The 57671-nt window shown below is 49.7% G+C and carries 45 protein-coding genes, 1 tRNA gene and 4 pseudogenes (1 of these 50 running past the window's edge); 19 read left to right on the forward strand and 31 right to left on the reverse strand.

Annotation, left to right across the window (positions count from 1 at the left end):
• Positions 1-193: 193 nt before the first annotated feature.
• Positions 194-1237, reverse strand: a complete 1044-nt coding sequence (locus QZ323_RS00800; RefSeq protein ID WP_294632011.1) for a helix-hairpin-helix domain-containing protein — start codon at positions 1235-1237, stop codon at positions 194-196.
• A gap of 70 nt (positions 1238-1307) precedes the next feature.
• Complete coding sequence (locus tag QZ323_RS00805; RefSeq protein ID WP_294632013.1) at positions 1308-2678, reverse strand: sodium-dependent transporter; 1371 nt, start codon at positions 2676-2678, stop codon at positions 1308-1310.
• Positions 2679-2837: 159 nt separating this feature from the next.
• On the opposite strand from QZ323_RS00805, the gene QZ323_RS00810 reads away from it, so the two are divergent.
• The gene (locus QZ323_RS00810; protein ID WP_294632015.1) at positions 2838-3245 is read left to right on the forward strand and encodes a hypothetical protein; all 408 of its coding nucleotides are present in this window, start codon (positions 2838-2840) and stop codon (positions 3243-3245) included.
• Here the strand turns inward: QZ323_RS00810 and murF are convergent.
• The gene (murF, locus tag QZ323_RS00815; protein WP_294632017.1) at positions 3240-4538 is read right to left on the reverse strand and encodes a UDP-N-acetylmuramoyl-tripeptide--D-alanyl-D-alanine ligase; all 1299 of its coding nucleotides are present in this window, start codon (positions 4536-4538) and stop codon (positions 3240-3242) included. The two genes, QZ323_RS00810 and murF, sit on opposite strands and share 6 nt — an antisense overlap.
• Positions 4539-4893: 355 nt before the next feature.
• Here murF and folP point away from each other — a divergent pair, with 355 nt between their 5' ends.
• The 4 genes from folP to QZ323_RS00835 all read left to right on the forward strand — a co-directional run bounded on the left by folP (position 4894) and on the right by QZ323_RS00835 (position 9659).
• Positions 4894-5763 (forward strand): dihydropteroate synthase, encoded by an 870-nt coding sequence (folP, locus tag QZ323_RS00820; RefSeq protein WP_294632018.1) that lies wholly within the window; start codon positions 4894-4896, stop codon positions 5761-5763.
• Between the two features lie 61 nt (positions 5764-5824).
• Positions 5825-6589: a diadenylate cyclase CdaA gene (cdaA, locus tag QZ323_RS00825; protein ID WP_294632019.1), complete on the forward strand. Its 765-nt coding sequence runs from the start codon at positions 5825-5827 to the stop codon at positions 6587-6589.
• Positions 6590-6816: 227 nt separating this feature from the next.
• Complete coding sequence (locus QZ323_RS00830) at positions 6817-8340, forward strand: TldD/PmbA family protein (RefSeq protein WP_294632021.1); 1524 nt, start codon at positions 6817-6819, stop codon at positions 8338-8340.
• Positions 8340-9659, forward strand: coding sequence for a TldD/PmbA family protein (locus QZ323_RS00835; protein WP_294632023.1), 1320 nt, complete (start codon positions 8340-8342; stop codon positions 9657-9659). Before QZ323_RS00830 ends, QZ323_RS00835 begins: the two co-directional genes overlap by 1 nt.
• A 61-nt stretch (positions 9660-9720) precedes the next feature.
• On the opposite strand, the gene QZ323_RS00840 is transcribed toward QZ323_RS00835, so the two are convergent.
• Genes QZ323_RS00840 through QZ323_RS00850 form a run of 3 tightly spaced genes read right to left on the reverse strand, consistent with a single transcriptional unit; the run spans position 9721 to position 10759 of the window.
• A complete protein-coding gene (locus tag QZ323_RS00840) occupies positions 9721-10185 on the reverse strand; it encodes a WG repeat-containing protein (protein ID WP_294632025.1) in 465 nt (154 codons plus the stop codon).
• The gene (locus QZ323_RS00845) at positions 10185-10463 is read right to left on the reverse strand and encodes a WG repeat-containing protein (RefSeq protein WP_294632027.1); all 279 of its coding nucleotides are present in this window, start codon (positions 10461-10463) and stop codon (positions 10185-10187) included. The genes QZ323_RS00840 and QZ323_RS00845 overlap by 1 nt, the downstream gene beginning before the upstream one ends.
• Positions 10460-10759: a caspase family protein gene (locus QZ323_RS00850; RefSeq protein ID WP_294632181.1), complete on the reverse strand. Its 300-nt coding sequence runs from the start codon at positions 10757-10759 to the stop codon at positions 10460-10462. Before QZ323_RS00850 ends, QZ323_RS00845 begins: the two co-directional genes overlap by 4 nt.
• A 719-nt stretch (positions 10760-11478) precedes the next feature.
• Here QZ323_RS00850 and QZ323_RS00855 point away from each other — a divergent pair.
• From QZ323_RS00855 to QZ323_RS00865, 3 genes and pseudogenes are all read left to right on the forward strand, one after another.
• Positions 11479-11712, forward strand: a pseudogene (locus QZ323_RS00855) (type II toxin-antitoxin system HicA family toxin).
• Between the two features lie 13 nt (positions 11713-11725).
• A pseudogene (locus QZ323_RS00860) lies at positions 11726-12118 on the forward strand (antitoxin HicB).
• Between the two features lie 403 nt (positions 12119-12521).
• Positions 12522-12749 carry an Abi family protein gene (locus tag QZ323_RS00865; RefSeq protein ID WP_294632029.1) on the forward strand — a complete coding sequence of 76 codons (228 nt, stop codon included), beginning with the start codon at positions 12522-12524 and terminating at the stop codon, positions 12747-12749.
• Between the two features lie 167 nt (positions 12750-12916).
• Here the strand turns inward: QZ323_RS00865 and QZ323_RS00870 are convergent.
• Positions 12917-12998, reverse strand: a tRNA-Leu gene (locus QZ323_RS00870).
• A 232-nt stretch (positions 12999-13230) separates the two neighbouring features.
• Here QZ323_RS00870 and QZ323_RS00875 point away from each other — a divergent pair.
• Genes QZ323_RS00875 through QZ323_RS00885 form a run of 3 tightly spaced genes read left to right on the forward strand, consistent with a single transcriptional unit; the run spans position 13231 to position 15043 of the window.
• Positions 13231-13434, forward strand: a complete 204-nt coding sequence (locus QZ323_RS00875) for a glycosyl hydrolase (protein WP_294632031.1) — start codon at positions 13231-13233, stop codon at positions 13432-13434.
• Positions 13435-13484: 50 nt separating this feature from the next.
• On the forward strand, positions 13485-14378 hold the full coding sequence (locus QZ323_RS00880; RefSeq protein WP_294632183.1) for a glycosyl hydrolase: 894 nt from the start codon (positions 13485-13487) through the stop codon (positions 14376-14378).
• Positions 14300-15043 (forward strand): glycosylhydrolase-like jelly roll fold domain-containing protein, encoded by a 744-nt coding sequence (locus QZ323_RS00885; RefSeq protein WP_294632033.1) that lies wholly within the window; start codon positions 14300-14302, stop codon positions 15041-15043. Before QZ323_RS00880 ends, QZ323_RS00885 begins: the two co-directional genes overlap by 79 nt.
• Before the next feature lie 38 nt (positions 15044-15081).
• On the opposite strand, the gene QZ323_RS00890 is transcribed toward QZ323_RS00885, so the two are convergent.
• Genes QZ323_RS00890 through QZ323_RS00900 form a run of 3 tightly spaced genes read right to left on the reverse strand, consistent with a single transcriptional unit; the run spans position 15082 to position 19684 of the window.
• Positions 15082-16092, reverse strand: coding sequence for a S41 family peptidase (locus QZ323_RS00890; RefSeq protein WP_294632035.1), 1011 nt, complete (start codon positions 16090-16092; stop codon positions 15082-15084).
• Positions 16093-16103: 11 nt separating this feature from the next.
• On the reverse strand, positions 16104-16961 hold the full coding sequence (locus QZ323_RS00895) for a DUF3316 domain-containing protein (protein ID WP_294632037.1): 858 nt from the start codon (positions 16959-16961) through the stop codon (positions 16104-16106).
• Positions 16962-17005: 44 nt separating this feature from the next.
• Complete coding sequence (locus QZ323_RS00900) at positions 17006-19684, reverse strand: DNA gyrase/topoisomerase IV subunit A (RefSeq protein WP_294632039.1); 2679 nt, start codon at positions 19682-19684, stop codon at positions 17006-17008.
• A gap of 841 nt (positions 19685-20525) precedes the next feature.
• Here QZ323_RS00900 and QZ323_RS00905 point away from each other — a divergent pair.
• Positions 20526-22067, forward strand: coding sequence for a glycine--tRNA ligase (locus tag QZ323_RS00905; protein ID WP_294632040.1), 1542 nt, complete (start codon positions 20526-20528; stop codon positions 22065-22067).
• Between the two features lie 67 nt (positions 22068-22134).
• Entirely contained in the window at positions 22135-22767 is a 633-nt protein-coding gene (locus tag QZ323_RS00910) for an FKBP-type peptidyl-prolyl cis-trans isomerase (protein ID WP_294632042.1), read from the forward strand.
• 68 nt (positions 22768-22835) lie between these two features.
• Here the strand turns inward: QZ323_RS00910 and QZ323_RS00915 are convergent, their stop codons facing one another.
• The 7 genes from QZ323_RS00915 to QZ323_RS00945 all read right to left on the reverse strand — a co-directional run bounded on the left by QZ323_RS00915 (position 22836) and on the right by QZ323_RS00945 (position 31913).
• Positions 22836-23681 (reverse strand): ATPase, encoded by an 846-nt coding sequence (locus QZ323_RS00915; protein WP_294632044.1) that lies wholly within the window; start codon positions 23679-23681, stop codon positions 22836-22838.
• 25 nt (positions 23682-23706) lie between these two features.
• Positions 23707-25008 carry an MFS transporter gene (locus tag QZ323_RS00920; protein ID WP_294632045.1) on the reverse strand — a complete coding sequence of 434 codons (1302 nt, stop codon included), beginning with the start codon at positions 25006-25008 and terminating at the stop codon, positions 23707-23709.
• 157 nt (positions 25009-25165) lie between these two features.
• Positions 25166-26584, reverse strand: coding sequence for a SpoIID/LytB domain-containing protein (locus QZ323_RS00925; protein ID WP_294632047.1), 1419 nt, complete (start codon positions 26582-26584; stop codon positions 25166-25168).
• Positions 26585-26601: 17 nt separating this feature from the next.
• A complete protein-coding gene (locus QZ323_RS00930) occupies positions 26602-27540 on the reverse strand; it encodes a DUF4922 domain-containing protein (protein WP_294632049.1) in 939 nt (312 codons plus the stop codon).
• 62 nt (positions 27541-27602) lie between these two features.
• Positions 27603-29114: a glycosyltransferase family A protein gene (locus QZ323_RS00935; protein WP_294632051.1), complete on the reverse strand. Its 1512-nt coding sequence runs from the start codon at positions 29112-29114 to the stop codon at positions 27603-27605.
• A gap of 23 nt (positions 29115-29137) precedes the next feature.
• Complete coding sequence (locus tag QZ323_RS00940; protein WP_294632053.1) at positions 29138-30592, reverse strand: sodium:solute symporter; 1455 nt, start codon at positions 30590-30592, stop codon at positions 29138-29140.
• 148 nt (positions 30593-30740) lie between these two features.
• Positions 30741-31913 (reverse strand): DUF1343 domain-containing protein, encoded by a 1173-nt coding sequence (locus tag QZ323_RS00945; RefSeq protein ID WP_294632054.1) that lies wholly within the window; start codon positions 31911-31913, stop codon positions 30741-30743.
• Between the two features lie 131 nt (positions 31914-32044).
• On the opposite strand from QZ323_RS00945, the gene QZ323_RS00950 reads away from it, so the two are divergent.
• On the forward strand, positions 32045-32377 hold the full coding sequence (locus QZ323_RS00950) for a helix-turn-helix domain-containing protein (protein ID WP_294632056.1): 333 nt from the start codon (positions 32045-32047) through the stop codon (positions 32375-32377).
• 577 nt (positions 32378-32954) lie between these two features.
• On the opposite strand, the gene QZ323_RS00955 is transcribed toward QZ323_RS00950, so the two are convergent.
• Complete coding sequence (locus tag QZ323_RS00955) at positions 32955-33962, reverse strand: aspartate-semialdehyde dehydrogenase (RefSeq protein WP_294632058.1); 1008 nt, start codon at positions 33960-33962, stop codon at positions 32955-32957.
• A 277-nt stretch (positions 33963-34239) separates the two neighbouring features.
• Between QZ323_RS00955 and QZ323_RS00960 the strand changes: the two genes are divergently transcribed.
• The 3 genes from QZ323_RS00960 (at position 34240) to QZ323_RS00970 (ending at position 38011) form a co-directional block, all read left to right on the forward strand.
• A complete protein-coding gene (locus QZ323_RS00960; protein ID WP_294632060.1) occupies positions 34240-36369 on the forward strand; it encodes a cation:proton antiporter in 2130 nt (709 codons plus the stop codon).
• A 125-nt stretch (positions 36370-36494) separates the two neighbouring features.
• A complete protein-coding gene (locus QZ323_RS00965; protein WP_294632061.1) occupies positions 36495-37205 on the forward strand; it encodes a tRNA threonylcarbamoyladenosine dehydratase in 711 nt (236 codons plus the stop codon).
• 98 nt (positions 37206-37303) lie between these two features.
• Positions 37304-38011 (forward strand): ABC transporter ATP-binding protein, encoded by a 708-nt coding sequence (locus tag QZ323_RS00970; protein WP_294632063.1) that lies wholly within the window; start codon positions 37304-37306, stop codon positions 38009-38011.
• Positions 38012-38032: 21 nt separating this feature from the next.
• On the opposite strand, the pseudogene QZ323_RS14425 reads toward QZ323_RS00970, so the two are convergent.
• A pseudogene (locus QZ323_RS14425) lies at positions 38033-38386 on the reverse strand (TonB-dependent receptor); the annotation flags it as partial.
• A gap of 51 nt (positions 38387-38437) precedes the next feature.
• Positions 38438-39553, reverse strand: a complete 1116-nt coding sequence (prfB, locus tag QZ323_RS00980; RefSeq protein ID WP_294632066.1) for a peptide chain release factor 2 — start codon at positions 39551-39553, stop codon at positions 38438-38440.
• A 101-nt stretch (positions 39554-39654) separates the two neighbouring features.
• Between prfB and QZ323_RS00985 the strand changes: the two genes are divergently transcribed.
• Entirely contained in the window at positions 39655-42573 is a 2919-nt protein-coding gene (locus tag QZ323_RS00985) for a M16 family metallopeptidase (RefSeq protein ID WP_294632067.1), read from the forward strand.
• Between the two features lie 164 nt (positions 42574-42737).
• Here QZ323_RS00985 and QZ323_RS00990 read toward each other — a convergent pair.
• From QZ323_RS00990 to QZ323_RS01005, 3 genes and pseudogenes are all read right to left on the reverse strand, one after another.
• Positions 42738-43304 (reverse strand): annotated as a pseudogene (locus tag QZ323_RS00990) (fibronectin type III-like domain-contianing protein); the annotation flags it as partial.
• A 92-nt stretch (positions 43305-43396) separates the two neighbouring features.
• Complete coding sequence (locus QZ323_RS01000) at positions 43397-43597, reverse strand: hypothetical protein (RefSeq protein WP_294632068.1); 201 nt, start codon at positions 43595-43597, stop codon at positions 43397-43399.
• An 89-nt stretch (positions 43598-43686) separates the two neighbouring features.
• On the reverse strand, positions 43687-45492 hold the full coding sequence (locus tag QZ323_RS01005) for an AMP-dependent synthetase/ligase (protein ID WP_294632185.1): 1806 nt from the start codon (positions 45490-45492) through the stop codon (positions 43687-43689).
• A 227-nt stretch (positions 45493-45719) separates the two neighbouring features.
• Between QZ323_RS01005 and QZ323_RS01010 the strand changes: the two genes are divergently transcribed.
• On the forward strand, positions 45720-46346 hold the full coding sequence (locus tag QZ323_RS01010; protein ID WP_294632187.1) for a porin family protein: 627 nt from the start codon (positions 45720-45722) through the stop codon (positions 46344-46346).
• Positions 46347-46418: 72 nt separating this feature from the next.
• Here the strand turns inward: QZ323_RS01010 and QZ323_RS01015 are convergent, their stop codons facing one another.
• From QZ323_RS01015 to QZ323_RS01050, 8 genes are all read right to left on the reverse strand, one after another.
• Entirely contained in the window at positions 46419-47375 is a 957-nt protein-coding gene (locus tag QZ323_RS01015) for a DUF5106 domain-containing protein (RefSeq protein WP_294632070.1), read from the reverse strand.
• 104 nt (positions 47376-47479) lie between these two features.
• A complete protein-coding gene (locus tag QZ323_RS01020; protein ID WP_294632072.1) occupies positions 47480-50773 on the reverse strand; it encodes a hypothetical protein in 3294 nt (1097 codons plus the stop codon).
• A 79-nt stretch (positions 50774-50852) separates the two neighbouring features.
• Positions 50853-52316, reverse strand: coding sequence for a hypothetical protein (locus QZ323_RS01025; RefSeq protein WP_294632074.1), 1464 nt, complete (start codon positions 52314-52316; stop codon positions 50853-50855).
• 75 nt (positions 52317-52391) lie between these two features.
• A complete protein-coding gene (locus tag QZ323_RS01030) occupies positions 52392-53417 on the reverse strand; it encodes a FimB/Mfa2 family fimbrial subunit (protein WP_294632076.1) in 1026 nt (341 codons plus the stop codon).
• Positions 53418-53431: 14 nt separating this feature from the next.
• Positions 53432-55396 (reverse strand): Mfa1 family fimbria major subunit, encoded by a 1965-nt coding sequence (locus QZ323_RS01035; protein ID WP_294632078.1) that lies wholly within the window; start codon positions 55394-55396, stop codon positions 53432-53434.
• A 68-nt stretch (positions 55397-55464) separates the two neighbouring features.
• The gene (locus QZ323_RS01040) at positions 55465-56907 is read right to left on the reverse strand and encodes a DUF3868 domain-containing protein (RefSeq protein WP_294632080.1); all 1443 of its coding nucleotides are present in this window, start codon (positions 56905-56907) and stop codon (positions 55465-55467) included.
• An 11-nt stretch (positions 56908-56918) separates the two neighbouring features.
• On the reverse strand, positions 56919-57500 hold the full coding sequence (locus QZ323_RS01045) for a DUF3575 domain-containing protein (RefSeq protein WP_294632189.1): 582 nt from the start codon (positions 57498-57500) through the stop codon (positions 56919-56921).
• Positions 57501-57621: 121 nt separating this feature from the next.
• Positions 57622-57671: the end of a hypothetical protein gene (locus QZ323_RS01050; RefSeq protein ID WP_294632082.1), read on the reverse strand. 76 nt of this gene lie beyond the right edge of the window; 50 of the gene's 126 nt are visible here — the last part of the coding sequence; its start codon lies off the right edge, out of view; its stop codon occupies positions 57622-57624.

Consider the following 57671-nt stretch of genomic DNA (forward strand, 5'->3'; position numbering starts at 1 on the left):
ATCCATAGATAAAGGCGTTTTGCATATTGGGTTGCCCCAAAAGTGACGAAGAACCGAAAAAATAATCTGAGGCACGCGGCTTTGTCATTTTTGGTAAAATACAGCCTGTTTGGGTCGACTGGTCAAGGGATTACTGCTATAGGTCATGCTGAATCTGCGGACCCAGCGTAACTTCATTAATAAACGTTTTACTTCACTCGAAGCAAACATAGTGACTGATTCTTTCCAAATCCTCCGCTGTAAACTCTTCGTGGAGGGAGAAAGGCTTGAGGCTTGTCAGCCGTCCCTTCTTCTTGCGGTATTCAGCGAATGCTTTGGCTTGGTAGAAACTGATGTAAGGGTGGGAACGCAGCTTTTCCATGCTGGCGTTATTCAGGTTGATGTGGCGGATATAGGTCGTGTCGATGCTGAACCAGTCGTTCAACTGCCGATAGTCAAGGTGGATTTCTTCCAGCTGTTCTATGCGGTAGAAGCCGCCTAAGCGCGACCTGTAGTTCACGATCAGGCGGGCTATACTGCTCCCGATGCCGGGGATGTGCTTCAGTTCGGTGGTATCGGCAAGGTTCAGGGAGACGATGGTACCGGACGGATACTTCCTGCTTTCGGCAGGTGAGGCGGATGTAGCGGATAAAGCGGAAGATGTAGTCGGGACATCTGTGATAGTCCGGATTGCTGAGGTGGCGGAGGATGTATACAATTGTCGCATGCCGCGTACCGTATCTTTCGGTGCGATGCGGACGAAGGGGGCGAGGGTGGCGTATTGCTCCTCCGTCATGCCGTATATCTTCCTGATGTCTTCCACTTTCCGGAACCGTCCGCCTTTGGAACGGTAGCTCAGGAGGTTTGCCGTCGTCCGTGCAGACAGACCCAATTGGCGAAGGGTGATGGAATCTGCTGTGTTCGGATTGAAGGGGGACAAGGTTAAAGGGATGGTTTCTTCATCCCGTCTGTCAGAAAAGTATGGATTATCGGGGAATTCCCTTGCGGTGTACTGCCTTCTTATATACTGCCTCTTCTGTGTATGCTCTTGGACCTTGATGGAAGCCATGAACGTCTGATAATTGCAAGAGGTGGTGTCGGGCTCCAGCGCTTCCGTTGAACCGGCGTATCCCTGTAGTCTCCACGTAGATAGAAGACTTCCGGCGAGAAAGACGATACCAATCGCAACCATGAGGAGCAGGATACTCTTTTTTTCTCGCTGGGAGAAGTAGAAGAATTCTTTGAATGGATTATGCATCTTTTATAACTTTTCTATAATTCTTCTATAATTTTCCTATTAACTTTTCTATCACTCTTCTACAGCTCCCCTATAGCTTCAGGAAACCAAGCTCTTTGATGAAAATGAGGGCTATGGCTATAGGAGCTATAAATTTCAATATGAATATCAGCAGTTTGTAGAACGGCATCTTCAGCGTACCCTTGTTGCTGACTTCTTCCCTGACTATCTTTTTGTCCAGATACCATCCGGTGAAGAGGGCAATGAACAAGCCGCCCAACGGTAACATAATCTTTGCCGTGACAAAATCGAACAAATCAAACAACGTCAGCCCGAATAGTGTGTACTCCTTGCCTACGCCCAACGACAGCGAACAGAGTATGCCCAAAAATATGCATCCGCCCGTCACCAAACTTGCCGCGCGTTTGCGGCTCAGCTGAAATTCTTCGTGCAGATATGCCGTCACGACCTCGTGCAAGGAGATGGTGGAAGTGAGTGCGGCAACCGCCAGAAGCACATAGAACAGGACGGAAGAGACGTAGGCCAGCAACGGTACGCCACTGAAGGCTTGCTGGAAGACGTTAGGTAGCGTGATGAAGATGAGGCTCGGTCCCGCATCGGGCTGGATACCCACCGAGAATGCTGCCGGGAAGATGATAAGCCCTGCCAGTATCGCCACGAACGTATCGATGAGGCTGACACTGAAAGCCGTCTTCGTCAGGTTGGTGTCTGGCTTGAAGTAGGAGGCATACGTGCAGAGACATCCCATGCCTAGGCTCAGTGAGAAAAATGCTTGTCCCATAGCGCCCAGGAATACGCTGGCATTCACTTTTTCCCATTCCGGTTTCAACAGGAACTCTACTCCGGTACCTGCTCCCGGCAACGACAAGGAGCACACCGCCAGTATGAGCAGTAAGATGAACAGCATCGGCATCATGATCTTTGCCGATTTCTCGATACCTTTTTCCACGCCTCTTGCAATGATGAAGTGGGTAGAGAGCAGGAACAAGACCAACCATACGAGCGGTCGCCAGGGGTTGGTGGAGAAAGTGGTGAACGAACTGATGTAATCGGCAGCGGTTTTGCCGACGAAACTGCCGGAGGCAGCCTCTATGAGGAACTCCAATGTCCAGCCTGCCACTACCGAATAGTAGCCCAGAATGAGGAATCCCGCCAATACACCCATGCGTCCTACCCAACTCCAGTGCGTGCGTGGTGCCAGTTTCTGATAGGCGCCTGCCGTATTGGCCTGCGAGCGGCGACCGATGAGAAATTCAGACACCATGATCGGGATGCCCAGCACAAGCACGCAGGCTAAGTAGATAAGGATGAACGCTGCGCCTCCGTGATTGCCGGTTTCGTAGGGGAACCGCCAAATGTTTCCCAAACCGACTGCGGAACCTGCCGAAGCAAGTATGACGCCTATTTTGCTTCCAAAGTTGGCTCTGTTGTTATTTGTCATAAAAAAGGTTCTGTTGTTATATGTTGCTATTTGTCATATGTTGTCATTTGTCATAAAAAGATAGATAAATCTTTCATTCCGTTATTATTCCTTATTAAAATGCGCAAATATAGAAAATGTTCTGTACTTTTGTGCACATATTGTTCTTTATTTTGGAGTATGCTATATTATATTAAGAAATATCCGACATCGTTGCTGATCATATTGACGGTGATTTATCTGTCGTTTTTCAAGCCGCCTTCGACGGGCTTGGAACGTATTCCCCATATAGATAAGGTGGTGCATATCTGCATGTACATGGGCATGTCGGGCATGTTGTGGCTGGAATTTCTGTGGGCGCACCGCAGAGAAGCCTCCCCCTTGTGGCATGCATGGGTAGGGGCGTTTGTGTGTCCCGTGTTGTTCAGTGGGGTGGTGGAACTGCTTCAGGAGTATTGCACTTCCTACCGTGGAGGCGATTGGCTGGACTTTGCCGCCAATACTACGGGAGCGCTCTTGGCGTCCGCGGTCGGTTACTTCCTGCTGCGACCGCGGATCATAAAGCGAAGTAAAGAGGACGGCTTATAAATAGCCGATAATGCTTTCCAGTTTCGTGTAGTGTGACCCTTTGATGAGGATCGTCTTTCCGCAGGGTTTGTGCTGCTTCAGTTCTTCAATCAGCTCCTTCACGGTCGGGAAGGTCGGATAGTCGTGACGCGCTGCGGCAAACTTCTCTCCCACGAGTACTACATCGCTGAACCTGCTCTCCTTCAGATAGTCGGCAATCTTCTGGTGTTCTTCGGCACTCTCCTTGCCCAGTTCACCCATTTCGCCGAGAATCAGCATCTTGTTCGCGGCCTGCATGTTGCGGAAGTTGCTGAGCGAAGCCCGCATGCTTGTGGGGTTGGCATTGTAGGCATCGATAATCAGCGTGTTGTCGGCAGTCTCTTTCAGTTGCGAACGGCTGTTCTGGGGGACATAGGCAGACAAGGCGGCATCCACCTTGTCAGGCTCCACGCCGAAGAAGCTGCCCACGGCGGCTGCGGCAAGCGCATTCGGCAGGTTGTACTCGCCGATGAGGTGCGTCCGTACTTCGCGGTACTTATCCGCTCCGTCCGTTTTCCATTCGAAGGTGAGGTAAGGGGAATTGCCCGTGGCGTGTCCGCTGACGTACAACCCCTCTTCGCTACCGTAGGAGACCAGTTCCAGTCCTCCGGCTATCCCTTTCAGGTGGGCATTGTCGTTATGGATGAAGACGGTGGCGTTGTTCCGTGAGCGCAGGTAGTCGTACAGCTCTCCTTTGGTCTTGACGACACCTTCGAAAGAGCCGAAACCCTCCAGATGCGCTTTCCCTACGTTGGTGATGATTCCGTAGTCCGGTTCGACGATGTCCACCAGTTCTTTGATATCGCCCGGATGGCTGGCACCCATCTCGATGATGCCCAGTTCGTGTTCCGGCTTCAGGCGTAGCAGGGTGAGGGGCACTCCGATGTGGTTGTTCAGGTTTCCCTGCGTATAGAGGATGGAGTAGGACTGCGAGAGTACGGCAGCCATCAGCTCCTTGGTCGTGGTCTTGCCGTTGGTGCCGGTGATGCCGATGAGGCGGGTACCCAGTTGCCGGCGATGGTGGTTGGCAAGCTGCTGCAAGGCTTTCAGGCAATTGTCCACTACGATATAATGTGCGTCTCCGTCCGGAGCGTACTCCGGTTCGTCCACTACGGCATACCGGCTTCCGGCTTCGAGTGCTTTGGCGGCAAAGGCGTTGCCGTTGAAGTTATCACCTTTCAGTGCGACGAACAAAGAACCTTCGGGGCAGTTGCGGCTGTCGGTGGTCACGCAACAGCACTCCAGAAATATCCGGTAAAGGGAATTGATATCCATAGCTATTTATTTATATTCCGATTCTGTAAAAAAACAGTGCAAAGATAATGGAAATCGGAAACAGGCGTTCATGCTTGCGGGAAAAAGTTACGCAGAATTGCAACCGGTTTCTCCCGCCTGCCCGCGATTTCCGACGCATCAGTTCCATGTCAACTCCGTACCTGCTCCGTATCTTCTCTGTAGTTTCTCCGTTTGGAGGTACTTTGGTATGGAGCGGGTATGGAGCAGACATAGAGCTGATAGGACGCAAGCCGCTGCGAAGTGCCGTCCCGGCGAAAAGATTTTTTTATGTTTCATGCAACGAGATACTCTTTTTTGGTTACTTTTGCAGGGTATAAACGAAAAAGGACTAATCATGGAAGAAGTAGCCTCTAAATATATCAATGTCAACGGCTCTCTGCTCGACCTCTCCGTTCCCCGCGTCATGGGCATACTGAACGTGACCCCCGATTCTTTCTACGCCGGTTCGCGTATGCAGACCGAGGCGGAAATTGCTGCCCGCGTCCGGCAGATTGTGGATGAAGGAGCAGCCATCATCGATATCGGTGCCTACTCTTCGCGCCCCAATGCGGAGGACGTCTCTCCCCGTGAAGAGATGGACCGTCTGCGCATGGGGTTGGACATCCTTCGCAAGATCCACCCAGAGGCAATCGTCTCCGTCGACACCTTCCGGGCGGATGTGGCGCGGATGTGCGTGGAGGAGTACGGTGTGGCCATCATCAACGACATTGCGGCAGGAGAGATGGACGCGGAGATGTTTCGCACGGTGGCGGAACTGAACGTGCCCTATATCATGATGCACATGCAGGGTACGCCGCAAAATATGCAGCAGAACCCGCATTACGACAATCTGCTGAAGGAGGTGTTCATGTACTTCGCCCGTAAAGTCCGGCAGCTGCGCGACTTGGGTGTGAAAGATATCATCCTCGATCCCGGTTTCGGTTTCGGGAAGACGGTGGAGCACAATTACGAACTCCTGTCCCACTTGGAAGAATTCCGCTTGTTCGAGTTGCCCCTGCTTGCCGGTGTATCGCGCAAGTCGATGATATACCGTCTGTTGGGTACCACTCCGCAGGAGTCCCTGAATGGTACGACGGTTCTCGACACCATCTGCCTGCTGAAGGGTGCCGACATCCTCCGCGTGCACGACGTGCGCGAAGCCGTGGAGACCGTGAAGATTGTCGAAGCCATGCGCTCCGCTGCTTCCTGGAGCTATAAGTCATAAACTCAGGTTCCGCTTGCGGGAACTTAAATCATAAATTATAAACCATAAATCCTACAATCTTGTGTTTTTTGATATTGGAGTAAAAGATGTTCTTGATGTCCTGCTGGTTGCATTCCTGCTTTACTATACCTACAAGCTGATGAAAGCTTCCGGATCCATCAATGTGTTTACAGGAATCCTGGTATTCATATTGATCTGGTTGGTCGTATCCCAAGTGCTGGAGATGAAGCTGCTCGGCTCTATTTTCGACAAGTTGGTGAGCGTGGGAGTGGTGGCACTGATTATCCTGTTTCAGGACGAGATACGGCGTTTCCTGCTCACGTTGGGTTCGCACCAGCATGCCAGTGCGCTGATGCGTTTCTTTACCGGGAACAAGAAAGAGAATATGCAGCATGACGAAATCATGCCCGTGGTCATGGCGTGCATCAGCATGGGTAAGCAGAAGGTGGGCGCCTTGATTGTCATCGAACGCAACTTCCCTCTGGACGATGTCGTGCGTACGGGCGATGTGATCAATGCCAACATCAACCAGCGGCTGATAGAGAATATCTTCTTTAAAAACAGCCCTTTGCACGACGGGGCAATGGTCATCAGCAAGAGTCGTATCAAGGCTGCGGGTTGCATCCTGCCGGTGTCGCACAATCTGGACATCCCGAAGGAACTGGGGCTGCGCCATCGTGCGGCAATGGGCATCTCGCAAGAGTCCGATGCAATGGCAATCATCGTGTCCGAAGAGACCGGCTCCATCTCCGTAGCCCATAAGGGACAGTTCTACCTGCGGCTGAACGCCGAGAAACTGGAGAGCATGCTGACGAAAGATAATTGATAAACAGATAGATATATTAACTCAAGTTTCGCAAGCTCAACTTTCGTAGGGGAAAAGGGACGAGGGGGACGAGGAAACGAGGGGAAAAGGGGAAAAGGCTTGCTTGTCATCAAGCTAAGAGCTATAATCTGTACTCTACTCCATGTAAACTTGTCAACTGAAACCTTGCCAACTAAAGAGTTCCGATTACGAAACTTAAATTATTAACTGATAGAAAGAGTACTAAAATGAACAGGAGGGATTTTTTACGAACCAGCGGGCTGACGGTGTTAGGCGTGGTGGCTGGCGGTGCATTGGTGCGGGGGCCTTTAAGTAGGGAAGGCAAACAATCTGCTGTAGCTTCGGCGATGTCGCACTTCGGCGTGACGGAAGCGGACTTGAAGAAAGTGATGGCTGCCGCATTGGAAAAAGGCGGCGATTATGCTGACCTCTATTTTGAACACACCTTCAACAACAGTGTCAGCCTGATGGACGGCCAAGTGAATAATTGCAGCTCGAACATCGACTTCGGTATGGGTGTGCGCGTATTGGCAGGAGACCAGACCGGTTATGCCTACGTGGAAGGGGTGACTTTGGATGAAATGCTGCGTGCCGCACGTACCGCTGCGCGCATCGCTTCTTCGGGAAAGGCCGGCAAACCAATGTCTTTCAAGGAGAAAACGCCGGAGAGAGACTACTATGCTGTGGTGACTCCTTGGGAAGAGATAAGCCTGAAAACCAAAATACCTTATCTGCAAAAGCTGAACGACAAAGTGTTCTCTTTGGATCAGCGTGTGCGCAAAGTGCGGGCAAGCCTGAGCGACCAGACTTCGCATATCCTGTTCTGTAACTCCGAAGGCATCATTTACTACGATTATCGCCCGATGGTATCCTATATGGTCTCCTGCGTGATGGAGGAGAACGGACGCATGGAGAACAATTATGCCGCCCGCTCTTACCGCAAGGGTTTCGAGTTCCTCTCAGACGACATCATCGAGGTGCTGGCACGCGAAGTAGTGGATCACACGGCTATCATGTTCAAGGCCGTCAAGCCCAAGGGAGGTGAACTGCCGGTAGTGATGGCGGCGGGCGGCTCGGGCATCCTGCTGCACGAAGCCATAGGACATGCCTTCGAGGCTGACTTCAATCGCAAGAACACTTCCATCTTTGCCGACCAGCTGAACAAGAAGGTCTGCAACGAACGCATCAACGTGGTGGACGACGGCACAATCCCCTTCAACCGCGGCGCGGTCAACTTCGACGACGAAGGTGTGGAAGGACAGAAGACCTACATCGTGAAGGAAGGCGTACTGACCAGCTTCCTGCACGACCGCATCAGTGCCAAATACTACGGGGTAGCCCCCACCGGAAACGGACGGCGCGAATCCTTCCGTAGCATCCCCATTCCGCGCATGCGTGCCACCTACATGGAGGCGGGCAACGTGTCGGAAGCGGACATCATCTCTACCGTGAAGAACGGCATCTATGCCTACCAGTTCACCAACGGGCAGGTACAGATCGGTGCGGGCGACTTTACCTTCTTCGTGAAATTCGGTTATCTGATAGAAGATGGTAAACTGACGCGCCCCATCAAGGACATCAACATCATTGGCAATGGCCCGAAAGCATTGGCAGACATCACCATGGTGGCAAGCAACGAGCAGATAGACAACGGCACGTGGACCTGCGGCAAGGACGGACAATCTTGTCCCGTCACCTGCGGCATGCCGTCGGCCTTAGTAAGTAAACTAACAGTGGGAGGAGAAAACTGATGATAACAGAAGATAATAAGAAACTGGCTCAGTGGGCGATGGACTTCGCCCTGAAGAATGGCTGTCAGGCAGCCAAAGTAATCCTTTATGCCAACTCAAACACCTCTTTCGAACTGCGCGATGCCAAGATGGATCGCTTGCAGCAGGCTTCCGAGTGCGGTTTGGGACTCAATCTCTATGTAGACGGTCGCTATGGAAACTATTCCACCAACCGCCTGAACAAGGCGGAGCTGGAGAAATTCATCAAGAATGGCATTGAGTCTACCCGCTATCTGGCAACGGACGAGTTCCGAGTGCTGCCCGATCCGGAGCGTTACTACAAAGGCGGCAAGCCCGACCTGAAGCTTTTCGACGACCGGATCTCCGGTATCAGTCCCGACGACAAGGTAGCCATAGCCCGCGCCGCTGCCGAGGAGGCATTGGGCAAGGACAGCCGCATCATCTCTGTGGAGAGTTCCTACAGCGACGGTGAGAATGCTTCCTACCGCCTGATAAGCAACGGTTTCGAGGGAGAATCCAAGTCTACCTGGTATTCGGTAAGCACCAGTGTGGCAATCAAAGGAGAGGGCGAGGCGCGTCCGTCGGACTATTGGTACGGAAGTTCGCTCTTCTACGATGCACTGCCGAAGACGGGCATCGGTGCCAAGGCGTTGGAGCGTGTGCTGCGCAAGTTAGGGCAGAAGAAGGTGCAGTCCGGCAAATATACGATGGTTGTAGACCCGATGAACTCCGGCCGTATGCTCAATCCGGTGCTGAGTGCGCTCTACGGTTCTTCTTTGCAGCAGAAGAACTCTTTCCTGATAGACAAGCTGGAGCAGAAAGTCGTTTCCGACAAACTGACCCTGATAGACGATCCGCACGTCGTAGGTGCCACCGGTTCGCGTTATTTCGACGGTGAAGGTGTGGCGACAAAGCGTTGTCCGATTTTTGAGAACGGTGTGCTGAAGACTTACTTCTTCGATACCTACAATGCCAAGAAGATGGGTGTAGCGCCTACCATCAGCGGTCCGTCGCGTCTGGTACTGACGCCCGGCGATAAAGACCTGAACGGGCTGATAGCCGATGTCTCCAAGGGCATCCTTGTGACAGGTCTGAATGGTGGCAACAGCAACAGTAACACCGGTGACTTCTCCTACGGCATCGAAGGCTTCCTGATAGAGAACGGCAAGCTGACCCAGCCGGTCAATGAAATGAATGTTACCGGAAACTTCCTCACCTTGTGGAGCTCGCTCGCTGCCATTGGCAATGATGCACACAAGGACCGCAGCTGGCTGATTCCTTCGCTGGTATTCGAAGGGGTGGACTTCAGCGGACTTTGATCCGGAGGCTTTTATGAAATAAATATCCCGTCCTTTCGCGCCTGATGGTGAGGGGACGGGATTATTTTTTTCGGCGGAGGTTGGTCAAATGCCCTTCTCGTATAGTGTTACCGTAGAATATTATACCACCGTTTTTGTCAATGATGTATCTGAGGGTTGGGTCTGTCTCGTTCATGGGTTCGGCAAAGGCATAACCGCTCGCATTGAATGGAGTTACATCTTTATAATGGTTTGTAGTCTTGTTCCCATTTTTGTCTATAAAGTATAACCCCTTACCGTCATTGATTATCGCTCTTCCAAATACAAAGCTGTTTACGCTTTTGTACTGGGGGGAAATCACAATCTTGCCTTCTGCCGAACTGGTATCCACAAATCCCCATTTCCCGTTTTGGACTACTGCGACCAGATGGTCTGTTGCCTCTTTACCATATCCTCGGGTAGATTTATAATTATCAAAGATGAATGGGATTCTGATTTCTCCTATGCTGTTTATAAATCCGTATTTTCCTCCTCTTCGGGCGACCATTAACAACTCGTTTTTATTCTCTCTCCAACCTCGAAAATTTCAGAAATCCTTTCCCCTTTTTTGTTGATGACAAAGTATTGTTCGACAAGTTTGCCGTCAACCTCATCAGATATTCCCACAGAAGCGGTGCCATTGATGAATGGAGTGATATGGTCATAAATAAATGGGATGACAACCTCGCCTTTAGGGTTGATGTATCCGAATTTCTTTCCGTCTTCACTCACTGAGGCTAATCCTTCGGAAAAGGCGTGTGCTGCTTTGTATTTTGCAGCAATCACCCGTTTGCCGGATTTGTCAAAGTAGAGACAACGGATGCGCCTTTGCTGATTTCGAGTTTCGGACTGACGTTTTCGCCTACAGAGTTACAGCAGTCACTGATCGTGAGGCGTAGCCGGGGTTTTTTCTTGGCGATTTCCCTGTCCAGACCTTCTACTGAGATCATCTCTGATTGTCGGTTCGCACTGAGGCCCAGACACATCTGGGGATAATCCGATTTATCGTGCATAGAGCGTGTCCCGTGACCGGAATAATAGAAGAACACTACATCTTGTGGATTTATATTTATGCCGTCCAGTACCCGATGAAGGTTTTTCGGATTACAACGCCTTTCTTATGTTTAAATACTTTTATCATAATAAGAAGACACTTCTTCCTATTGCAAGCGGAATAACAATTCCAGTATTCGTTGCAAATATAAGTATTTCTTTAATATAAGTCCGTTTTTTCTCTGTTTTTTTACTGTCAAGGTAGGTTTCATGTTTTTATAGGGTAATTTTGTGTATGAGTCTTATCATGTATACTGAAACTGTACATTGGATAAAATTTTATTGCCTTGAAAACCAGAGTATTACTCTCGTTGTTCTGCGTAAGATTCTGTCGGGTATGCATAAATCATAGCTTATGCATACCCCTTTTTTAGTGTCAAAAGTGTCAGGTTTCACTATATGCCTAAAAAATTCCGCGCGCGATCATTAGGCTTTTTTATCCTGTATATTATTTATACTATGGCGAGGGGATGGTTTCTTTTTGAATAGGAATGGCAGTATTCTCTTATATCTTGCCGGATATGTCTTTGATGTCTACTATTGATTCCATGACCTCAAGTCGGATATATAGGAAAGAAGCCCTAAAATTCCGCGCTTCCATAAACCGCAACTTCGTAATTGTGGGCGTCAGCTTTGAGTGTTGTCCGACCCCTGAGCACTGCATATATTCATAGTAAAACAATGAATAAAAGTTTTATTTGTGTTCGTTTTATTACTATATTTACATAATATTTAAGTCCAAAGCGCTATGAGTTACAAATCAGTGAAAGACGTTGTAACTATGTTGTAGGAAAACGGTTTTGTTCTAAAGAGCCAGAAAGGTAGCCACATGAAATTTGAAAAAGATGGTAAAGTGGTTATTGTTCCGAATCATAATAGCAAAGGCGTTGAGAAAGGCACTTATTACAACACTTTGAGGCAGGCTAAAGTAGCCCCCTTGTTCTCTCAATTTATAGTCAACAGAATTGAATTGCGATTATAAAAAAGGAGGTAATATGAAAACAGTAGAAGTGATTGTAGAACATGCAGGAAAGAATTTGAGTGCTTATATCGAAGGCGCTCCAGTTATAACTGTAGGCAATGACATGAAAGAGATTGAGGACAACATGAAGGAAGCAATTGAGTTGTATCTGGAAGATAATCCGAATCCTTGTGAAATTTTGTCAGGAGAGTTTGAATTGAAATTTAAGATAGATGCTGCTACTTTTATCAACTATTATAGCAGCATCTTTACCAAGGCTGCTTTGAGCCGGATTACCGGAATTAACGAACGCCAGCTATGGCACCATGCTGCCGGAGTTCACAAACCTCGCAGGTAGCAGTTAGAGAAAATTCAGAGGGGCATTCAGTCTTTAACGAAGGAGTTAGCAGCTATAAATTTATTATGATATGATTTAAGTTTCGCAAGTAACGTATGAACGGGTTGTCTGTTTCTTGTACTTTCAGTCCGTTCATACGTTACTTGCGAAACTTGAATTAACATTAAAAGTATGTTCGCGCGGAATTTTTTAGGCATAAGTGAAACCTGAAACTTTTGACACTAAAAATAGCCTGGGAAATACAGATTTTTTCCTCTTATGAAAACAATCCTTTCGTCTCGTGAGACGAAAAAAATAGTCCCGTGAGACGATTCTTTCCATTTCACGAGATAAAAAAATCCGTCCTATGGGCTGAAATATTTCGCCTCACGGAACGGATTTTTTCGTGAAGGGAGGTTTCAAAAGATGCTCCCGAATAAACTCCTTTTCCGAATAATTCCTGTTTTTACAATTTAATTTAATTCAATTCGATTTGACTATCCCCCTTCAAGGAAATATCCGCTGGCCTAAAAATACCAACCCAAAAGATCGCTCCCCCCGTTTTAAAGAAGAATTCGTTCAGGAGTATTTCGCCAAACACGACAATCCTCAATTTCCATCTGCATGGAAAACCTTGGAGCATGTTTCCTTTGGAACATTATCCAAGCTATATTGGGGAAATCCGAACCGTTGTGGCAATGCTGAATCTGAATTGTATTAATCAATTCACTGCATCGAAATAATCTTTTCGGTGTATTTGATATCCGAGAGGTCTTACACATTTTGAACAACGAAGGCCGCAATTAGGTGTCGGGAAACCTGCGACAGACAGAGAAATTAAATAAAAAAGAGGATTTTTCCGAAGAAAAACCCTCCAAAGTAAACTTGTGCGGGTGATAGGACTCGAACCTACACGCCTCGCGGCACCAGATCCTAAGTCTGGCGCGGCTGCCAATTACGCCACACCCGCAGTGGCTTTTTTCATAAAGCGTCGGCAAAGATAGGAAGATTTTTCTTTCCGGCAAAAGTTTAAGGCAGAAAGTGTTTGGCAAAATAGAAAATTGCTACATTTGTACGACTTAATTTTTTTAGACCGATATGCGATGAAAAGACAATTACTTGCTGTTTGTTTAAGCTTAGTGGCGCTCGGTTGTTCTTCTTGTTTCGGCAGAAAGGACAGCCTTGCGAAAGAAAGTGTAGAAATGATAAGAGAAGGATTTCAGAAAGTGCCCGACAGCGTACGCTTGGCTGTATACTGGTATTGGATGTCCGACAACATATCGGTTCGTGGAGTCGAAGGAGACCTTCTGTCTATGAAAGAAGCAGGCATAACCAGAGCTTTCATAGGAAATATCGGCGGGCAAGGAGTTCCTTATGGAAAAGCCAGGATGTTTTCGGACGAATGATAGGAAGTCCTGCATGCAGCGTTGAAGAAAGCTTCTGACTTGACATAGAGATCGGCATCTTTAACAGTCCGGGATGGAGCCAGTCTGGCGGTCCTTGGATCAAGCCATGTGAAAGCATGCGTTATTTGGTTTCTGCTGATACGATGGTCTATGGGGGCAGACATCTCCGGATTACCTTGCCGCAAGTCCGCCAGTTTCCAAACCGATGGGAATTTAAGAGTTATATATCCAATACATATCTCTTAGAAAGAAACATCGGCCAAGATGTACGTGTCATTGCGTATAAAAACCCTTCTCATGACGTATTTCAGGAAAAAGAGATTGTCGTCAAGAAACAAGATGGCGAAGAAAAAAGCTACGAACTGGCTCTGAACGATTCCGAACCGATCCGTAGTCTTTCGTTCTTTACCCATTCTCCGGTAAAGACTTCCGCATTACTGTACAAGAACGGTGACTTATTGGATGAGATAGACATTGACAGAAGCAACTTAAGAAGACAGATCGGTTTCAATCCTACTGCCCCCATCGTCATAGCAGTTCCTTCCGATTCATTATCAGGAAATGACAGGCTGCAACTACAATTCAAGTCGGAAGGGAGTTGTGAGTTGACAGTAAAATATTCATCCAGACCCATGCTGGAGCGTTATGCAGAAAAGTCCCTGGCCAAGATGTTCCCGCGTCCTCTCCCCCTGTTTGATGATTACTTATGGCGTAAGCAGCCTCAGGTAGACCATAGTCTATGTATTGATCCGAAGGAAGTCATAGGTCTCACCGACAATGTTAAGGATGGGATATTGACATGGGACGCCCCCGAAGGTGACTGTTGGGACAAGCTTCCGAAGCTCCTTTCCTTTACATCCACAGAATGCTTTCCGATGGAGATCTCTATTTCATTTCCAACCAGAATGAAGAAATCCAAGCTATATCTCCCATATTCCGGGTGAGTAAGAATACATATCCGGAACTTTGGAATCCCGTAACAGGCGAGACAAGACCATTACCGGAATACTCAGTGAAAGAAGGCGGGATCGAAGTCCCTTTGCAATTTGATGCTTTAGAAAGTGCCTTCCTTGTTTTCAGTCCGATAAAAGGCGAAGTAAACGAATCCAAGAAAAACGTTCCCTTGCGGCAGCCTGTTGCCACACTGAATGACAGATGGGAAGTAACATTCCGTTCCGTATATACAACTCCGATGACTTTTGTCATGGATAGTCTGACCTGTTGGACCAAACTGGAAGACAGAATACTACGCCACCATTCCGGTGAAGCTGTTTATGAAAAGAGTTTTCATTGGAATGGGCAAGATTCAAGCCGTGTCCTGTACCTTGATCTTGGCAATGTAATGGTAATGGCTACCGTACAATTGAACGGCAAGTATGTCGGAGGTGTCTGGACGCCTCCCTACCGTTTGAGAATCAATGACTATATACATCCGGGAGAGAACAAAGTACGGATTACAGTCGTGAACAATTGGATGAACAAATTGATAGGGGATTTGAATTTACCCGAAAAAGAACGGGAAACCTCCGTAACCGTCAATCCCTGGAAGAAAGATACTCCGTCACAAGAATCGGGATTGTTGGGGCCTGTTCAACTCTATAGTGAATGATGACTTCTTCAAATGTATGCGTGTCGAAACCTGAAGCATCATCCGACTTTCAGCAATTCGCGCGCCTTCTCAATGATAGTATCGACGCCCTTGTCCTCGTCTTCCTTGTCCATATCCACTTTCACGTCCGGCTCAATGCCAAATTCGATATGCTCTTTCTGCGCATCCAGGTGCGGACTTGCCGAAAAACGCACCCCCCAGCCGTTGGGAAGTTCGGAAGAGAAAGGAAGCCCTGAGCCTCCACCGGTCTTATCGCCTACAACGGTCACGTTGGGGAAATAGCGCATGGCATTCACGAAATCGTTCGTGGCGCTGTAGGAATGGCGATTGGTGAGTAGCATGACTTTCTTCTGCCAACGGATGCTGTTGGAAGGCTCCAGGTAGATGGGTTCGGGAGCGGAGAAGTCGCTGTGTCCCTTTCCGGTCTTGTGCATGATGTAACCCGTAAGCACTTTCTCGTTGGTGAAGCGGGAGGCAATCCGGGTGGAGAAGGTCAGGTTGCCGCCGCCGTTGTTCCGTACGTCGAAGATCAACCCGTTGCATGCGGAAAGGTAAGAGAGCACTTCGTCCAGGTTGCCGTCTCCCACGCCGTCGGAGAAAGATTCATAATAGACGTATCCGACATTGTCTTCCAAAATCTTGTATTTCAGTCCGCCGGCAATGCGGTAGCTTTTTCCGAGGTAGGTCCGTTCGATAATTCCTTCGTTGAAGTTGCGCGGATAATCCAGATACCAGTCCCAATAGCGCGCCATATTGGAGGCGCTATACAGATTGACGTGCCCGTCCTTCAGTTCGGCAAGCATGTTGTCGAGCACCTCGAACAGGCCGTCGTCGGGCATGCCGGCAGTAATGAGCGGTTTATACTTATCATGAATCCCGTCCCAGTCTATCTGCTTGTAGTCCAGGAAACAATACTGCTCGTCGATAATCTTCCACAACGCCTCGAAGTTACCTCGCGGGGAGTCGTCAAACTCTTCTTCCCGAATGCATCCGCCCAGCAACGCAAGCAGGACGAACAAAAACTCCATTTTCCATTTTCCCCTTTCCATTTTCCATTTAATTAATGCCTTTTCCTCAACAAATATAATTCCTTTACGAATCCGACCATAAAGACATGCGAATAGGTATGCGTCTTTATCCCGTTGACCTTCGACTGCTGCGCGTCCCACAGATAGGCGAGGCGCATCCGTGCCCTTCCCACAGGGAGGTCGGCAGTCAGCATCTGGCGCAGCGAGGGCTGGTTGTGCAGGGAAGTGAAGTTGATCACTCCGTCGTGGTTACCCAATGTAAATATCTCGTAGTACGACTGCCCGTAGTTGGGTGAAAACATGACACCCATGAAAGGCAGGTTGACCTGATAGCGCAGAGAGACCGGATAATTCCTGATCCGCAGGTTCCATATCGCCATGCCGGAGGCATCCAGATTGACGTAGGCGCGTGCCTGTGCCGGATTGTTTCCGTTCCGCAGACTGTAGACAAAGCCGCCGTTCAGGTCGACAAGGCCGCCGGCAAGCAGTTTAAAGTTGGAAGTGATGGGGAAGTTGTAGTGCAACCCATAATTCCAGTTGGCAAGGCCGGAGAACATATTGTTGTTGTCGGCACGGTTATGCGCATAGCCGACGTCCGCCTGAAAGAAACTTTGCAGGGAGAGTTTGCCGCCCATCCACCGGGTCATGCGTATGCTCTCGCGGGAGATGCGGAAGTCGATGCCCTTGTACTCCTGCGGAGAGAGATAAGTGTCGAACAGGTTAGTGCAGCCTACTCCGTATAGGGTTGCACGGGTGACGAAGCGCGTCCTTGCCGACGAGTCCGCCCTCAATGTTTGCAGCGCGCGATCTTCTTCCCTACTTTGCGCCCTCAGGGTTCCGCCCAGCAGAAGCAAGCATCCCGCCATTATACCGATTTTATAAATTCCCATCACTTCATGGTTGCTTGTCGCTAATCAATAGCAGTTGTTCTCACTCAGAACAGTTTCATCTGTCCCGTTATCTCGTCCCGAATATCCTCTTCGCTCTTGCCGTAGTCGGGATCCAGGATTTCCACCTCCTCCTCTTCCCTCTCTTCCACAGTCTGCGTCACTTCCGGCTGGCGCGTCGGTTCCAGTTCGTTGACGGTCTCCAGCGTAAATGTGGTGAGGCGTTTGCCCTTCGCCTTGAAGCCCTTCACACCGATAAATTCATCGGCTTCGATGACCATCGGTTCGCGGAAACTGTCGTGCCCGCCGAACACCACTTCCAGACGGGGATAGTATTCGTCCGTCAGCAAAATCAGGCGGTTGTTCTTGTTCTCGCCCAGATAGTTCTGCTTACGGACAGTCGCCTCCATGCAGAAACGCTTGATGTAGGGCATGTTCTGCTGGTCGGCATCATACAGCACGGCGGTCCATACCTTGTTCGGCTCGAATTTCTCGATGATGCGGATGTTGGCTTCGTAGTGGTTGCTGAGGTCGAAGTTGGTGATGTGGAAGTCGCCGTTTTCGTGCACCACCAGGATGCTGTCTTCGCTATGGAACTCGCCTAGGAACTCGCCTCGCCCGTCGTAGTTAAGGCGAAGCACGTCACGGTCGAACCAGACCTTACGTCCGCCCAGCGTAGAGCCTCCCCGTTGCTTCAGGGAAATCTTGTGCACGGGCAGTTTGGTCAGGATGTTTCCCCTTGCCTGACGCCCCTTGATGCCCACGGCACTGAAGTCCTCCTCGAAGATGATGCGGCGCACACGCGGGTTGGGTTTCAGGGTTACTTTGATGATTTCCGCCTCACCGTTGGGGTTGGCGGTGAAGTAGGTGATGCGCGAATCGGGCGTGCCTTGCGTCACGTCGTACTCGCGGTCGCGGATGATACTTGTCACGGCAAAACGCTTGATGTATTGCGTGCCCTCTTTTCCGTCGCGATAGACCACGTTGTATATGGTACGCTTGTCGTTCTTCTTGAACACGTTGGCGTAGAGGATATTCTTTCCCACGAACTTCTTGTCCGCCACCGGAGTCACCAGATAGCGTCCGTCGCGGAAGAAGACGATGACATCGTCGAGGCTGGAGCAGTTGCAAAGGAACTCGTCTTTCCTCAGTCCCGTGCCGATGAAGCCTTCATCGCGGTTGATGTAGAGTTTCTCGTTCGCCTCTACCACCTTGCTTGCTTCGATGGTGTCGAAGTTGCGCAGCTTGGTGCGCCGCGGGAAGTTCTTGCCGTATTTGTTTTGCAGCATACGATACCAATCCACGGTGTACTCCACGATGTTGGCAAGATGCCGGTCTATCTCCTCGATGTCCGCCTTCATGCGGGCAATGAGTTCTTCCGCCTTGTCGGAATTGAACTTGAGGATGCGACCCATCTTGATCTCCATCAGTTTGAGGATATCCTCTTTGGTCACTTCGCGTATGAACTGCGGGTAGAAGGGCGTCAGGCGCTCGTCGATGTGTTCGCAGGCGGCATCCATACTTCGTGCCTGTTCGAACTCAGGGTCTTTGTAGATGCGTTCTTCGATGAAGATCTTCTCCAGCGAAGCGAAATGCAGGCTTTCCAGAATCTCGTCCCTGCGTATCTCCAGCTCTTTGCGCAGCAGGGACAGGGTGTTGTCCACCGATTTCCGCAGTACGTCGCTGACGGTGAGGAAGTGCGGCTTCTGGTCGTCGATGACGCAGCAGTTGGGCGAGATGCTCACTTCGCAGTCCGTGAAGGCGTAGAGGGCGTCGATGGTCTTGTCGGAAGAGACGCCCGGGGCGAGGTGTACGAGTATCTCGACGTTGCCGGATGTCAGGTCTTCCACTTTCTTTATCTTGATCTTGCCTTTCTCGCTCGCCTTCACGATGGAGTCGCAGACGCTGGCAACCGTCTTACCGAAGGGGATCTCTTTGATGGCAAGCGTCTTGTTGTCTATCTTCTCTATCTTGGCGCGCACGCGTATCGCTCCGCCGCGTTCACCGTCGTTGTACTTGGAGACGTCGATGCTTCCGCCCGTCTGGAAGTCGGGACAGAGTTTGAATTCTTCGCCGTGCAGGTAGCTGATGGAGGCGTCGCACAGTTCGTTGAAGTTATGCGGCAGTATCTTGGAGGATAATCCCACGGCAATGCCTTCCACGCCTTGCGCCAGCAGTAGCGGGAACTTGACCGGCAGGGTCACCGGTTCTTTGTTTCGTCCGTCGTAGGAGAGTTTCCATTCGGTGGTCTTGGGGTTGAACACGACGTCCAGTGCGAACTTCGTCAGCCGGGCTTCGATGTATCGGGCGGCGGCGGCATCGTCGCCAGTGAGTATGTTTCCCCAGTTTCCCTGACAGTCGACGAGCATGTCCTTCTGTCCCAGTTGCACCAGTGCGTCTTTGATGGAGGCGTCGCCGTGGGGGTGGAACTTCATGGCTTCGCCCACGATGTTCGCCACTTTGTTGTAGCGTCCGTCTTCCATGCGTCGCATGGTGTGCAGGATGCGTCGTTGCACGGGTTTCAGTCCGTCGTTGATGTGGGGTACGGCACGTTCCAGTATGACGTATGAGGCATAGTCCAGAAACCAGTTCTGGTACATGCCGCTAAGCTGGTATTTGGCGTTTACGTCTTTCGTGTCGGCGGGTTTGTAGTCCGAATGTTCTTCGTTCTCCGTCGGGTGGTTATTTTTCAAGGCATCTTCCGGTGCTTCCAAGTCTTCGCTCATATCTGTTTGGGAATATCTGTTCTGAATATCTGCTGAATTTTCCAACCGGAATTTTCAGTCGAACGCAAAAATACAAAAATTCCCGATAATTCTGCAAAAGAAGGAATTTTAATTAGTCAAGGCTGAGCTTATCGATTTCAAAATATTCTGTTCCAATCTTGGTATTCAAATCGAAATAATTATCTTTGCATCAAACATTAAAGCAATGAGTAACTGGGGAAAAAACAAGAAAAGAAAACAGAAGCTAAAGAGAAAGACAAAACAAGAAGAGATAAGCTTGCCGGTTATTTTTTTGACTTGTCTAAACTTATTTTCGCAGTACTTGTTTCAGGAGGCATAACCCCTTTATTCACTAACATATCAGATGGAATAAATTGGAGTACTCTTGTTTTAGGAGTTATATCAACTTATATGTTTGCGAATTTTGCTACTAGAATCTTAAAATGAGTCGGCAATGATGACTAGACACTGAGGCAGGCGGCTGCCAGTTTCATGGCAGTAATGATAAATTTGAATTTCATAGCAAACTGTTGTTTAATTACTTAATTACCCATCTGAGCTTTTACCAATGCCCGGTCTTCCGCATTCAGGTGCGTGCCGTAGTTCTATTACATTACTTGTTATGACCTATAACATTACTTGTTGTACAAGCTCAACTTTCGCTGTTACATGCCACGCAAGAAGAGCCGCCTCATGTCCCTGCAGCGCATTGGTTTATGCGCCTACCACGCAACAATAAGATAAATTAATACCCCTCCTGTCCGACTTATCATATAAATCCCTATCTTTGTGGCACTTTTTAGGAAAGAACAAGATTAAAATTAATAGATAGAACAAGAAAATGGCACAAGAAGACGTTTTTAAGAAACTCGTATCGCACTGCAAGGAATACGGTTTCGTATTCCCTTCCAGCGACATTTACGACGGACTGGGAGCTGTGTATGACTATGGTCAGATGGGTGTGGAACTGAAAAACAATATCAAACAATACTGGTGGCAGAGCATGGTGTTGCTGCACGAAAACATTGTCGGCATCGACTCGGCTATCTTCATGCATCCCACCATCTGGAAAGCCAGCGGACACGTGGACGCATTCAACGACCCGCTGATCGATAACCGCGACTCGAAGAAACGCTACCGCGCCGACGTGCTCATCGAAGACCAACTCGCCAAGTATGACGAAAAGATAAACAAGGAAGTGGCCAAAGCCGCCAAACGTTTCGGAGATGCTTTCGACGAAGCGCAATTCCGCAGCACCAATGCCCGCGTACTGGAATACCAAAACAAACGCGACGCCCTGCACGAACGCTTCTCAAAAGCCCTGAACGATAACAACCTCGACGAACTCCGCCAGATCATCCTCGACGAAGAGATCGTATGCCCCATCAGCGGCACAAAGAACTGGACCGAAGTACGCCAGTTCAACCTGATGTTCTCCACCGAAATGGGTTCTACCGCCGATGGCGCCATGAAGATATACCTGCGTCCGGAGACGGCACAAGGCATCTTTGTCAACTACCTGAACGTGCAGAAGACAGGCCGCATGAAGATTCCTTTCGGTATCGCACAGATAGGAAAGGCGTTCCGTAACGAAATCGTTGCCCGCCAGTTCATCTTCCGCATGCGCGAGTTCGAGCAGATGGAGATGCAGTTCTTCGTGAAACCGGGCACTGAGTTAGACTGGTTCAAGAAGTGGAAGGAAATCCGCCTGAAATGGCACAAGGCTCTGGGCTTCGGCGACGACCACTACCGCTACCACGACCATGACAAACTTGCCCACTACGCCAACGCCGCTACGGACATTGAGTTCCTGATGCCGTTCGGATTCAAGGAAGTGGAAGGTATCCATAGCCGTACGAACTTCGACCTCTCGCAGCACGAGAAGTTCTCGGGCAAGAACATCAAATACTTCGATCCCGAAACAAACGAAAGCTACACTCCGTACGTTATCGAGACCAGTATCGGTGTAGACCGTATGTTCCTCAGCATCATGTCTGCCTCTTACTGCGAAGAGCAACTGGAGAGCGGAGAAAGCCGCGTCGTGCTGAAACTGCCCGCCGCACTCGCTCCCGTGAAACTTGCCGTAATGCCTTTGGTGAAGAAAGACGGACTGCCCGAAAAGGCACGCGAAATCATCGACTCTCTGAAATTCCACTTCCACTGCCAGTATGACGAGAAGGACAGCATCGGCAAGCGTTACCGCCGCCAGGACGCCATCGGTACGCCGTACTGCGTAACCGTAGACCACCAGACGCTGGAAGACAACTGCGTGACCCTGCGCAACCGCGACACGATGCAGCAAGAGCGTGTGCCCATTGCTGAACTGAATAACATCATTGCAGACCGCGTCAGCATTACATCGTTGCTGAAGACGCTGCAATAAGTAATTTAAGTTTCGCAAGTTCTTGAACTTGCGAAACTTGAGTAAGTAACTACAAGACATGATCAGAATGAAAGTAAAACTCTTGGTATTCCTGCCCTTCCTGTTGTTTGCAGCAGGTGCGTTTGTCTCTTGCGAAGAAGTGGAAGAAGAAGGAAAATACTCCAACTGGCAAGAGCGCAACGAAGTGTTCTTGGACTCAATAAAGGTGCTTGCCGGCGATAGACTGGTAGGCAACCTGGAACAACTGGAACGGATTCAAGAAGGGGAAATGTTCTATATAAAGAATGATTACATCAGCACAAGTGCCACCCCTGAATACATCTACTGCAAGAAGCTCCGGAAGAACCTGGACGGTGACCGCCCACTCTATTTCGGCTCTGCGTATGTTCATTATTACGGTACCCTGATCGATGGCACCAGATTCGACGGTACATTCGACGGATATGGTGCAACAGACCGGAATATTCCGGCAAAACTGGAAAAAGAGCCTACAGCTTTCGATACTCCGGTACTGTTCAACATCGGTTCAAGCTCGTTGACTTCAGGCTGGAGACAGTTCTTGCAGTACATGCATAGCGGTGAACGCTGGATAGTCTACGTTCCGTGGGGTTCTGCATACGGAACCAGCGGCAACCAAAACATACCCGGCTACTCCGTGCTGACTTTTGACGTGATCATGACCGAAGTCGTTCCGTTGTAACCGGACAAGAGGAAAGAAAATCAAATAACTTTACGAGGGAGTTCAGACGACTTTGTAGCAAAGGAAGTTCAGCCCCCTCTGTGATAGCCGATTAATCCTTCCATCGGACTTTTGAGCACGTTTCCTAACCGGATGCCTGTCGCCTGCGCTGCTTCCGCCAGCACTTCTCGGTAGTGGAAGGCTACGGAACCGGCAAAGTGCACTTGATTGTGCTCATAATCATACTGCATGACGTTCCGCCTGATGAAAGCCTTGAAGCTGTCCAGCACAAGCGTACGGATGCAGGGGAGTTCCAAATTTTGTGCAAGGAACGGGGACAGACCCGCCAAGAAACGATTCGGAAAAGGCTTCCGATATACCCGGTCGATGATATCTTCCAGTTTCAGACCAAACTGCCTCAGGAACTTTTCTTTTAGTTCCTGGGGCAGTTGGTTTTTCAGCAGGTCGCCCACCAACAACTTACCCAAGCAAGCGCCACTACCTTCATCGCCAAGGATGAATCCCAAAGGGGAAACGTTAGCGGCTATGCGTTCGCCATCGTAATAACAGGAATTAGAACCGGTACCCAAGATACAGGCAATGCCCGGCTTATGCCCACACAGTCCACGGGCAGCGGCAAGCATATCCGTACAGACCTCTACGCCTCCCTCCGGCAAACGGAGATGGCGGGATAGGGCACGATGGACCATCGCTGCCTTATCGCCGATGCAACCGGCACCATAGAAATAGACTGCATCGAAAACATCGGTAGGCAACTGAGGCAATAACGATGCGGCAAGCTCGCTACCGATCTCCTCTTCCGATTGAAAGAAGGGATTGATACCCTTCGTAGAAACCTTCCTGACGGAAGTATTACTCTCCTCCACAATACACCAGTCGGTCTTGGTGGAGCCACTGTCTGCAAGTAAAATCATGTTGTTTGGATTTTGGGGTTCTTTATTATAATCTCTTATCCACCAGCGTAGTCACCGCAACCGTGGCTGCGCAGCAGGCTATCACAATCCAGAAGAAGCCGGCATAACCCGCCGCCTCTTGCAGGTAACCGGCAAACATGCCGGGAATCATCATGCTCAGCGCCATGAAGGCAGTGCAAATGGCATAATGGGAGGTCTTGAACTCGCCCTCGGAGAAGTGCATCATGTAGAGCATATAGGCGGTGAATCCGAAACCGTAGCCAAACTGTTCGATGGCAATGGAAGCGGAAATGACCACCAGGCTGTCGGGCTGGCAGGTGGCAAGATAGACAAAGGTGAGGCAAGGTAAAGTCATGCACGCCGCCATCCACCAGATGGAACGCTTCAGCCCCACACGCGATGCGAACACTCCCCCAAGGATGCCGCCTACCACAAGAAACAGTACGCCAATGGTGCCGTAGGCTATGCCGACCTGCTCCGTGGAAAGCCCCAAACCGCCCGCCTCCTTGCCTGCCACCAGAAAAGGCATGCACATCTTGAGCAGGAAGGCTTCGGGCAACCGGTAGAGCATCATGAAGGCAATGGCAAGCCATACGCCGGACTTAGTGAAATAGGTGGCAAACGTGTGTCCGAATTCCCGGAATATGGCTTTCACATCGGCAGTGCCCGGCGTCAGGACAGACTTGTCGGCTACGGGACGAGGCATGACAAAGAGATGATAGAGAGTGACCAGGCTGAACAGGACGGCAGTGATCAGCATCGTAACGGTCCACGACAGCGGGATGTCGTCGTACTTCAGTTCGATGGCACCGGCAACGGCGACAAGCACTCCCTGCCCGAAGATGGACGCCAAGCGGTAGAACGTGCTCCGTATGCCCACAAACTCCGCCTGCTCGTCTTGCCGCAATGCCAACATATAGAAGCCATCCGCCGCAATGTCGTGAGTGGCAGAGGCAAAGGCGGTGACGATGAACAGGAACAGCGTGACACCGAACAGGCTGATGGGTGTCGTTCCGGCTGTCACGACCTCCTCAGCGGGATGCGGAATGGAGAGCGTCAGCAGGATAAAGGCTATCGACATGAGTACCTGCATGGAGACCGTCCACCATCGCTTGGTCCTGACGATGTCGACAAAGGGGCTCCAGAAAGGTTTGATGGTCCAAGGCAGATAGAGCAGGCTGGTAAACAAGGCCATCTCACCGTTCGGCACGCCCATCTTGGTAAACATCATCACGGAGATGTTGTTTACGATGAAATAAGGAATGCCCTGTGCAAAGTATAGGGTGGGTATCCAAGCCCAGGGGGTTATTCTTTTGGTATTGTTCATGGCATAAATTATTTAAGTTTCGCATATCTCTGATATGCTGTCAGTAAACAAGTTTGCAAGGCTACGAGGAGAAGCGATTCAGATTTCTACCTTCACCTTATTCACAAAGCAGACAAATAAGATAAGCTTGTTCCCTTGTCTCCTTGTTCACTTCCTGTCAGTCATACAATTGTTCGATACCGGCACCGACATAATAGTGCTGCAATATTTGGTCGTATCCGTAGCCCTGTTCGCCCATAACGGCAGCACCGATCTGGCACAGGCCTACGCCATGCCCCCACCCTGCCCCGGTGAGCAGGAAGCGTCCCGGAATCCCTTCGGGAGAGACATCTTCCTTGTCTATCGTGAAGGCGGAACTGTAGAGGTGCGAAGGAGACAAGGTACGGCGGATTTCCAATTCCTTGCCGATGGTGAGGGTCTTCTTGGTGCCTACAATCTTCAGCTTCCAGAGGCGTCCGCTGGTACCACGTGCCACGGGAACCAGGTCGATGATCTGCCCATAGTCGATGCCCGAACGCTCACGTATCAGGCGGGCAAGCTCGTCTTGGGTGTACTCCACTTTCCAGCGGTAGAAGTCCGTCGTCTCTTGGTCGTAATTGTTCAATACTTGGGAGAGGACCTTCTTATCGGTAGTATGGCAGAAGGCGTCCGGAGAAGTGCGTATCCAGCGCTCGGCCTCGGATTCCTGGATCAGATCGGGGCAGCAGGTAGTTGCCAGCTTGCCGTCGGATGTGCCGTCGGATGAACCAGTGACCGTCTTCTGCTGAGTGACAGGAGTGGCGGACGGGCAATCCCGTTGCTTGGAGAGATAGGAATAACCGGTATCTTCCCAGCAGTAGCGGAACTCTTCGGAAACGCCGCCGCAACATTTGGAGAAGCGGGCGTCGCAAATCTTCCCACAGGACATCAGTACTTGCCCGCGGGTCTCGGCGATGGCTTGCCTCACGATGTCGGTAGAGGCACGCGTGATTCCCTGATAGCGTTGGCAATGGTCGTCGGCACAGACGTCGAAGCCGTCATGGTCTTCATGGTCGTACCATCGGATCAGCTCTTCTTCGGAGCGGGTACAGGTGGGAGTGCTGTCCGGAGCACCGGTACGCTTCTTCGTCTTCTGCATCTGTGCCAGCAACCAGCTGCGTGAAATGACGGCATGGGCTTTCAACAATTCCAAAGAAGCGGTGGCACTCATCTCGGAAGAGATGACGCTGGTCAGGTAGGCTTCCACACGGACGATATTGATGGCTGTGAGCCTGCCGTCCTGCACAATGAGCTTCAGTGCTCCCTGAAAACGCTGGTCTTCCTTGCGTTCCCAATGAAAATGAAGGCCGATAGTGACGCCCGACAGTTCAAAAGCATCGGCAGCCTCATTCTGAGGTTCAAACAGCAGTTCGTCGTACTGGCGCCCGTTCCAGAGCACTTTGCCTTCTTTGCAGACTGCCACTTGCCGCCCGCAAGCCATTGTATGATGGGTTACCAGTCCGCCGCTATAATTTCCCCACATCAGATAGGGCGTAGGCAGGGCGAAGTCTATCTGCGGAGCGGACAGGATGCCTACTTGTAGTTTGGGTTCTTGCATAACTTTGTCTTTATAGATTAAGGAATCAAGGAGTTCATTATTCTCTCCCTCACCCTCCCGAACGCATCGGCAGAGAGACACACTTCGCTAAGAATCTGCGCCACATCTTCGGCGGTAATCTTCAGGAAGTCTTTCTCGACGGGGGTGATGAATACGCCTCCCAAGTCGACGGAAGCGGGGCTGCACAGCAGGTTCTCCTCCCCTTCTGCCAGATAGCAGGCAGGGCGGTGCTTCGCGCGCGGGAAGATGAAGACTGTCCAACGCCCGGATTCGTAGAGGGTGAGCAGGTTAAGCATCGGTTCTTCCTCGCCGGAAGACACGGGCAAGGAGCGGTAGACGATGCCGAACAGTGCGGCAGCCGTGTCCTTGTCCGGTGAATCAATGACGAGGGTAGTGCGGGGAGCATCATCCAGATACCACAGAGTGGCATTCCGATAATCGGCTACCTTGCCTGCCACCAGTCGGTGCCAATCCTTCTCGATGGGCATAAAGCCTTTGCTTCCTGCCTGGAAATGCGCATGGTCGGGAGCAGAGGCACCGCATCGGGGACCATTGTAGAAGACCGTATAGTCCGTCAGCAGTTGCGCCAGCGACAACATGTCGCCGAAACGGGTGACAATGCGCTGTTCCACATGTGCCTGCTCCGGTATGGTCAAGTGGCGGGGGAAAATGGGAAACGGATTCATCAGGATGTCATAATGCCCCTCGAAGGGAATGCCTTTCTGCACCGGCGGACGGTTTGCCGGACAGAGGAAGCAACTACGCTCTTTGATGGAACGGGCATCTACCTTGGCTCCCGAAGAGACGATCCGCGCAGGATTGAACTGTACCTTATATAATATGCCATTCACGTCCAGCTCTTTCACCCGCACACCGGAAAGGGCGGTGTAGTTGGCACACGCCAATTCCCAATTGGCAAGCTGGTTATTCAGAAGGTTGTTTATTCGCTGATTCATGATGGTTTGTTCTATGAACTAAGATTGTTTGTTTTCCGAATGAAGTTTGCTTGTTTTCCGATTCATGATTGCTTCTTCCGATTCATCGCAATACGTGCCTGCAGTTCCCACGTACGGATACGGTCTTTATACAGGTTGTTGCTGTTCGTCTTTACGATGTCCAGTGCGGCATCCGAATTGCCTTCCCAGCGGCGGCACAGATAGACGACATCATAAACACGTCCTATCCGGTAGCGGCGGGAGAATGCCAGTCCCAGCGCATAATCTTCTCCATAGCTGGTGTTCGGCACTTTCACCTCGCGAAGCAACGGAGTGTAGAATGCACGCGGAGCACCCAGACCATTGATGCGCAGGGCATTGTTGCGCCCGTTCTCAGGGGTCCATTCCTTGTGGTCGATGATGCCGGGAGCAATCATATTCATATTGAAGTCTGTCATCATATAGGTACCTACCACCATGGCGCAGTTCTGTTCGTAGAAGGCACGCACCATGACAGACAGGGTGTTTTCATCCTTATAGACATCGTCGCTATCCAGTTGCACGGCAAACTTGCCACACTTCGGATGGTGCACGCCCAGGTTCCAGCAACCGCCGATACCCAAGTTCGTGCGTTCGGGAATGAGGTGGACAAGGCGTTCGTCGTCGCCAAATTCGTCAATGGCCTCGGTAGTGCCGTCGGTGGAGTGGTTGTCGATGACAATCAGGTTGAACTTGAAGTCCGTCTTCTGCTTCAGGACGGAGCGGATGGCGTCGCGAACGGTCCGGATACGGTTGCGCACGGGGATGATGACCGAGGCCTCATACTCAAAGTCGCCGGAAGAAAAGCAGACAGGTTCGAAGTCGGGTGCCAGGTAGCCGCCTATTGCTTTCAGATGCTCTGTACATGCTGCTTCCATCTCTATCTGCCGGTCACGATTGCGCGGGTCCACGTAGTCGAAGAGCTTTTCGCCGCTCTTGCGGGTATCGTCTTCCACCTCGCAGTAGAGGTATTCGTTGATGTGTACCAGGCTTTCCCACCGGCTCAGCTTCAAGCGCAGGTCGTAGATGCCCGCAAACTGATATTCACTCTTCTGCATGCGAGCCGCCGCCTCCCGGAAAGCATCGGAACGGAACAGCAGCACGGAACCGAAATCAAAGTCATCGCGCAACGAACCCGGCTGATAGTCTATCAACGGTGCCTGTATCCGCTCGCCTGCCTTCATCTGATAACGGTCGGCATAGACCATGCCTGCGCCACTGTCCGCGGCAATGCGCATCATGCGTTCCAAGGCAAACTGCCCCAACTCGAGCGTAGTATATTTCGTATAGAGCAATGTATATTCCGCATCAGCATGTTCCGCAATCTCCCTCATGGCAGCAGTCGAAAAGAGGGACGGCACATGCAACGTGCTGCAACCGGGCAAGTCTTCTGCCACATCGGGCAAACCTTCTACCAAACCGGACAGGCTCTCCTCCACACCGGGCAAGGCAAGCAGATAGATACGCTCCACCAAACCGGTTTCTTGCAGGCTCTTCACCGTCTTCTTCGCCTGGGCGGCTCCCGCAAAGGGGATAAAACAATTCATCTTATTCATATTATTGTTACATTTTTATTATTCTATTTTCCATTTTCCATTCTCCCAATCAGCAAGCAAAGCCCGATGAACGTAAATAGGGCATTGAGTATCAGAAGTTCGTAACTGAACTGGTAGCCATTGAACCAAACTTCCGAGTTCTTCTGCAGGACGAAGCAGAGCACAGGAGAAAGAAGGGTCACCAACGGAATGTATCTGTCGCGAACGGGCTGTTTCATGAAGATGCCGAACGCGAACATGCCAAGTATCGGACCGTACGTATAGCTGGCAAGAATATACACGGCATCAATCACACTCGTACTGTTCAGCAGATGGAAGATGAAGATCGTGATGCCCATCAGCGTCGCCATACCTACATGCACGCGCTTGCGCATCTTCACGACTTCGGCTTCCGTCCGCCCTTTCGTCCCCAGAATGTCCACCGTGAAAGAGGTGGTCAGGGCAGTCATTGCCGAGCCTGCCGCAGAATAGGCGGAAGAGATAAGCCCGATGATGAACAGGATGCCCACCACTGCGGGAAAGAAACGGCTGGTGGCTACCAGCGGGAAAAGCTCGTCGCTCCGCCCCACCTGTATGCCCTGCCGGTCGGCAAAGAGGTAAAGCAATACCCCTAACATCAGGAAGAGCAGGATGATGAAGAACTGGGATATGGCACTCGTTATCATATTCTTCTGCGCGTCTTTGGAGTTCCGGCAACTGAGGTTACGTTGCATCATGTCCTGATCCAGTCCCGTCATGGCAATCATGGTGAATGCCCCGGCAAAGAACTGCTTGAAGAAATATTGTTTACTGTTCACATCGTCGAAAAAGAAGATGCGCGACATCCCGCTGTCGGCAATGGCACCGACCATGCCACCGAACGACAGCCCTAAATGGGAGGCGATATAGTAGATGCAGAGCGCCACCGAAACAACCAAGCAGAACGTCTTCAACGAGTCTGTCCAGATAAGCGATTTCACCCCACCCCGGAACGTATAGAGCCATACCAACAATACCGTCACCGCCACATTCAGCAAGAAAGGCAACCTGAAAGGCTCGAACACCAACAGTTGCAGCGCCAGGCAGACCAGATAGAGACGGACGGATGCCCCCAACATCTTGGAGACGAAGAAGAACCAGGCTCCTGTCCGGTAAGAGCACATTCCGAAACGCTCCTCCAGGTATTCGTATATGGAGACAAGGTTCATCCTGTAGAACAGTGGTGTCAGCACAAAGGCTATGACCAGCTGTCCCGCCACGAAGCCCAACACCATTTGCAGATAGCCGAAACTGCTGCTTGCCACCATGCCCGGCACGGACACATACGTCACGCCGGAGATGCTGGAACCGATCATGGCAAACGCCACAACGTACCAAGAGGATTTGCGATTACCCGTAAAGAAGCCTGCATTGTCCGCCTTCCGCCCAGCGACGTAGGAGACAATAAACAGTATCGTGAAGTAAGCGGCAATGGTGATAAGGACAGCTATCGAATTCATACTGGGATTATTCAAGGGGTTATCGGATTCTTGTTATTCGGTTCTCAGACTCTTACTATTTGATTCTCAGATTCTCGTTATTCAGTTCTCAGACTCTTGTTATCTGATTCTCGAACTCTCGTTATTCGCTTCTCGTCGTTCGGTTCTTTCAATTCTCGTCGTAAAGAAGGTAGGGCTTGCGCTGCACCTTGAACTTCGCTACGTCTTCACTCCACATCGCTTTGATCTCTTCGGCGCTCTTTCCCGCCTTAATCATCTTCCGTACGTAGTCCCTCCCTATCAAGAGCTCGAAGTAAGAGGTGAAGAAGCGTTCTTTCGATTTCATCTTACGATATGCGTCGATAAGGTAGCTCAGGTCCAACCCGCGCTTCCAGATCTCTTCGTCGCTCATGCCGCCGAGGTCTACCCCGTGGCACAGCTTGCCGAGCAGAGGAGGATTCTTCGCCCCAGGAAGACTTCGCGGGGTGAAACTGTAGCTGCAACCGGTCATATCGGGATGCCCATATACTTGAAAGGGACGCGCAGTCCCCCTGCCCAGACTGACCTGAGTACCCTCGAAAAGGCACGTAGAGGGATAGAGGTAGACAGACTTCATATCGGGCAAGTTGGGAGACGGGGGAATAGGCAGGCGGTAGCGGGTCTGATGCGTATAGTTCCGGCACGGAATGACCGTCAAGTCGCACTTCCGCGCTCCGGGCAACCAGCCTTCGCCGTTCACCATCCGGGCAAGCTCACCCAAAGTCATCCCGTGGACAACGGGAATCGGCAACCCGCCCACACCAGAGCGGTATTTCATATCCAGAATAGGTCCGTCCACATAGTGCCCGTTCGGATTGGGGCGATCCAGTATCAGCATCCGCTTGCCGTGCTCAGCGCAAGCGTCCATCAACCGGCACATCGTGATATAATAGGTATAGAAACGCAATCCGACGTCCTGGATATCCACTACTAACAGGTCGAACTTCTGCATGGAGGCGCGGCTCGGTTTCCGCTCCTTGCCGTCATAAAGGGAAAGGATAGACACGCCCGTCTTCGGGTCGGCTGAGTTGGAGACGTGTTCGCCTGCGTCCGCACTTCCCCGGAAGCCATGCTCCGGCGAGAAGATGGCCACGACGTCGAAACGGTTCTCTACCAGGATGTCCAGCAGATGGCGGTCGCCCACCATGCCGGTATGATTGGAGAAAACGGCAATCCGCTTCTCCTTCAGGAGGGGAAAATATTCTTCGATCTGTTCATCGCCTGGAATGACCCGCATCTGTTGCGTCCGGCAAAAGCCGGAAACACTGCACAAGAGCAAGGCAAGTAGCAAAAATCTCTTCATAGCAATCTTATTTCGTTAAAAAGATATTTATTGCAACAAATATAAATGAAAATCATGAGAATCTCATACCAACAGGATAAAGAATATATTTTTCTTTAGAGGAAAAAGTTCATTAATCTGGCGCATACACATTGCGCTGTCCGGAGAGAGATGTCGCGTTTTATGCCGAAGAGCTGTGCATCTCTTCGCGCTATCTTTCCTGCATAACCAAGGAGATAGGGCAGACGACTGCCAAGAGTTTCATAGACAGTTTCCTGATACTGGAGCTGAAGGTGGCGCTGCAATCTACGGACTTGTCGCTCAAGGAGATTGCCGAGAAGTACCGCTTTCCGGGCCAGTCTTTCTTCGGGCGTTTTTCAAGAAGCATACGGGCATGTCGCCCAAGGCGTTCCGGGCGAAGAAGGGATGAGGAGGGGAGAATGGAAAATGGAAAGGGGAAAAAGCGGTTCACCGGAAGGGGGTAAAAGAGGTTAATACGTTTGTTAATGTTTCTTTCTGTTTTGAGGCTGTCGCCGGTCATTTTCCGGTCTGTTTTGGGCTTGTTTCGGCATGATTTGACCCGATTTGGCTTGCTGCGTGTTCGTTCAGTGTTCGCTCGATGTTCGCTAAGTGTTCGCTACACCTTCGTTACGGGGCCGTTACAGGGCCGTTACAGGGCCGTTACAGGGTCGCTCCTTGGGAACGATGTTAAAACGACCCCGTAATTTTAAGACTTCGAGCCTGTAGTGTTACGGGAGGTTAATCGGCGTTTTTTCGCTGCGTTATAGTTGCATTGTTGGGTTCGTGTATCTCATATATGCATCATAATTCTGTAGCTCGTAGCTCCGTAACTCGTCATCCATAATCCTGAAACTCGAAACTGCATAGGCCGTAACTCGTAACTGCATAAGCCGCTACTGCGTAACAAAAAAGAGGCACCCGAACGCTTCAGCATTCCGGCACCTCTCCTTACCTAAGGATGTGTATGTTTGTCTCTTTCGAGAGAGTATTCTTTCATTTCAGAAAATGCTCTCTTTCTTCTCAGAGAATAATTCTTTCTTCTTAGAGCGCATTCTCCTTCACCAGATATTCGGCAATCTGCACGGCATTCAGCGCAGCGCCTTTCTTGATCTGGTCGCCTACGATCCAGAACGTCAGCCCGTTCTCGTTGGTCAGGTCCTTGCGGATACGGCCTACGTAGACGGGATCCTTGCCTGCCAGGAAGAGCGGCATCGGATAGACCTTCTCCTCCGGATTGTCCTGCAACACCAGTCCCTCGCCCTTGGCGAAGGCCTCGCGAGCCTCTTCTACCGACACCGGACGCTCCGTCTCCAGCCAGATGCTCTCCGAGTGAGAACGCAACGCAGGTACACGCACGCACGTCGCACTGACCTTGATATCGGAGTGCATAATCTTGCGCGTCTCGTTATACATCTTCATCTCCTCCTTCGTATAGCCGTTCTCCGTGAAGACGTCGATCTGAGGAATGAGGTTGAACGCCAGCTGATAGGCGAACTTCTCTACCGTGACAGGCTCGCCTGCCAACACCTGACGGTACTGGGCATACAACTCGTCCATCGCTGCGGCACCCGCACCGCTGGCTGCCTGATATGTAGAAACGTGTACGGTCTTGATGTGCGAAAGCTGTTCGATGGCCTTCAGCGCCACCACCATCTGTATCGTCGTACAGTTGGGATTGGCAATGATGCCCCGCGGACGATCCTTGGCGTCAGCTGCATTCACCTCGGGCACTACCAAGGGCACATCGTCGTCCATACGGAACGCGCTGGAGTTGTCTATCATCACCGCGCCATACTTGGTGATGGTCTCGGCAAACTCCTTCGAGGTGCCTGCGCCTGCGGAAGTGAAAGCGATATCTACCCCTTTGAAGTCATCGTTGTGTTGCAAGAGTTTCACCTCGATCTCTTTACCGCGGAATGTATACTTGGTACCGGCACTGCGTTTCGAACCGAACAATACTAACTCGTCCAACGGGAAATTCCTTTCATCGAGCACACGCAGGAACTCCTGTCCCACGGCTCCGCTTGCTCCAACAATAGCTACTTTCATTTTTGTTTTGTTTTTGTTTTGTTGTTATATCAGTTTATAATTAAGCTTCCGGCAAACAAGGCTACACAAGGCTTCTGCCGACAAGATACTTTCAGTAAACGAGGCTTCAGCCGACAAGAAGCTCCCACTAAACGAGGCTCCTGCTGATAAGAAATCCTTCGCCATCTCTATAAAAACGATAGAATTGGCTGCAAATTTATAACAATTTGCTGTATGACAACGCACAAAATGAAAAGTTTTTTGTTATTTTGCAGTGTAAAACCCAAAACTCGAACCTATGGACCTGTTTGATTTTAGCCTGAAACTGCCTATAACCGACCCTACATGGATATTTCTCCTTGTACTGCTCATCATCCTGTTCGCCCCCATCCTGCTGAACAGGCTCCGCATCCCGCACATCATCGGCATGATACTGGCGGGACTGGTGATCGGCGAACACGGGTTCAACATCCTGGCGCGCGACAGCAGCTTCGAGCTCTTCGGCAAAGTGGGCCTCTACTACATCATGTTCCTCGCCGGACTGGAAATGAACATGTCCGACTTCAAGCAGAACCGCAGTAAGGCAGTCGTACTCGGCCTGCTCGCCTTCATCATCCCCATCGGAATCGGCCTGCTGACCAACATGGCCTACCTGAAATACAGCTTCATCACCTCCGTACTGCTGGCCAGTATGTACGCCTCGCATACGCTCGTAGCCTACCCCATCGTCATCCGCTACGGCGTCTCCCGCCACCGAAGCGTGAGCATCGCCGTGGGTGGCACAGCCGTAACGGACACGCTCACCTTACTCGTGCTCGCCGTAGTGGGTGGACTCTTCAAGGGCGAATCGAACGGCCTGTTCTGGATCTGGCTCGTAGTCAAAGTCCTCTTTCTCGGCAGCCTGATCGTCTACTTCTTCCCCCGCATCGGACGCTGGTTCTTCCGCCGCTACGACGACAACGTGATGCAGTTCATCTTCGTTCTCGCCATGGTCTTCCTCGGCGCCGGACTGATGGAGTTCGTGGGCATGGAGGGCATCCTCGGCGCCTTCCTCGCCGGACTGGTGCTGAACAAGCTCATCCCGCACGTCTCCCCGCTGATGAACCACCTGGAGTTCGTGGGCAACGCGCTCTTCATCCCCTACTTCCTCATCGGTGTGGGCATGCTGATCGACATACACGTGATATTCGGCCACGGCGATGCCCTGAAGGTGGCAGGCGTGATGATCATCGTAGCCCTGACCGGCAAATGGATTGCCTGCTGGCTGACGCAGAAACTCTACAAGATGGGCGCCATCGAACGGAAACTGATGTACGGACTGAGCAACGCCCAAGCCGCAGCCACACTCGCCGCCGTGCTCGTGGGTTACAATATCATCTTGCCCAATGGCGAACATCTCCTGAACGACGATGTGCTGAATGGCACGGTACTGCTCATACTGGTCACCTGTGTAGTCAGTTCCGTTATCACCGAACGCGCCGCACGCCGCATAGCCATCGACGAGGCCAACCTCGAAGCTGAAAACCGTCCCACGGAGCAGGAGAAGATACTGATACCGGTAGCCAACCCGGACACCATAGAAGACCTCGTAGCCCTCTCCTTAGTGATACGCGACCCGAAGCAGCGGGACAACCTCCTCGCCCTGAACGTGATCAACGACAGCAACGCCTCGGGTGCCCTCGAGCTTCGCGGCAAGCGCTATCTGGAGAAGGCAGCCATGATAGCTGCTTCGGCGGACGTCCCCCTGAAGCTCATCAGCCGTTACGACCTGAACATCGCCTCGGGCATCATACACACCGCCAAAGAGCACGAAGTGACGGACGTCGTGATCGGTCTGCACCGCAAGGGCAACATCGTAGATTCCTTCTTCGGCTCGCTGGCTGAGAACCTCTTGAAGGGCCTGCACCGCGAGGTGATGATTGCCAAATTCCTGATGCCCATCAATACGATACGGAGAATAAACATCGCCGTCCCGCCGAAGGCAGAATACGAAGCGGGCTTCCAGAAGTGGGTGGAGCATTTCTGCCGCATGGGCAGCACGCTGGGATGCCGGGTGCACTTCTTCGCTAACGAGGAGACCACCGCCCTCCTGCAAATGCTGGTGAAGAAGCGTTATGCCGCCACTCCCACCGAATTCTCGCGCCTGGACGACTGGGAAGACCTGCTCCTGCTGACCGGACAAGTGAACTATGACCATCTGCTGGTCATCATCACCGCCCGCCGCGGCTCCATCTCCTACGACCCTGCATTTGAAAGACTTCCCAACCAGTTGGGTAAATACTTCGCCAATAACAGCCTGATCGTCCTCTATCCCGACCAGTTGGGCGAACCGCAGGATATGTTGTCTTTCTCCAATCCGCGCGGCAACAACGAAGACCAGCATTACGAGAAGGTGGGCAAGTGGTTTTATAAGTGGTTTAAGAAGTAATTTAAAGAGGGAGTTATCAAGAGTTAAGAGAAAGTCAAGAGGGAGTTATCGGGAATTAGAGGCCGATAGTCTTCCCTTACCATAAATAAGATAATCCCCCTTTACCATAAATAAAAAGGAACAACATGAACGATTGGCAACAAAGAACCAGCCTCTTGCTGGGTGAAGATAAGATAGAACGCCTCAGGCAGGCACATGTGCTTGTCGTCGGGCTTGGCGGCGTAGGAGCGTATGCGGCAGAGATGATTTGCCGTGCGGGCGTAGGGCGCATGACCATCGTAGATGCGGACACGGTGCAGCCCACGAACATTAACCGGCAACTTCCGGCGCTGCACTCCACCCTGGGACAGAGCAAAGCAGAAATATTGGCAAAGCGGTTCCGCGACATCAATCCGGAGCTCAGCCTGACCGTGCTGCCGGTATTCCTGAAAGACGAAAACATCCCCGAACTGCTGGATGCGGCACATTACGATTTCGTAGTCGATGCCATCGACACCCTCGCCCCCAAGTGCCACCTGATTGCGGAGACCTTGAAGCGGCGCATCAAAATCATCTCAAGCATGGGCGCAGGAGCAAAAAGCGACATCACACAGATTCGTTTTGCCGATATCCACGACACGTATCACTGCGGGCTGAGCAAAGCCGTCAGGAAACGCCTGCAGAAGATGGGTATCAAGCATAAGTTGCCGGTAGTGTTCAGTACGGAACAGGCAGACCCGAAGGCCATCCTCCTGACAGAAGAGGAGATGAACAAGAAATCTACGTGCGGAACGGTCAGTTACATGCCCGCCGTGTTCGGATGTTATCTGGCGGAGTATGTGTTGAAGAGAATATGATGGGAAATAAATGGGAAATGGAAAATGGAAAGGGGAAAATGGAAAATGGGAACTCATTTACCCTTTAACTCCTTACCCCTGTTGCAAATAAGAAAACAATGATACAATTAGAAGGAATAACCAAGAGCTTCGGTACCTTGCAAGTATTGCGGGGTATCGACCTGAATATAGGCAAAGGAGAGGTAGTCAGCATCGTCGGACCGAGCGGAGCCGGAAAGACTACTTTGCTCCAGATTATGGGTACGCTGGACGTCCCCGACAACGGCACAGTGACGATTGCCGGCACATCGGTCAGCCGGATGAAGGAAAAAGAGTTGTCGGCTTTCCGCAACAAGCACATCGGTTTCGTATTCCAGTTCCACCAGCTCCTGCCGGAGTTCACGGCACTGGAGAATGTGATGATTCCCGCTTTCATAGCCGGCGTAGGACAAAGGGAAGCCACAGTCTCAGCGATGGAACTGCTGAAGTTTATGGGCTTGGCAGACCGCGCCGGACACAAGCCGAACGAGCTTTCAGGGGGCGAAAAGCAGCGCGTAGCCGTGGCACGCGCCCTTATCAACCATCCCGCCGTAGTTCTGGCAGACGAACCTTCGGGTAGCCTCGACACCCACAACAAGGAGGAACTGCACCAGCTCTTCTTCGACCTGCGCAACCGCTTCGGACAGACCTTTGTCATCGTCACCCACGACGAAGGACTGGCACAGCTCACAGACCGGACGGTGCATATCGTGGATGGGGAGATCGTAGGGCAATTGACAATTGACAATTACAGTGGGAACGAGGAGATACGCAAGGAAGTGCGTTAAGCCTCGCCATACCTTGCGTTGTCATTTCCCTGTATTCATCACTCCCAAGTCATTGTCGCTATTGCTCACCTTCCTTTGCATCACTTTGAACTTGCGCCCGAAAGAGAAGTTATAGGACAGGTTGACAAGGAACAACTATGCACTCTCCTTGATATAACTTTGGGTCTTATAAAAAGCGAAGCGGTTCCAGTTCTCATTCTGTATCTTATAGTTATTGGTGAACGGATTGAAAGCGCCGACTCCGATTCGCAGGTCTTTAAGTTTATAGTATATACCCAGCATCTGCATATTGTTCTCCCCGCCGGTCAATGTTTCGCCCCAAAAACTGTTCTGGTTGCCAAACAACTGCCAGAACAGGGAGAAACGCTTGTAGTTTCATCAATTCAAATCCGCGAAGCCAGTTCAGTGGCTTTGCGGAGAAAGGGCTTATCTCTCCTGCCCCGCAAACTCCATCAGGTATGCCTTGATGAACCCGTCCAACTTACCGTCCATCACACCGTTGACGTCCGAAGTCTGGTAGTTGGTGCGGTGGTCTTTCACGCGGCGGTCGTCGAACACGTAGCTGCGGATCTGCGAGCCCCATTCGATTTTCTTCTTGCCGGCTTCCACCTTGGCTTGCTCTGCCATGCGGTGCTGAAGCTCCTTGTCGTAAAGCATGGAGCGGAGAAGGCGGAGGGCATTCTCGCGGTTCTTGGGTTGGTCGCGGGTCTCGGTGTTCTCTATCAGGATTTCCTCTTCCTCACCGGTATAAGGGTCTTTGTACTGATAGCGCAAGCGCACACCAGACTCCACCTTGTTGACGTTCTGTCCACCGGCACCGCCGCTTCGGAACGTATCCCACGACATGCGGGCAGGCTCTATGTTCACTTCGATCGTGTCGTCCACCAGCGGAGTGACGAATACCGAAGCAAAAGAGGTCATTCGCTTGCCCTGCGCATTATAGGGAGACACACGCACCAGACGATGCACACCGTTCTCACCTTTGAGATAGCCATATGCATAACCGCCCGAAATCTCGATGGTACAGGTCTTGATGCCCGCCTCGTCGCCTTCCTGCAGGTTGGAGATCACCGCCTTGTAGCCGTTGGTTTCGGCATAACGCAGATACATACGCATCAGCATGCTTGCCCAGTCCTGGCTCTCCGTGCCACCCGCACCGGAGTTGATTTTCAGCACGCAGTCCATCTGGTCCGCCTCTTCGCGCAGCATGTTCTTCAGTTCAAGCGCTTCGACGGCTTCCGATGCCTTGGCGTAGGCTTCGTCCACCTCCTCTTCGGTCACAAGCTCGTCCTTGTAGAAGTCGAAAGCCAGTTGCAACTCTTCCGCCAGGGTCTTCACTTCCTGATAGCCGGCAATCCATTGTTGCAGTCCCTTCACCTTCTTCATCTGGGCTTCGGCGGCTTTCTGGTCGTCCCAAAAGCCCGGCGCCTGAGTGCGCAGCTGCTCCTCTTCCACCTCTATTTTCTTGCCTTCTATATCCAAGTAGCGTTCAAGCGCTTCGGTGCGCTCTTTGATGTCTTTCAGTTGTTCTATGGTAATCATAAGCCGCAAAAATAAACTTTCTGATAAAATATTCAATTTTGAGTTGCAAAGGTAGGAAAAAAACACATACTTTTGCAGTTATCAATTTAATAAGTCTATTTATGAACAAATTATTCAGACAAATTGGTTTAGCGATTGCCCTGCTGGCAACGATAAGCCTGAGTAGTTGTGCTCCAAAGTACAGCTACGAGACAGTCGACAACGACCCGCTGAAAGCCCGCATCTACACGCTGGACAACGGGCTGAAGGTCTACATGACCGTCAACAAAGAAACGCCGCGCATCCAGACTTACATCGCCGTGCGCGTAGGTGGTAAGAACGATCCCGCGGAAACCACCGGACTTGCTCACTATTTTGAGCACCTGATGTTTAAAGGCACCACCAATTTCGGCACGCAGAACTACGAGATTGAGAAGCCTATGCTCGACCAGATCGAAGAACAATTCGAAATCTACCGCAAGACTACGGACAGCCTGGAGCGCAAGGCGATCTATGCCCGCATCGACAGCCTCTCTTACGAAGCGTCCAAATATGCCATCCCCAACGAATATGACAAACTGATGACAGCCATCGGCGCCAACGGAACAAACGCCTACACCAGTTTCGACGTGACCTGCTACACCGAAGACATCCCCAGCAACCAGATTGAGAACTGGGCGAAGATTCAGGCCGAGCGCTTCGAGAACTGCGTCATCCGTGGTTTCCACACCGAACTGGAGACGGTGTACGAAGAGAAAAACATGTCGCTGACACGCGACCCGCGCAAGGTGTACGAAACCGTGCTCTCCTCGCTCTTCACCCATCATCCTTACGGCACACAGACCGTGCTCGGCACACAGGAACACCTGAAGAATCCTTCCATCACGAACATCAAAGAGTACTACAAGCAATGGTACGTGCCCAACAACATGGCAATCTGTCTCTCCGGCGACTTCGACCCCGACCAGATGATTGCCACCATCGACAAATATTTCGGCGGACTGAAGCCCAACCCCAACCTGCCGAAACTGAACCTGCCGAAGGAAGAAGAGATCACCACGCCGATCGTGCGCGAAGTCTTCGGACCGGATGCGGAAAGCATCGCACTGGCATGGCGTTTCCCCGGAGCGGCAAGCAAAGAGGTGGAGACCTTGCAAGTCGTTTCCCAAATACTCTACAACGGTCAGGCCGGCTTGTTCGACCTCGACCTCACGCAGCAGCAGAAGACCTTGAGTTCCTATTGCTATCCCATGACCATGAGCGACTACAGCGTGATGCTGATGCAAGGACGCCCCAAGCAGGGACAGACTCTGGACGAAGTGAAAGACCTCATGCTGGGTGAACTGAAGAAACTGCGCGACGGCGACTTCGACGAGAAGATGCTGGAGGCAAACATCAACAACTTCAAGCTCAGCCTGATGCAACAGTTGGAGAGCAACGATGCCCGTGCCGACATGTTCGTAGAATCGTTCATCAACGGCAGTGACTGGGCAGACGAAGTGACCGCCCTCGACCGCATGTCCAAGCTGACTAAGGAAGACATCGTTGCCTTTGCCAACAAATACCTGAAGGACAATAACTACGCCGTCATCTACAAGCGCCAAGGCAAAGACCCCAACGAGAAGAAGATGTCGAAACCTGAGATCACTCCTATCGTGATGAACCGCGACACGGCAAGCGCCTACCTGAAAGCGATACAGGCAAGCACCGTACAGCCCATCGAACCGGTATTCCTGGACTTCTCCAAAGACCTCGCCCAGCTGAAAGCCAAGTCGGACATCCCCGTGCTCTACAAGCAGAACACGACGAACGACCTCTTCCAGCTGATCTACCTCTTCGACATGGGCAACAACAACGACCGTGCACTCGGCACCGCCGCCCAATACCTCGAATACCTCGGCACTGCCGACATGACTCCCGAAGAGGTGAAGAGCGAGTTCTATCGCCTCGCCTGCTCGTTCTATGTGTCACCGGGCAGCAAGCGTACCTACGTCGTACTCTCCGGCCTCAGCGAGAATATGCCCGCCGCTATGGCTCTGTTCGAGAAAGTGATGGCAAACGCCCAAGTCAACCAGGAGGCTTACATCAACATGGCAAAGGATATCCTGAAAGCACGCAAGGATGCCAAACTGAACCAGTCGCAGAACTTCTCGCGCCTGCTGAGCTACGCCACCTACGGTCCGAAATCGCCTGTCACCAACCAACTGACCGAAACCGAACTGGCTTCCATGAATCCGCAGGAACTGATTGACCGCGTGAAGGGGCTGAACAGCTTCAAGCACCGCATCCTCTACTACGGTCCGAACAGCCAGGAAGAGTTGCTCGCCATCATCAACAAGGAGCATCAGGTGCCCGAAACCCTGAAAGAGATTCCCGTAGGAAGCAACTTCAAACAGCTGCTCACACCGGAAACGAAGATTTTCATCGCTCCCTACGATGCCAAGCAGATCTACATGGCGCAAATCTCCAACAAGGGAGAAGCATTCGATCCGGCTTCCGAATCCGGTCGCCAACTGTATAACGAGTACTTCGGCGGCGGCATGAACTCCATCGTATTCCAAGAGATGCGCGAGAGCCGCAGCCTCGCCTACTCGGCATGGGCAGGCATGCTGTCACCGACATATCTGGACGAGCCTTACGTGCTCCGCACCCAGATTGCCACGCAGAACGACAAGATGATAGATGCCATCAATACATTCAACGACATCATCAACAACATGCCAGAGTCTGAAGCTGCCTTCCAGCTTGCCAAAGAGGGTATGATCACTCGCATGCGTACGGACCGCATCATCAACATGGACGTCATCTGGAGCTACATCAGCGCCCAATATCTGGGTCTGGACGTAGACAGCCGTATCCAGCTGTACAACGACGTGCAGAACATGACGCTGCAAGACGTCATCGACTACCAGAAGAAATGGATCAAGGGACGTACTTACACGTATGCCATCCTGGGTGACAGCAAAGAGTTAGACATGGATGCCTTGAAAAAGATAGGTTCCGTGACCGAACTGAAACAGGAAGAGATCTTCGGCTACTAAGAACCTGTTTAAATTTTCTTCAAAAAGAACTCACAAAAGAAGGCTGAACAAAATTTAAACAGACTCTAATCCGGCCGGATCCGTTCCGTGAAACAAAAAAATCCGTCTCGTGAGATGAAAATAATCATCCCGTGAGACGGATTTTTTTATCCCATGAGACGAATTTATTCGTCCCGTGGGATGACAATCGTCATCCGCTGCAAGTCTTCTTCCTTAGAGCTTCCGCCCACCATCACTTCGTAACTGCCCGGACATACCCTTACGGTATTGGTCTGTTCGTCCCACCATTCCAATTCTTTGTCTTTCAGTTCGAACTCCACATTGACGCTCTTTCCGGCAGGGATATGTACGCGTCTGAATGCACGCAGCGTCTTGATCGGTCCTTCCGCATCGCCCTGTTTCCTGAGGTACACCTGCACAACTTCGTCTCCGTCGCGCTGACCCGTATTGGTGACAGGCACGATAAGTGTCAACGCATGCTGTCCGGCAGCAAGTTCACTCCTGTCCGATGTGGGCGTGCCATAGCTGAAGGTGGTATAGCTAAGTCCGTAGCCGAAGGGGAACAACGGTGTCTCGTGCATATAGCGGTAAGTTCTGCCCGTCATGTCATAGTCTTCGAAATCGGGCAACTGAGACACGTTGCGATAGAACGTGACCGGCAACCTTCCCGCCGGATTATACTTGCCGAACAAAACCTCGGCAACCGCCGTACCACCCTGCTGACCGGGGTACCGGCTTGTCAGATAGGGATCTTCGCCATAGGTCTCGATACCCCTACCCCAACGCGGGTCACGGTAGATGTTCACCGTAGGAGTCCACATCGTCAGTCCCTGATAGCGTTCGCGGCTTCCTTGGGAGGTATAATGGAACCGTCCATCATGAGAAGTGCCTTCTCTTCCAGCGTAAGCTCCTTCACAAGAAGCTCTGCCCTCCTTTCGGGGAACAAAGAGGCATCCTTATAGGACGGCTCTCCACAACCCGCCAGAGCAAGGAAAGGCAATAAATAAAAAAGTTTCTGTTTCATATTTTTAGAGTTCTATTAACGGAACGTCACAAAAATAGGAAACAGAAACTATAATAAGGTGGAAATATTAATTATAAATGTGTATTATTCTACCCTTCGTACATTTTATCAATCAGTTCCTTGTAGTTCTGCGCCACAGCAGCACGTTTCAATTTCAGCGTGTTGGTCAGCTCGCCGCGCTCCATGCTGAAAGGTTCCGGCAGGAGGATGAAGCGCTTCACCTGTTCGTAATGGGCAAACTGCTGCTGCAAGGTGTCTATGCGTGCACGGAACAGTCCCATGATTTTGGGGTGTTGCAGCAGTTCTTCCATGTCTTTGTATTCGATGCCTTTCTCCTTGGCATACTCCTTGACGTAGCCATAGACAGGGACAATCAGGGCGGACACAAACTTGCGCTGGTCGGCAATGATGGCAATCTGGTCGATGTAGCGGTCGATCGCCAGCTTGGTCTCCAGTGCCTGCGGGCTGATGTATTTCCCGTTGGAAGTCTTGAAGAGGTCCTTGATGCGCTCCGTCAGGTAGAGATGGCCGTCTTTCAGGTAGCCGGCATCACCGGTGTGGAACCAGCCGTCCTTGTCGATGGCGGCGGCAGTGGCTTCGGCTTTCTTATAGTATCCCTTCGTGATGGTCTTTCCGCGCAGAAGGATTTCGTTCTCTTCTCCGATCTTCACCTCCACATCAGGCATCAACATACCCACCGAACCGATCTCAAAACCCTCGCTGGGGAAACAGGATACGGTGGCCGTCGACTCCGTCAGTCCGTAGCCCACGATCATATTGATGCCGACCGAATGGACAAACTCGCATATTTCATCGGGCACGGCCGCTCCGGCGGTAGGAAAGAAGTTACCGTTTTCGATGCCGATGGTCTTCTTCAGCAGGGCGTAGACGGTCTTCTCGTAGAATTTATACTTCAGCTGGTTCATCAACGGCGGGGTCTTGCCCTTACGCAGGTAATCAATATTGTGTATCTTGCCTGTCTTGATGGCATCCAGCATCATGGCCTTCTTCAATCCGGTCGTTTGTGCAATCTTCTCCTGCACTCCGGCATATACTTTCTCCCAAAAGCGCGGCACACTGCACATCAGCGTCGGGCGTATCTCTTTGATCGTGGTCTGTATGTCTATCGGACGGAGGTTGATGCAGACCTGTACACCCTTATGGATACAGAAATAGGTCCATGCCTTCTCGAAGACGTGCGTCAGCGGAAGGAAGTTCATGGAGACGTCTTTATCGCTCATGGCTGTCAGGCGTATGTCGTGGATGCGGAATGCCTCATTGTAGTTGGAATGGTGAAGCATGACGCCTTTCGGTTCGCCCGTCGTGCCGGATGTATAGAGGATATTGGCAAGGTCGTCGTTCGATGCGCGCGAAGTACGTTCTTCTACAATGCTGTTGTTCGGCAATCCTTTTCCGGCTTCCAGAAATTCATCGAAATAGATGGAAGTCGTATCTCTGGGGTCGCGCACCACGGCACGGTCGAAGATGATGAGCCGCTGCAACGACTGGCAAAAGCCGAACACGCTGAAAGCTGCATCATACTGGAATTGCTCGCCCACAAAGAGATAGCGTATCTGGGCATCGTTGATGATATATTGAGCTTGTGCCGGCGAACTGGTGGCATACAGCGGTATGGTCACTGCCCGGTTGGCAAATGCCCCGAAGTCCGTATAGAGGCATTCGGGTTTATTCTGCGAGAATATTCCGATGTTTTCTTCTTCCTGCACACCTAACTGCACGAATGCATTCGCCACTTGTCTCACAGTTTGCGAAAACTGGTTCCAAGTGACAGGTATCCATTGCGATGTCTCGTAGTCTCTGTATTTCAAGGCTACTCTATCGCCATACTTCTCTGCCCGGCGATGTACGAGGACAGATAAATGATGATAAGTCATATTATTCATATAATTAGTAAATACGCTGCAAAGGTAGTTGTTTCATTTGAAACTATTTCTATCTATGAGAATGAAATGTTGGGTATGTAACTTTGCAACATTTAGCACGATTGCATAAAAGGGAATCATTATTCCATATTTTTTTTCTTTTTTCCAATCATATTCAAATATTATATATACATTTGCGACTGATATATTTTTAATATCAACATAATAACTTTACTAATATAAAGAAAATTTTAGCATTAATCGCCATACTGGCGATAGGTTTAGGAAGTGCTAACGCACAAGAAAACCTCAGATGGGGTGTTACAGCAGGTATGAACGTAAGCAAATTCTCCATCAGCGGACTGGATAGCCGAATTGGTTTCCACGCAGGTGTTAAAGCCGAATTAGGATTGCCGCAAGTTACAGAAGGAGCTTACATGGATTTTGGTGCATTGCTTACTTTAAAAGGAGCAAAACTCGATGGAGGTGCCGCCGGTAACCTCAAATTCAATCCATACTATCTTGAGGTTCCTGTACATATTGGTTATAAATATGCAGTGAATGACGATTTTACCCTGTTTGCCAATGCCGGTCCGTATGTTGCTATCGGCTTGTTCGGCAAAGCAAAAGCTAATATCAATGGTGAGCTTGGTGCTGACTTAGGCATTGACAGTTCGGCATCAGAAAACATTTTCGGAGACGATGGATTCAGACGATTCGATCTTGGGCTGGGGCTAAAAATCGGCGCTGAGTTCAGCAAAAAATATCAGGTATCTTTCGGTTATGATTTCGGCTTGATTGAAACAGCGAAAGATTCAGGCATCAAGAACAGAAACCTGATGATTTCCATAGGACTAATGTTCTAACCGATATAGAATAATGGGAGAAAGGGCATCATAAATGCCCTTTTTTTGTATACTTACCCTTTTGCTGCATAATTACTCTTGAAGTTCCAGTAGCAGATGATGCAATGATACTTCTTTCTTTACCACCCGTTTCTCTTCATCAAGTAAATACATCACCGGCATATCCGGCAGCAAGTAGTGTTCCTCCTTACGTATGCCACCGATATCGAAACCTGTCCGCCACGAGACAGGCAGGTCTTTCAGAGAACTTTTCCACAAATCCCAGTCGTCTCCCACGCAGACGGCAAGCACGGTAAGTTGTCCGCTTTTCATCAGTTGTTGCAGGCGGGAAGCGGTGCGCAGAGCGTTTATGGTTTCCCGGCAGTGCAAACAGTCGGGATCGTAGAACAGCAGAAGTAACCGATGGGCAACCGGAAGGCTGTATAGGGTTTGCTGTTTGCTGTCAGGCGTGAGATAGGTGAAGTCGGCAGCCATTGTTCCGGGACGGTTCTTCAGGGCAGCGGAAAGCAGAAAACGGAAACGCGACTTCTCGGTCTCGTCCAACAGGGAATTGCCGGTGATTTCTTCTAAAAAAGGAATGAAATGTTCTTCGTTCTGCATGGGGGAAGAGGTGGTATAGAGATACTTTTCCGCCAGTTCGGCCAGTAGCAGGTATGCCGCTTTGTCGGTTTCTGCACGTTCCATCAATGATTTTACAGCCTCGGTGCGTGCTTCGGTTTGTGCATGGGGGAAGAGGGAGAGGAAGTTGACGAGGTTTTGCTCCATAAAAGCGGGTTGGCGGCTGCGCAAAGTGTCGGCAAAGTCCATACTATCCCAAAAATGCGACAAAAGGTAGGCGGCACGTTCGTGAGGAGTGCGCAAGGCAGAAGAAATGGTGGGCAAAGGCAGGTCGAGGGAGACGGTATCCGCAGCAGTTACAACCGGATATTGCTGGCTGTCTGCCCAAAGCGGAGCGGGCAAGAACGGAGCCGGCAAGAACGAAAATAACCGCGGCTGAATCGGGGACAGTAGGTTAGGACATGGCCTCATGTTGCCAATCGAGACAAACATGAGGCATATCGAAAGGATTAAAAAAGATCCGCGATTCATATCCACCAAATAATAATCATAATTAATTTCCTATATTATAATAATCATTTTTCTACGCAACGGATGAAGCAGGCGTCTTTTCCGGTTTGTGAAGCACTCACCCCATATGGATAAAAGTCTAAAGTGAAATAGTTGAGGTCCCATCCTATCGCCATATCGTGATCTGTCGGTTCATTGCTATTACCTTTTCTTTGGAGTTTTCCCAACCAATAAATAGCGCCCGGCCTCATATATACATCATAAAGAAGCGGAGAGTCCTTACTACTTATATATGAGGCCGGAAGATATGTATTTCGATAAGACGCATATCTTAACACTCCCTTTCCTTTATTATACATACCACTCTTATCATTATTATCTATATCATCATCTCTTCTATGTCCATATCCGGAAGCTCCTATAGGGAAAAATAAATTTTTTCCATTTTCCTTATTATAGATAAAACATCCTCGCATTCCACGATTAGTATTTCCATAATCATATCCATAAACCTCTGTTACATTATCAAGCGTTTCAGTACTCTCATTCCCATACAGCACTCCGTATCCTTCTGCTAAATTCTCTCCTGCATATAAAGCATAGAAATCCTCATAAGTAGCCACACGGGCATTTGCAACCTTAAGACCGTCAATAGTAGGTTCCTTGACTGCAGTGTCCCAAGGATTAAAGCTATAAAATCCTATATTATCCCACGACATTTCTGCTTTTTTTTCTGTATTATCGGTAGCTATCAATAAACTACTTGCATCATTCTCAAAACTACTCGGTTTTACATTAATCCAAGGAGTATAAGAGTTCTTATTGCTCATTGCATCAATCGGATAGTCCAGCTTATTAAACTTAAACAAGGAACCCTCTTCCAAAGGAGAGTCTGTTTCTTTTCTCTTTGTCCGTAAGTTATAAGCATGCCATTTGGTACCTGTTCCATTGAATAAGTCGTCAGGTGCATCTCCTTGCCGGACAAAAATCAGATGATAACAAGTGTAATTATGATATTCTACCCGTATGATAGCATAACGGTTTTCATCTTTTCCGCATGTACCATTAAACTTTATCTTGAAATCTATGATTGAACCGGTTTCTCCCCTAACCGTATCGCCAGCAGTTTTCGCCTCATTGCCATCACTCAAATGAATAAAATCCTCCGTTCCGCAATACACATACGCTTTCCAAGGACCTTCTGAGGAGAATGTCTGAAATGTTGTTCCATTCTCTTTAGGAAGCCGCTTCAGCTGTACATGGAAATCACTATTGTTATCGGACTTGCGCCAAACCCCTTTAGGATTAACGATACGGCGCACTTGATAAATAACAGGATTTTTCAAATCTTTATCGTCTGCATTTGCTATAGGGTTGCCCTCAAAATCCTTACCGTCTGTTGATATTCTCTTACCATTTGTCAATGTCACTACTATCTTGATCTCCGACCTACGTTGATAGGCTACATACGGATTGTTTCCTGTATAACCTGTGGTTTTTATCAATTGTTTGGCACGAGTGTACATCGGCAATTGGACATGATACACGCTGTCGCCCTCATTTCGGATAAAACATTTACCATCACTAACACCATCTGTAGTTGTTTCATACCCCTTGATTTCATCAGCTTTAGGCAACTCCGCATTTTCAGGTATATATGTACGTTCTCCTCTTTTGTGCTTTTCATAATAGTCTTTGTTCTTATCTGCTTTTACATTCAAATCTTTTGTTTTCCGAAGAGAAAGGAAACCATTCCACTGATTATCATATTGAATGTCCTTTGCTTTACAGTAATCAAAATCCGGATTAGGATTATGCGGAGCCCATCTGTTATCTAAAATTCGTGCTTCTATTTGCTTGATTCCGACACCTGTTCCTCCTGTTCTGATTTTAAGCGGAAGCATCATCGAGTGGTTGTACAAATAAGAAATATAATAAGGATTAGGCACCTCAAGACCGGGATCCGGTTCTTCATAGCTGATGTGCCAGTCTACATCATTGGCATTTTTATTGAACTTCAATGTCAGTTTGTAGTGGTGGTTACGCTCGGCATTGTAGTCGGTAGTGACATTTTTGCCCAACATGAAACGATAAATGATGTCACCGTTACTCACACGCCCCAGAATATTGGAACTGTAGTAAGCTTTCACTTCAATGTATGTGCCATAAGGTTTCTGGTCTTTGTAGAACTTAGCATCAGGGGTGTCATTCAGTCCCGGAGCATCGAGTACTCCGTCCTCGTTTTCGTCCTGACGTTTGTCCTTTCCCTCGCCTTGCATATTTTCGTAGAAATAGAGTGCATTGTTCACTTCGCCATGTGCCCACTCAGCATACTGTGACTTATTTTTTTCGTATTCCACCCTCGACACAGACACACCTTTATTCTCTTGATTAACGTAATAATATGGCTTACCCCTCGTGATACGTGCCGGCCAATGTTCGTCATAAGCTATGTCTTCGCTGACATACGTAATACTTTCGCCATTTTCTATCAGATTTCCGTAATCGTCAATATCATCCCCTGAATCTTTATTGATGGTACTGCTCTTGCCTAAATAGCACTCCGTTGGTATATCCTTGATTGTGACAGATTTGAGATAGATGAAAACATTCTCGTTCAAATCGGATCCATCATACGCAATCGTCACTTTGGAAGCGGCACGACGTATCCAAGCGTGCAAGGATGTTGTTCCTTTGTTGATGGTCAGCAGAGGTGCATCGGAATCTGTTGATGCATCGCCAAAGAATCCGAACATTTGATTATTGGCTTCGACCTTGTCTTTGTTCCACTGGAGGGAAATGCTTTTCAGTCCGCCTACAGTCTGAATGGCTGTTGCAAGATTTGTTTCGCCGATAGCTGCTGCAAGATCCGAATCAGCAGGCGCATCGGAAAGGTCACCCATATTGGCCACAACATAGATATAATAGCGACCATAAGGCACTGTCAGTTTGAAGTCAGCATGAGGAGTTTTTGATTCGGCAGGAGGAAGGTTCTTGTCTTCGCCGCCAATTGATTCGGTTTTGCCATCTGTGCGCTTTTTTTCCGAAAGCACATATTCTCCCTCATTGGGAGTTGTTGTTCCGCCAGTTGCGGGAGTTAGCGGATATTTCTTCACCAGTTTCCCCTGCTCGTCATATAGCAACACACAAAGGCTATTGATACTCTTTATTGCATCTCCCGCCGTGCGCGTAGTTCCGTTCAGCGCAGGAGTAAGGGGCTTGAATTTCACGGTGCCACTGATGACACTTTCCCCTTCACCTATGATTCCGCCACCATACAGCAGGTCGTCCTTACAGGAAGAGACGGTGCCAAGAAGCAATATGCATAAAAATATGTATGTCAAAAAGTTGCGTTTCATATCTTCTGTCATTTTTTCGAGTATGTTTCTATGCTAAAGGAACAGTTGATTCTTTTGTATTTTCTTAGTTTCTCCTAACTTAATCGTTCTTTTTGGGGTCGCCCAGTCCGAATACGGGATCCAACTCCACTGCCCAATAAGGCTCCACATCCACTTCCCAGTTGAGTGTGTAATCATTGAAACCGATATTCACTTTCACGTGCGTGTTGCGGAAAAGGGAAGCAAGATGTTCCAGTCGGGCAGTGTACTTTAGCTTTCTCCACACCACATCGCTGTCTACCGGTTTTTCATCCAGAAATGTTTCTTTTGTATAGACGGTCAGTTCATATTCCTGCAATTTCAAGGAGGGATCAACTGTGCCGCCCTCTTCGGTGCCGGTAGTTGCCAGCGTACGGCTTTCGGGCAGATAGAAGGGTTCCACAGAAACAGGTTTTGCGGCATTGCCTGCTGTTATGGCGGAAAGCGTTACCTTTTCTTTGAAGTTTACGCTGACCAAAGAACCCTCTTCACCGGATTCTCCTTCCGAATCGTCCGTGGCCGGTATGTCATAATCAGTCAGCCATTGATACTTCTCTATATTTTTATCCTCCTCTGTCTTTTCTGCTTCTGCAACCATCCAGTTTATCCAGTCCCATTCCGTTACTTTATGGTTCATTTCCGGTAAAGATATAGCCTGCTTCCGTTTCGAATCTACCACCCAATACCGACCGTCTTCATTCCTGTTCACATGCGGCATCAGATACATCCGTTTATTAACGGCTTTCGTAAGGGAAAATCCGGTTACTTCGATGTTTCGCCTTGAAGAACGGTTGGCGAAACTGAAAGAGAACTTAGTGGCAGCACGTATCACGTAAAGAGGAGTCGGAATAGAAAATTCATCTTTCCCTATATCTTTTCTATTGGGTATCTCGATCTCGTACATGGCCGTCATGGGAATGCCCAAAGCAAGGTCGTATTGGTAACCACCTTCGGCATTGCTCAGGCTGAATACAAAATCATCTATCGGGGCTTTACCGGTTTCCTTGGCGGAAGTGCCGGAGGGAACTTTCGGAATAAAAGAACTGTTGCTAAAGTCGATTTTGACTCCCAGACTGTCTTTCAGCTCGGCGCAATTTGCCAACAAGTAGATTCTTTTCCGGCAACCGGCCCGCACTTTGAAAGTATATTCGTCGGTCAACGGCAACCCGATGTTGGAAGCACCTTTCACCAAGCGGCTGTGCTCTACCACCCATCTCTTGCCGGCAGCGTTGGTATTGCCGCCTTCCCCTTCCGAGACATCTTCTCCTTCCGGAGTGTTTTCTTCTTCCGAGGCATCATTTTCCGAGACAATCACCACAAGCAGCTGGTTGATGCGGGCGTCATCAGGTATTTCGTCCACACGGGTAGAAACGCCTGCCACAGCGGTGTGAAAAGTGAGATATATGCTGTTCTCTTCCTCCTCTTCGTGAAGCAACTCGAAAGATTCGTTGATGCACGAAGCAAACCCCAGCAACAAAACGCACAAAAGGCCAAGTCCGATGATATATCGATGCTGTAATTTCATTTGAGACGCTTTTTTCCTGATTGAAAAACTTGTTTTTAGTTTCCGTTCTCTTATTCTTTGTTCTTGTTCCCGTCTTTACATTTCGATGTCGTTGATTCGCACCACCCAGTCGTTCACTACGATACGCGTCTGCAACCAAATGCCCGCTTGCAGGAAGAAATAGAGTGTCCAGCGACTTTCGCGGTCCAGATACTCCTGGTCTCCCATATCGCTGTAACGGTCGCTTCGCATCAGCAACAGGTAGTTGTTGAGCGGGAAGTCTATCACGGTTTCTGCATCTTCGTGCCGCTTCACAAGCAGACGCGGAGAATTTTTGGTCATCAGCCGCGAGGTGCTGAGCTCGGCATAAGCCACTTCGACGGGACGGGGCACTACTTGATCGGGGCCTACGATAGAGACACCCGTCTGCGCTTGTCCTTTGGCCCAGGGAATGTAGGTAATATCGCCGTTGGGCAACAGGTCATTGTCGTAGTTGAAGAGTGTGTTGTCATCGATGATTTCGAAGTCGAAGTCATCGACTTTGACCGATGTTCCGTCTACATTCTGCAACACGATGCGTATGCTGTTGGTGTTCTTCATCATCTTCACTGTTCCTTCACTGTAGAGGTCGGCAGTGGCAAGGGTGAGTTGTCCCCAAAACATATCATGCAGGTTGCGACGTTCGGGCACGGTTAGGCAGTCGGCATCCATGATGGTGCGCAAGTCTGTCCGCTTGCTGTCCGCCGCAGGTGTTTGCAACAGAGAGAAAGAACTTTTGTCACAGGCCAATCCACCGTATGCCACGAAATGATAATTTCCCTTTTCAAGATCCAGTGTCATCCGATAATCTTCATCCTGCAATTCCTCTCCTGTCACTATCTTTGTGTCTACGTAATTGTCCTTGTCATCGTAGATGTAAAGCGTCAGGCAATCCACCTGCTTAGGGAATGCATTGGCGAACTCCATGTTGTAGTCATAGACGAAACGCAACGATACACCGTGCGGACATGGATCGAGGTCTTCGAATATCCGCTCGCACGAGGACAAGGCAACAGTTGCCAGCATGGCGCCAAGCACCACGCTGACAAACTGTGAAATTATATTCCGCTTTCTGCTTTGCATGTCGGTCGGTTTTCTTAGAATTCGATATTATTTACGCGTACGGTCCAGGGGAGCACTTCAACAGAAAGAGTAATATAAACATCACCTACTTCATCCGGATTGTCAGGATCAACGGGATCCGGATCGTTTTCGGTCACACGCGGATGGCCAAGCTGTTCGATTCTAGTCACCGCAAGTTTATAGACATTATTACGTACTACGGCAAATTCCATCGGACCCATTACGCCATTGTTGTTATTGTCATTATGACGGTTCCAATAATAGTAGTAGCAGAAATATCCTTTGTTATTCTCCGAGTCTTTACTAGACTGATAAAGAGTGAACTCAGCGTCTGTCGCAGCTTTTTTGAATTCTTTGAGTGCATTCTCATTGTTATGGTGTTCAGTATTATACCACTTATTCCACAAATAGTCAGGACTTGTTTCATCATTACTATAAACTGCTGCGACCGCTCCCGCTCCATTTTCATCGGCTTTCTTTTCCGCTACGACCTCCACCGTGTTATTCTTACCAAATACAGTTTCATAGAGAATGTGGTCAGCCTTATTTTCAATAGCGTATGCACGCACTTCGCTCCAACTAACAAACATGTGACTGCCGTATACATATAATATAGGATCTACGTTCGGATCACCAGTAGCTTCATTTATCACTCTCTTCAATTCAGCACTGGCATTTTCAGTTGCTATCATCTTACCCTTGAACACAAGACCTGTAGAAACCCCATTCTTTTGGTTATTGGCTTTAGGAATCGTGTTTTCGGTCACGTAACGCCAGATACGATATTCCTTGTTCTTCCATTCATCTTTAACTCCCTCAATTACCTCAGATATTTCTTGAGTATACCACTGTTCACGCGCCACTTCATCAATGGCCCAAGCTTTGTTTGCATCAGAAGATCCCAAACAGAAATTGAAATTTTTTCCAAACTCAAATGAAGCGAAACTGTCTACCGATTTTTCTGCCGCATCAGTATCTACTACATAATTAGAACCATTTTCTAATCCGCAAAGTTGAGATCCTTCATTCAAACCATTCTCAGATACACGATGCAGGTAATAGAAATGTTTACTCATATTTACCAGTGCCATTTTCTGCAATTCAATCTGAATGGTCGTGACTGTTTTTCCATCTTTTTCTTCTGTCACCACATCATATTTTCGATCTCTTTTTTCACTTCCATCTTTAAAGTCAAAACGAGCAACAGCACGCTCTACTTTGATACTTCCCTCATTATTTATCTCTGTATCAGAACTGGAGGCATTGTTTGTTCCCGACAAATTAAATGCTTTTGAAGGAGAGGTATGCGCATCCCATGTCTTTAGCTCGTGAGGAATTCTTTTGACAATATCCGCACTATTAGCTGTAGACATCAGAAAACCGTCCTTATGAGATGTTCCTCCCCAAGCGTCAGCATCCGAACCAGTCGGACCACCTGCCGGTGTTTCAATTATCTCGGCTACTGCATCCATCCACTTGCTCTTATCCTTATCTCCATTCAAAAGGAAATCTGTCAGACCTTTAGTCGGATTACAGAAAACATATACATTGATCTGATTATCTTCTAATTTACCATCTGCTCCACCTTTTTTCTTATAATAATCGGCTAATACCGTCTTACTAATCTTATGGTTGGATTTGACAGTCGTATTACTTATAACCAAATCCTTAGAATCCAGGCCTAAGGCTATAAGCTCATTAGTTCCCTTATCAGCCAGCACCAACAAAACCCGGTTCACTTTATTTTCATAATCCTTTCCGACTTCAGTCCCATCTGTACTCGTTCCATCAGTGTTGGTCTCACTGCGCGTTCCTGCCCCTGCCACCGGCAATTGCACTTGCACATTCATATACACAGCATCTTCCAAATCAGGATTCGGGGTATTTCCGCCCTCTTCCCATTCATCGCTGCTACATCCGGCAATGAGCCCCATTGCCAAGATTCCCATGAAAAAATTGCTCCAAAATTTCTTTTTCATAGCGTAATCAAATTAAATGTTCTATAATTAAGTTTATTCTATCCGATTAATCTTTCAGTTTTTTTGCCTTATTCCAAACTCTTTCTTACCTCTTCCAACCGTTTCAACATCTCTTTGGCTTTCTCCTGTCCTTTTCGGTCGGCCTCTTTCAGTAATGCCTCGGCCGCCTCGTAATTGCCGGAAAGAGCGGCGTGGATTCCCCGGGCATAAACCGCCTCGGACGTATCACCGGCTTTTTCCAGATATTTTTCTGCCAAAGGCAAGTTGCCTAAACGCATGGCGGTATTGGCAGCATTCAGGTTTGCAGTGGCATCTCCGGGGAACATGCGTACGGCTATCTCAAAAGTTTCGTTATACTCTTCGCTGCCCGGCTCCATGTCTTGTGCCACGAGGTACATTTCCTCCAAACTCAACTTCTGCGGTTGCGTCCGCAACAGACGCTTTATTTCCTCCGGATCAGTGTAGGCACGCACCTCATAACGCACCACGTAGTCGGAGTGGCGCAATCCGGGATAGACTTCACGCAACAGATAGGCATAATCGTCGCGATAAGTCACCTTAATCTTAGTATCTTTGGCATCCGGCTCCATGTCGCTGTCTATCAGGCGCAGGATCTCATCACGATAAGTCAGATGCGAACCTTTCACGAAGCGTCTCAGGCCTTCCCAGTCCTCCGGTTCGTAGTCAGTGATGAACAATGAGTCGGGGAAGTGGTATTGGTTGCGCACGTATTCCTTCAGCGTTGCCGTACGTCCTTTCGCCAAGCGTATATTGTTCGTGTACGAACCTTCGGGCGAAGCATATCCCTTGATGCGAATGGTAAGAATGCGGGTATCGGCATCTTCTTTCACGGCGTCTATAGTAGCGAGGATCTTCTTCAACTCTTGCGGGTTACGACGATATTCGGGATATAGCTCCGTACGGTTTACAGGGAAATCGATGTAAGCCGAACCTTCTATCTGGTTGATTTTCTGTTCAGCCTTCGGGCGTATGTAGACGTATTCGGGGAAGAAAGCCATCGCATTCTTTTCCGGAAGTACGTTCTCCAACAGAGAAACATCGTTCAGGATGGGAGTGCCGCAACATCCGTTGGTGGTATTGGAAACGTTCAGAGCGGCGTTAGTCATCCATTTCTCGTAAGGCACTACCAAGCGGTATTCGATCACATCCTGCTCACCGCTACGGTAGAGTTTGTCGAGTTTCACTGCGGATTTATTGCGCAGATGGTGATAGTAACGGTTCCGTCCTGCCACCATCACTGCCGGCAATTCTATCTGGTGTTCGCCTTTGCTCAGTGTGGGGGCAAACACTACTTCGCGATTGGTGCCGACCTTGAGCGCCGAAACATCAAGATCCAACGAGACAAACAGTTTATCTTCCTGTCTGGACACTGCCAGGTTTCGCACTTCCATCTGCCCGTCCATCAGCGACTGGGCTTTCAGCGTCGGTGCTGCGCATAGAGGCAACAGAGCGCAAATCAATATTTTCGCTATTCGATATCTTGCATCCATAACCGTAAAATTTAAAATGTATAAACCAGATTGATTGCCGCTTTCGTAGGTCCTACGTAGTTGTGTGGTTTATCTTCCGCGACCTTGGTTCCGCAAGTGGCACAAGGATAGACATCGTAGCGGGTATAAACCCACCCGAAGCCAAACAGAGCTTCCAAATTCCAATGTTTATTAAGTATCCACGAATGACCATATACTAATCCAAGCCCTGCAAACCATCCTTGATAGCGATTGTCGGAGAGTCCGGAGAAGTCGGTTCCGAGAAAAGAAAGGTTATTGTCTAAATTCCCTACATTGTACTGCCCGCCAAGCGCATGTGCTCCGACGAAATGTCCTGCCCACCTATCGCAAAACCAATAACGTGCTTCAGGCTGCAACAGCCAGTGTTTCCACTTCCGGTCGTGCGAGAAGGTCCATGCGTTGTAGTTGGCAGACATGTCAAACGTCCACTTATCTGCAATTCCAATCTCAATTCCAGCATTAAGTGTAGCAAATGCATCATATATCAAATTACTTTTCAGTGCCACCTCCTGACATTTGGCACTGACGCTGAAAAGAGCTAAAAACAAAAACGCATAAAGTTTTAAAGTCATCTTTCCCATTATACAAGATTTATTAATACCATTATATATAAGTTCCTCCAACATTGTGGAGAAAGTTTTATCAACCGAATTTATAAATCTCCCCAAAAAGATTTGGGTTAAATACTATATGTTATATATTACTTGCACCAATAAAAACAATGGCAGGTATTCCAAAAACAT

The organism is uncultured Bacteroides sp. (assembly GCF_910585845.1).
Lineage (GTDB): Bacteria > Bacteroidota > Bacteroidia > Bacteroidales > Bacteroidaceae > Bacteroides.

What these genes read in the sequence shown, in the direction of transcription:
- QZ323_RS00805 (WP_294632013.1), bottom strand. Translation starts at nt 2,678, where the DNA reads ATGACAAATAACAACAGAGCCAACTTTGGAAGCAAAATAGGCGTCATA.
- QZ323_RS00875 (WP_294632031.1), top strand. Translation starts at nt 13,231, where the DNA reads ATGATAAGAGAAGGATTTCAGAAAGTGCCCGACAGCGTACGCTTGGCT.
- QZ323_RS00930 (WP_294632049.1), bottom strand. Translation starts at nt 27,540, where the DNA reads ATGAATCAGCGAATAAACAACCTTCTGAATAACCAGCTTGCCAATTGG.
- QZ323_RS01015 (WP_294632070.1), bottom strand. Translation starts at nt 47,375, where the DNA reads ATGAGGCCATGTCCTAACCTACTGTCCCCGATTCAGCCGCGGTTATTT.
- QZ323_RS00895 (WP_294632037.1), bottom strand. Translation starts at nt 16,961, where the DNA reads ATGGGAATTTATAAAATCGGTATAATGGCGGGATGCTTGCTTCTGCTG.
- QZ323_RS00810 (WP_294632015.1), top strand. Translation starts at nt 2,838, where the DNA reads ATGCTATATTATATTAAGAAATATCCGACATCGTTGCTGATCATATTG.
- QZ323_RS01020 (WP_294632072.1), bottom strand. Translation starts at nt 50,773, where the DNA reads ATGAAACGCAACTTTTTGACATACATATTTTTATGCATATTGCTTCTT.
- QZ323_RS01040 (WP_294632080.1), bottom strand. Translation starts at nt 56,907, where the DNA reads ATGGATGCAAGATATCGAATAGCGAAAATATTGATTTGCGCTCTGTTG.
- QZ323_RS01035 (WP_294632078.1), bottom strand. Translation starts at nt 55,396, where the DNA reads ATGAAAAAGAAATTTTGGAGCAATTTTTTCATGGGAATCTTGGCAATG.
- QZ323_RS00920 (WP_294632045.1), bottom strand. Translation starts at nt 25,008, where the DNA reads ATGAACAATACCAAAAGAATAACCCCCTGGGCTTGGATACCCACCCTA.
- QZ323_RS00915 (WP_294632044.1), bottom strand. Translation starts at nt 23,681, where the DNA reads ATGATTTTACTTGCAGACAGTGGCTCCACCAAGACCGACTGGTGTATT.
- QZ323_RS00965 (WP_294632061.1), top strand. Translation starts at nt 36,495, where the DNA reads ATGAACGATTGGCAACAAAGAACCAGCCTCTTGCTGGGTGAAGATAAG.
- QZ323_RS00970 (WP_294632063.1), top strand. Translation starts at nt 37,304, where the DNA reads ATGATACAATTAGAAGGAATAACCAAGAGCTTCGGTACCTTGCAAGTA.
- QZ323_RS00905 (WP_294632040.1), top strand. Translation starts at nt 20,526, where the DNA reads ATGGCACAAGAAGACGTTTTTAAGAAACTCGTATCGCACTGCAAGGAA.
- QZ323_RS00940 (WP_294632053.1), bottom strand. Translation starts at nt 30,592, where the DNA reads ATGAATTCGATAGCTGTCCTTATCACCATTGCCGCTTACTTCACGATA.
- QZ323_RS00935 (WP_294632051.1), bottom strand. Translation starts at nt 29,114, where the DNA reads ATGAATAAGATGAATTGTTTTATCCCCTTTGCGGGAGCCGCCCAGGCG.
- QZ323_RS00835 (WP_294632023.1), top strand. Translation starts at nt 8,340, where the DNA reads ATGATAACAGAAGATAATAAGAAACTGGCTCAGTGGGCGATGGACTTC.
- QZ323_RS00960 (WP_294632060.1), top strand. Translation starts at nt 34,240, where the DNA reads ATGGACCTGTTTGATTTTAGCCTGAAACTGCCTATAACCGACCCTACA.
- QZ323_RS00955 (WP_294632058.1), bottom strand. Translation starts at nt 33,962, where the DNA reads ATGAAAGTAGCTATTGTTGGAGCAAGCGGAGCCGTGGGACAGGAGTTC.
- folP (WP_294632018.1), top strand. Translation starts at nt 4,894, where the DNA reads ATGGAAGAAGTAGCCTCTAAATATATCAATGTCAACGGCTCTCTGCTC.
- QZ323_RS00840 (WP_294632025.1), bottom strand. Translation starts at nt 10,185, where the DNA reads ATGGTCGCCCGAAGAGGAGGAAAATACGGATTTATAAACAGCATAGGA.
- QZ323_RS00945 (WP_294632054.1), bottom strand. Translation starts at nt 31,913, where the DNA reads ATGAAGAGATTTTTGCTACTTGCCTTGCTCTTGTGCAGTGTTTCCGGC.
- QZ323_RS00885 (WP_294632033.1), top strand. Translation starts at nt 14,300, where the DNA reads ATGCTTTCCGATGGAGATCTCTATTTCATTTCCAACCAGAATGAAGAA.
- QZ323_RS01045 (WP_294632189.1), bottom strand. Translation starts at nt 57,500, where the DNA reads ATGACTTTAAAACTTTATGCGTTTTTGTTTTTAGCTCTTTTCAGCGTC.
- prfB (WP_294632066.1), bottom strand. Translation starts at nt 39,553, where the DNA reads ATGATTACCATAGAACAACTGAAAGACATCAAAGAGCGCACCGAAGCG.
- QZ323_RS01000 (WP_294632068.1), bottom strand. Translation starts at nt 43,597, where the DNA reads ATGAAACAGAAACTTTTTTATTTATTGCCTTTCCTTGCTCTGGCGGGT.
- QZ323_RS01025 (WP_294632074.1), bottom strand. Translation starts at nt 52,316, where the DNA reads ATGAAATTACAGCATCGATATATCATCGGACTTGGCCTTTTGTGCGTT.
- QZ323_RS00910 (WP_294632042.1), top strand. Translation starts at nt 22,135, where the DNA reads ATGAAAGTAAAACTCTTGGTATTCCTGCCCTTCCTGTTGTTTGCAGCA.
- QZ323_RS01005 (WP_294632185.1), bottom strand. Translation starts at nt 45,492, where the DNA reads ATGACTTATCATCATTTATCTGTCCTCGTACATCGCCGGGCAGAGAAG.
- QZ323_RS00925 (WP_294632047.1), bottom strand. Translation starts at nt 26,584, where the DNA reads ATGCAAGAACCCAAACTACAAGTAGGCATCCTGTCCGCTCCGCAGATA.
- QZ323_RS00890 (WP_294632035.1), bottom strand. Translation starts at nt 16,092, where the DNA reads ATGGAAAGGGGAAAATGGAAAATGGAGTTTTTGTTCGTCCTGCTTGCG.
- QZ323_RS01030 (WP_294632076.1), bottom strand. Translation starts at nt 53,417, where the DNA reads ATGCAAAGCAGAAAGCGGAATATAATTTCACAGTTTGTCAGCGTGGTG.
- QZ323_RS00800 (WP_294632011.1), bottom strand. Translation starts at nt 1,237, where the DNA reads ATGCATAATCCATTCAAAGAATTCTTCTACTTCTCCCAGCGAGAAAAA.
- QZ323_RS00830 (WP_294632021.1), top strand. Translation starts at nt 6,817, where the DNA reads ATGAACAGGAGGGATTTTTTACGAACCAGCGGGCTGACGGTGTTAGGC.
- murF (WP_294632017.1), bottom strand. Translation starts at nt 4,538, where the DNA reads ATGGATATCAATTCCCTTTACCGGATATTTCTGGAGTGCTGTTGCGTG.
- QZ323_RS00900 (WP_294632039.1), bottom strand. Translation starts at nt 19,684, where the DNA reads ATGAGCGAAGACTTGGAAGCACCGGAAGATGCCTTGAAAAATAACCAC.
- QZ323_RS00985 (WP_294632067.1), top strand. Translation starts at nt 39,655, where the DNA reads ATGAACAAATTATTCAGACAAATTGGTTTAGCGATTGCCCTGCTGGCA.